Below are 40,552 nucleotides of genomic sequence, written 5' to 3' on the forward strand. Positions count from 1 at the left end.
CAAAAGGCAGGCTGGCGTTGACAAAGGTTTTGGGGGTTTGCTATGATAATGGACAAATCATATATGGATCGCGATGACGGATCAATAGTAGTTAACCCTCTCTTCCGAAGCGAGCCGGGGACGGTGGGAGCCCGGTGAAGACGGTTAATGAAACGGCAGTCCGGAGCGGGAATGGAAAAAAGAGGATGTGCTGTCGGCGCATCAACTAGGGTGGAACCGCGGGAGCTACGCTCTCGTCCCTAGGCGTTAGGCCTAAGGGCGAGGGCGTTTTTGATTGTTGGAAACCGAAATTGGAGGAGGATGAAAACAATGGCTGTTACAATGGAAGAAATCGTCGCTCACGCCAAGCATCGCGGCTTCGTTTTCCCGGGGTCGGAAATTTACGGCGGGCTCGCGAACACGTGGGATTACGGCCCGCTAGGGGTCGAGCTGAAAAACAACATCAAGCGGGCGTGGTGGAAAAAGTTCGTTCAAGAGTCGCCGTACAACGTTGGCTTGGATGCCGCCATTTTGATGAACCCGAGAACGTGGGAAGCGTCCGGCCATTTAGGCAATTTCAACGATCCGATGGTCGACTGCAAACAGTGCAAATCGCGCCATCGCGCCGATAAGTTGATCGAGAAGGCGCTGGAAGCCAAAGGGATCGAAATGGTTGTCGACGGCTTGCCGCTCGCGAAAATGGATGAGCTCATCCGCGAATACGACATCGCCTGTCCGGAATGCGGCAGCCGCGATTTCACGAACGTGCGCCAGTTCAACTTAATGTTCAAAACGTACCAAGGCGTCACCGAATCGAGCGCCAACGAAATTTATTTGCGTCCGGAGACGGCGCAAGGCATTTTCGTCAACTTTAAAAACGTCCAGCGCACGATGCGCAAAAAGCTGCCGTTTGGCATCGCCCAAATCGGCAAAAGCTTCCGCAATGAAATTACGCCGGGCAACTTCACGTTCCGCACGCGCGAGTTTGAGCAGATGGAGCTCGAGTTTTTCTGCAAGCCGGGCGAAGAGCTGAAGTGGTTTGAGTATTGGAAGCAGTTTTGCAAGGAATGGCTGTTGTCGCTCGGCATGAACGAGGAAAACATTCGTCTGCGCGACCATACGAAAGAAGAACTGTCCCACTACAGCAACGCCACGACCGACATCGAGTACCATTTCCCGTTCGGCTGGGGCGAGCTGTGGGGCATCGCGTCGCGCACCGATTACGACTTAAAGCGGCATATGGAATACTCGGGCGAGGATTTCCATTACCTTGACCAAGAAACGAACGAACGCTACATCCCGTACTGCATTGAGCCGTCGCTTGGCGCCGACCGCGTCACGCTTGCGTTTATGATCGACGCCTATGACGAGGAACAGCTTGAAGACGGCACGACCCGGACGGTGATGCATTTGCATCCGGCGCTGGCGCCGTACAAGGCAGCCGTCTTGCCGCTGTCGAAAAAGCTCGCTGACGGGGCGCGCCGCATTTACGAAGAGCTGGCGAAACATTTCATGGTCGACTATGACGAAACCGGCTCGATCGGCAAACGGTACCGCCGCCAAGATGAAATCGGCACGCCGTTTTGCATCACGTACGATTTCGAGTCTGAACAAGACGGCCAAGTGACCGTTCGCGACCGCGACACGATGGAACAAGTGCGGTTGCCGATCGGGGAGCTCAAGTCCTTTTTGGAGGAAAAAATCGCTTTTTGATGAAACGGGCACCGGGGCAGGGCAAAAGCCCCGGTTTTTTGTGGACTTTTGCAGCTGAACAAAGGGTGTATGGAAATGACATCGCTTTTTTAGGGTAAATTTCAAAATGCCATCGAATATTTTCTGAATAAATGGTAAAATAGAAGTGTAGACTAGTTCCTGCATCCTGCATTGATCAAGGGGGAAGCCATCATGGAAGGAAAACCGATCTACTACGATGGAAGCGGGCATTTGCCTGACGGCGGTGATGAAAGCGCTGTCAACAACGAATCGTTTGCACTTACGGATGAAGTGCGAAAACAAATCAGCGGCAACCCGTTTGTCGTTGAACAAAGCGAATAACCGACTCACGCTGAAATTGCCTTTACCTAGGGCAATTTTTTTGAGCTAAATCAGTTGCCAAGCGTCTCGACTCCTTATATAATTATATCTCGTATTAGAGATATTTGATTTAAAAATAAATGTATGCCATTTTCGTAAACGGAAAACACTAAAATGGTGACACCAGCAAAGAAGGGGAGTATGCATCATGACGAAAGTATTGTACATCACCGCCCACCCTCACGACGATACGCAATCGTACAGCATGGCGGTCGGGAAGGCGTTTATTGACACGTACAAGCAAGTGCATCCGGACCATGAGGTGATCCATCTCGATTTGTATAAAGAATACATTCCGGAAATCGACGTCGATGTGTTCAGTGGTTGGGGCAAGCTCCGTTCCGGCCAGTCGTTTGAACAGCTCTCCGCTGAAGAAAAAGCGAAAGTTGGACGGATGAATGAATTATGCGACCAATTCGTCTCTGCTGATAAATACGTGTTTGTCACGCCGATGTGGAACTTTTCATTCCCGCCGGTGCTTAAAGCGTACATTGACGCGGTGGCGGTCGCCGGCAAGACCTTTAAATATACGGAACAAGGGCCGGTCGGATTGCTTACGGATAAAAAAGCGCTCCACATTCAAGCGCGCGGCGGCTTCTATTCCGAGGGCCCAGCGGCGCAAATGGAGATGGGGCACCGGTATTTAAGCGTCATTATGCAATTTTTCGGGGTGCCGTCGTTTGAAGGGCTGTTTGTCGAAGGGCATGCGGCGATGCCGGAAAAGGCGGAGGAAATTAAAGCAAACGCCATCGCCCGGGCGAAAGAGTTGGCGCACACATTCTAATAGGGCGCTTTGAGCAGGTTGCCGAGTTCGAAATTGCATGGGAAATAACCGCGGTTAGGGACGTTCTCTGTCTAGAGAGCGTCCTTTTTGTTGTTCCGGCGATGGAAGCGGAAAGCGCTGCCGTCGACGTTCGTATACGCTTGGCGTCCAACGTGTGGTATAATAAACCATATAGCAGTGAGGAGTGGAGGTTCACCATTTGTGAACAAAGATCAACGATATCGTCCGACGCGTGGACACAGTATAGCGGCAGCGCTGGCGGCCGGGCTGTTCGGCCTGCTTCTGTTCGCTGGCCGGCGGCTTCTGCTTTTGCCCGAATTCTATTATTCTGTTCATCTTTCTTTAGGGCTTGCCGCTGTTGTCGTCTGTTGGCTTGTCGCCTTGCAAGGATGGGCCGTATTTCCGCATACGCTGTCAACGGAGCGGCTCATGATGGGGGCGTTGTTTTTTTCTGCGGGGGCGCTCTTTTCTTTTCATTTTGTCCTTTCCTTCACAGAAGCCGATGCCTCGGCGGCGCTGTTTTCGCTCGCCGCCCGCTTTACGCTTGCTTGGGGGTTGCTCTTTCTCTTTTCGCGGTCCGATGAGGTGATGGAACGGCAAAGCGGGCAGCGATGGCAGTCGTTTTTGGCCGCGTTTGTGTATACAGCCGCCGTCGGGCTGTTCATTCATTTTGCGGCGCCGCTTTGGCCGGCACATGGGACGAGCCGCTGGCCGTTTTGGTGGCATGCAGGGGAAGGTGCAGTCGGTTTGCTTAATGCAGCGGCGGCCGTGTTTGTATGGCGGCGTTTTCGGCAAGGGAGGGCGCCCGCGTTCCTATACTGGTCTATGGCGCTTCTATTATTTGCCCTCGGCCAATGGCTGCTCATGCTTGGCAACGGGTACGGGCTATGGGGGCAGCTTTATGAAATGGCCGGATTTTTGTATGTCGTGCGCGCGATGTATGTGGAGACGGTTGAAAAGCCATACGTGGAGCTGAAACATCGCGAACAACAGCTTGAGATGATGGCCAACGCCCTTGGAGAAGGATTGCTGATGGTCAATCGCGACGGGCAGATCGTTTGGATGAATCCGGAGGCGAGCCGGTTGATCGGCGCCACGTTGGAAGAGGCGAGAGGCAAGCCGCTGTTTTCGTTTGTCTCGCTCGCGGGGCCAGACGGCGACAAGTGGGATTGGAAGCAGTTGCGCCGCGTCGTCAAACGGCTGAAAAGCGGCGAAGTGATCCGCGTCGAAGAGGAGTCGTTTCGCCGCCGCGACGGCGTCTGTCTGCCGGTCGGGTACACGCTGGCGCCGGTGCTAGAAAACGGTGCGCTGACGGGGCTTGTCGCTGTTTTGCGCGACATGACGGAGAAAAAAGAGAAAGAGCGGCTTGAACGCGAGCGCGAACAACTCGACTTTGAACTGTCGTTGGCGGCGAACATGCAGCGGTCGCTTTTGCAGACATCTTCGAAAGTGAACTTGCCTTCGTACATCGACATCGGTGTCCTCAGCGTCCCTGCCCGAGTGTTGAGCGGCGATTTTTATCACTTTGCTGTCCATCAAACATCGGTGTCCGTCGGCATTGCCGATGTATCGGGAAAAGGCATTCCAGCGGCGATGCTCATGACACTGATGAAATTTATTCTGGACCGGACCGTCCATTACGGAACGCAGCCGCACGTGTATCTTGATCTGCTGAACCGATTTGCCTACGATTACACCGAGCCGTCGATGTTTGTCACGATGTTTGTTGGCAATTACAACGAAAAAACGCATACGTTCTCGTATGCGTGCGCCGGACACGAACCGGCGCTTTGGTACCGGGCGAAAACGAAGCAATGCGTGCCGCTAGGCGCCAAAGGCTGCGCGCTCGGCTTGTTTCCGCAATTTTCATTTGAGACCAAATCGGTTGTGCTCGAACCGGGTGATTTTGTGCTGCTGTACACCGACGGGGTGACGGAAAAACGGGGCGAAGAGACGGACGATGACTTTTCCGTTCTCGCCGCGATGGTCGCCCGCGTCAACCTTGATCAGCCGGCGCCGGAGATCGTGCGCGAGTTGTACGAGCATATTCAAGCGTATCATCAATACGAACAAAAAGATGACCAGACGTTGTTGTTGCTGCGCCGCCGTTAGCACCGGCGGCGCTATGTTTGGCCGCTATGACGAATAGGCGGCGAGCTGCCGCTTCAATTTAGCGATCGCCCGTCTTTGAATGCGGCTGATCGTCATTTGCGAGACGCCGAGCCGCTCGGCTAACGAGCGCTGCGTTTCCCCGCGCCGGAAGACGGCGTCGATGACGATTCGCTCTTGCTCGCTCAGTTTGCCGATCGCCTGCTCCAAGTCCATTCGCTCGATCAATGACTCGATTTCGTTCGCTTCATCAGCGACGAACTCGCCGATCGTCGTCGCATCTTTTTCCCCGTCTTGCACCGGGGCGTCGAGCGAAACGGCTTGGTAATGGTCGCGTCCGGCCAAAATTTCGATCGTTTCTTCGACCGATAAGCCTAAGTGGCCGGCGATCTCATCGATCGTCGGCGACCGCTCGAGCTTGACAGTCAATTCATCGATCGCTTGCTGCACTTTGCTTCCTTTTTCCTTCACCTTGCGCGGCACTTGGATGTACCATGCTTTGTCGCGCAAATAGTTTTTCATATAGCCGATCAAGCTTTTCATGGCGTATGACTCAAAGCTTGCACCTTGGCTCGGGTCATAATGATCGAGAAGGCGCAAAAACGACAGCCGTCCGATTTGAAACAAGTCTTCGTAAAAGTCAGGGCGGCTGCGCGCCATTTTTTTCGCTGCGGCCGCAATGAGCGGCTCGAAGCGCACGAGCAAGGCGGTCGCCGCTTCTTCCGTCTTTGTTTGTTGATAGGCGGAAATGAGGGCGTCAAGCTTGCTCTTGGACAGAGGAGGGGGATATAGAGTCATGGGCATGCTCTCCTTCGCCGCGATGGCGGAATTTCGTCAGGCGGACTTCCGTTCCGCCCTTTGTCGTGACACTGACATCGTCCATGAGCGCTTCCATCAAAAACAGGCCGAGGCCGCCAGCTTTGACGTCTTCAAGCGGCTTCGCGGACAGGGGCGCTGCTTGTTTGGACACCCGTTTGTAATCAAACCCTTTGCCCTCGTCTTTAATGATGATCGAAAGCGCATCGGCGCGCATCTCAAAGCGAAGATGAATGACGCCACCCCTTCCGTTGTACGCATGCAAAACAGCGTTGTTGCACGCCTCTGAGACGGCCACTTTCATATCTTCAATCTCTTCATAGGAAAACCCCATCTTGGCGGCCAGCCCGTATAGCGTCAAACGCGCGACATCGATAAACTGCGCATCGGCTGGAATCGACAGCTGTACGACGGTTTCGTGCTCTTTCATGATTGCCCCTCGATCCTTTCTGTCGTGTCATTCATTGTCGAAAACAAGTAGGATACGCCGGTTAAATCAAACAAGCGTTGCACTTTCGGCGGTACGTTCTCAATCGCAAACGGCGCTCCTTGCTTTTTTCGCGTTTTTAATAGCGCGACAAACATCCCGATGCCGGTGCTGTCGATATACGTCAATTCTTCAAGGCGGATGACGAGCGGTTTCGACGCATCGCCAGCGAGCGGCTCGACGGCGCGCTGAAATTGTTCCGCCGCCGCCAAATCAAGCTCGCCTTTTATGTATACAACATGCCGGTCTGGCTGTTCTTCATGTACAACGTAAAATCGTTTCCTGTCCATGGTCGTTCACCTCAAATGATCGATAATTTGGCTTGATGATGGCGCGGGAAGGTTGTCCACTTTGCAGCGTTTACACTACTATACCCATATTTTATACTATATGAAACAGGAAAGGGCAGGGAAACGCGATGTTCACAAAGTGGAAAGAATGGGCAAGGACGCTGAAACGGGACATATTCGTCTTGTATTCCGCGATCCGCGATCGACGTGTTTCCATCTGGCTGCGGCTGTTTATGCTGGTTGTTGTGGCATATACGTTCAGCCCGATTGATTTGATTCCCGATTTCGTTCCGGTTCTTGGGTATATCGATGATTTGTTGCTTGTGCCGCTTGGCATTTATTTGGCGCTGAAATGGCTGCCGAACGACATCGTCGCCGAACACCGGGCGCGGGCGGAAGAGCTCGCCAAGCGCGGCAAGCCGACGAACTGGGCCGCTGGGGCGCTGATCATTTTTTTATACGTGTTGTTTGGCGCTTGGCTGCTCCGGTGGTTGATTTCGTAGACATTTTGATCTTCCCTTCAATTTTTGATGGCCGCGGCAGGGGATTGGCGCATTTCCCGTTGGGAAGCAGGTTTCGCTATGGTTGCCTATTCACTTCGCTTTGACGCTGGGGGCTTTTTGGTTACAATGATAAAAGGAAAAAAGCCGACGGCAAAAGGAGTTGCTTACAATGCCGATTCTCAAAAACGACTGGGCTCCGCTGCTTGAAGAGGAGTTTCAAAAACCGTACTACTTGAAGCTGCGCGAATTTTTAAAAGTAGAGTACCGAACGCGGACGATCTATCCCGATATGCACGATATTTTCAACGCCCTTCATTATACGCCGTATGCGAACGTCAAAGTCGTGCTGCTTGGGCAAGACCCGTACCACGGCCCGGGGCAGGCGCACGGGCTTAGTTTCTCCGTCAAGCCGGGCGTGCCGGTGCCGCCGTCTTTGGCGAACATTTTCAAAGAGCTGCATGACGACCTTGGCTGCTACATACCGGATAACGGCTACCTCGTGAAATGGGCGAAGCAAGGGGTGCTATTGTTAAACACGGTGCTTACGGTCCGGCGCGGCCAGGCAAACTCCCACCGCGGCAAAGGGTGGGAACATTTCACCGACCGCGTCATTGAACTCGTCAATGAAAAAGACGATCCGGTCGTCTTTTTGCTTTGGGGCCGGAACGCTCAGGAGAAAAAAGAACGGATTACAAACCCGCGCCATCTCATTATCGAAGCGCCGCACCCGAGCCCGTTTTCCGCCGCGCGCGGCTTTTTCGGCCATCGACCGTTTTCGCGGACGAATGCGTTTTTAGCTGAGCACGGACGCGAACCGATCGACTGGCAAATTGAAAACATCGGCGTCCGCACCGAATGAGCAAGGGGGAAGAAATCATGGCTATTTCATTTGCTGCTGTCGTTGCCAAAATCGAAGACGAATTGCGCAAAGCCAAGGCGGTCAATGATCCGCAGCGGATGCGTGAACACGTCGCCGCTATCCGTGCCTTATGCGACTTAATGCTCGAAACAGCTGGCCAGCCGCAACCGTCTACTCCGTCTGTCCCTACAGGTCCGCTTGTCGTTGGCGGGCCGATTTCAGCTGGGAGCGGGCTTTCAGTTGGGGGGGTGTCCGTTGGCGGGCGCTCTCCCGATATTGACGATGAGGCGAACGGGGAGTCGTTGTTGGATTTTTGAAGGCGAGACAAAGAAAACCCGTAGAGCGGTTTTTCTCCACGGGTTTTCCAGCTTAACCGGCTTGTTCTGTTTGGCGCTGGAGAACGAGAAGCGGTTCTCCGGCTTGCGGGTTCGGTCAGTAGCGCTCCAACTTGCTTGTTCTGTCAAATTGGTGGTGACAACAGGGGGTCACGCTTTTTAACCCGTTCTCGCGAATTTTTCCATGTTAAAATGACCGGGGGGATTTAATGGAATTGGATTGTTGGGATCGCATTACTCATCATCGTTTTCTTTTCGACTAATACGATCGAAAGAACACTAAGAACGATAAAAGAATCAGAATGATGTCATCATCGAGTTATTAAAAGAGGTCAAAAACAAAATGTGAAAGAAACATTGTTCACAAATCCTTGACTGACTCCCTTGCCGCTATCGATTTGTGATCGGAGGGCCCCTCGTTTATAATGAGAGGAGGAAACTTCGATGAGAAAGGCGGATGAGTGATGAAACCGTTTATCATCCTCGGTGCGCTCAACGCGTTTTTGGCTGTGGCGTTGGGAGCGTTTGGGGCGCATGGGCTTGAGGGGAAAATTCCGGATCGCTATTTGGAGATTTGGAAAACGGCGGTGCAATACCAGATGTTCCACGCGTTAGGATTGCTTGCCGTTGGGCTTCTCGCCGGCAAGGCGCCGAATGTCGGGTTGCTTAGTGCGGCGGGCTGGGTGATGTTTTCCGGCATTGTGCTGTTTTCCGGCAGTTTGTATGTGTTGAGTGTCACGCAAATCAAGCCGCTTGGCGCCATTACTCCGTTTGGCGGCGTCGCCTTTTTGGTCGCCTGGGTGATGATCGGCTATGCGGCGTTCAAATGGCTGTAAACGAAGCGCAGGGCAAGGTGTACCCCGAGCAGGATATCATGAGCCGTCCAAATTATAGGAGGCGCCTCTTTGGTTTCGTTTGCCGCCATTATATACAACTGGGCATCAGCAACTTGTGATGGCCGTCACATCGGATGAAAAAAGAGGGGCTGCCCTTAAGGCAGCCTGCTCATCGAACATCGGTTTTGCGCTGGCATTCAGCGTGGCGAATAGGAGGCCAGCGGTGTGGCGGAGGCACCGGCAAACGGATATTCGTAGGCGATTTCTCCTTCAAATGTGACGTAATCGAGGTAAATCATCGGGATCAAATAGCGCGTTCCCGTTTGCGGGTCGCTTAAAATGACGTGGTCGCGCCCAGCCGCTTCAATGACGCCGCGAAACACTTTCGCATTCCATTCGCGATTGTTTTCAAACGTCGCATAGATAGTGGCGACTTTTCCTTTATTTAGCCGCAAAATGTTTTCAATGTACGATTCTTCAATCGGCAGCATCCCTGGAATCGATGGGCCGGTGGTGGCCGGCCCGGCGGCGGTGGTCGGCGTCGGTGTCGGGGCGGTAAACGTCGGCGCCTGCAAACCGAACGTCGGGGCGGCAGTTGCCGCCGGCGTCATAGTTGGAGCGGCAGCCGCTTGCGGATAGTAATAATACGGGTACGCCGCCGGATAATACGGTTGCGGATACGGATAGCCGTACGGATACGCTGCATACGGCTGTTGCCGTTCTTCATCAAGCGGATAAAAGTTGTTTTCTGTATAGTTGGACATAAAAAACCTCCTCGTATGAAAAGTTAGTAAACGCGCGGACAGTCGGATGGGGTCGGCGCAAAGAAGCAGTGCGATTTGTAGCGGCCGACGTTCCACTGGCCAAACCATTGCGGCGGGCACGGTTGGCCTTCGGGCGGTTTAAAAAACCAAAGGGCGTTCGTCGCTGGGTGGTAGCGCCAACCGCGGAGCACTTGACGCGCTAGGCCTATATCCACTTCGCGCGCCCGTTGGTAAAAATAGCCCTTTTGCACCGCCTCAAAGCCGCCTGGGCTTTGGAACACCATTTGCCGGATGGAGCGGATGCCGCGGAAGTCAAGGCAATCGGCGATGACGCGGTTGACGCCGACGTTGCCGACCATCAGCATCCCAAGCCGCCCGTCTCCTTCCGCTTCAGCTCGCATGAGCCGAGCCAACAATTTTACTTCCTCTTCTGTGTGGGCTACAATGGAGGGAGCGATCTGGCCCATATCGTCACCTCAGTCGTTGTGAATTTCGACAGTAATAGGCTATTGGTGGAACGAGAAAATGGTGACAGTCGGACAAACGGCTTAAATGGAATTTCTGATTTATATGTATGGGGCGTTTGTGCCGTATATGACAGAAACAGAGGCGGTTGTCCGAAAAAAGGAAAGCGAGCGGTCATATGAAGCCGCCCGTTTCTTTTTTTGCGCTCGAACGCTGTACGTGCATTTCTGGCGGATCATCATCTTGTTGATTTGGACGGTAACATGGACGAGCAGCAGGGGAGTTTTTGTCCTTCCGTGCAGGATTTTTGATTCACGTTCGCGAATCGATATCAATGAACATTTTTTCTGTGAGGTGATCAGATGGCCATTGATCATGACCGCTTATTCAAAGAGCTGATTCAGACGTTCTTCGAAGAATTTATCCTCCTCTTTTTCCCCGATATGCACGAGCATATTGATTTTCGCCATTTGTCTTTTCTGTCCGAGGAGTTGTTTACCGATGTGACCGCAGGAGAAAAGTACCGCGTCGATCTATTGGTCCAGACGAAGCTGAAAGGGGAAGACGGGCTGATCATCGTTCATGTGGAAAACCAAAGCTATGTACAGCCGTCGTTTCCGGAGCGCATGTTCGTCTATTTCAGCCGCTTGTTCGAAAAATACCGCACCCGCATCGTTCCGATCGCCGTCTTCAGCTATGATGCCTTCCGTGATGAACCATCCGTGTTTTCCATCGAGTTTCCTTTTGGCGAGGTGCTGCATTTCCGCTTTTTCCCGGTGGAGCTGCGCAAGCAACATTGGCGGAATTACATCCGCCGAGACAATCCGGTGGCAGCTGCCTTGCTCAGCCAAATGGGGTATACTGAAAGTGAACGGATTGAACTGAAAAAAGAGTTTTTGCGCATGCTCGTGCGGTTGGAACTGGATGAAGCGAGGCAACGGCTGCTGTTGGGCTTTTTTGAAACGTATGTGAAGCTGTCGGAGGAAGAAGAGCAACAACTGCAAAGAGAGGTGAAGGCGATGGAAACGAAAGAAAAAGAGAAGGTGTTGGAGCTGATCATTTCGTATGAGCAAAAAGGAAGAAAAGAGGGATTGGAAGAAGGGATCCAACAAGGGATGAAAGAAGGCATGAAGCAAGGAATAAAACAAGGAATGAAGCAGCTCGTCTGCAACATGGCGCGCAAAGGAATGACGGTGGAAGAAATTGCACATTTGGTCGATCTTTCGCGAGAGGAAGTTCGCCGATTGCTTGAAGAATAGGAAGCAAAAAGCAAGGAGGGTGCCCCGCTGCGTTTGGGACACCCTCTTTTGATTATACACGGAAGAAAGAAGAGACGTTTTCCACCGGCAGACGGGTGCCGACGAAAAAGGAGCCAAACTCGCCAAAGCGGGCGCTTACTTCGTCAAAGCGCATTTCATAGACGAGCTTTTTGAACTGGAGTGCATCGTCCGAAAACAAGGTGACGCCCCATTCAAAATCATCCAAGCCGATGGAGCCGGTGATGATTTGCGTCACTTTGCCGGCGTATTTTCGGCCGGTCATGCCGTGGGCGCGCATCAGTTCGCGCCGCTGTTCCATCGAGAGCATGTACCAGTTGTCTTGGCCTTGGCGCCGCTTATCCATCGGGTAGAAGCAAATGTAGTTCGTTTTCGGCAAAATCGGGTACAAACGGCGGCGCACTTCTGGAATTTGGTATGGATCTTCGCTGCCGGATGCCAAGTAGTTGCTCAGCTCGACGACCGAGACGTACGAGTATGCGGGCAATAAATAGTCGGCGAGTTTCGTTTTGTTAAGCGCTGTTTCGATTTCATGCAACTCATCCAGCGTCGGACGCAAAATCATGAACAGAATGTCCGCTTTTTGTCCGACAATTGTATAAATGGCATGGCTTCCTTGTTGCTCGCTTTCGGTCGCTTCCCATTTGTCGATGAGCGCCAAAAACTCGTCAATGGCTGCTTGGCGCTCTTCGCCCGGCAGCGTTTTCCACGCGCTCCAGTCAATCGTGCGGAAATCGTGCAAACAATACCAACCATCCAACGTTTGGGCCGCTTCGCTCATCATCGTCACTCCTTATGAGATCAATATGTACAATATCACTATATCATAGTTTGCCCAAAAACGCGGACATTGGTGCACGGAGCGAAAGTATACTGAATTGTTCCAAAAGGTGAATTATTTGTTGGAAGGGCTTACCGGCGTTGCGTTTCCCTATTAAAGAGGTATGCTTATTATAGTAGAAAAAGGCTGGCGTGTTTCCGAACGAAAGACGCCGGCTGGGCATTAAGGGAGGCATGAATCGTGGCAAACGATTTATTTGCGGCATTAAAAACGAAAGTGGCCGGAACCGGACGGAAAATCGTGTTTCCGGAAGGGACGGATGACCGCATTCTTACGGCGGCGAGCCGATTGGCGGCGGAACAAGTGCTTCAGCCGATCGTGCTTGGCGATGAACAGGCGGTGAAGGCGAAAGCAGCTGAGCTGGGCTTGCCGCTTGATGGGGTGGAGATTGCCAACCCGCGCCGCTATGGCGGATTTGATGAGCTCGTTTCGGCGTTTGTGGAGCGGCGCAAAGGGAAAGTGACAGAAGAAACCGCGCGCGAGTTGCTTTTCGATGAAAACTATTTCGGCACGATGCTCGTTTATACGGGAGCGGCCGACGGCCTCGTCAGCGGAGCGGCCCACTCGACGGCCGACACCGTCCGACCGGCTTTGCAAATCATTAAAACGAAGCTAGGCATCCGCAAGACGTCCGGCGTGTTCGTCATGGTGCGCGGCGAGGAACAATATGTGTTCGCCGATTGCGCCATCAACATCGCGCCCGACAGCCAAGATTTGGCGGAAATCGCAGTCGAGAGCGCCCGGACAGCGAAAATGTTCGGCCTTAAGCCGCGCGTGGCGATGCTCAGCTTCTCGACGAAAGGATCGGCTTCGTCGCCGGAGACGGAAAAAGTGGCCGAAGCGGTGCGGTTGGCAAAAGAAATGGCGCCGGATCTTGTCCTTGACGGGGAGTTTCAATTTGACGCCGCATTTGTGCCAGAGGTGGCGAAAAAGAAAGCGCCAAATTCCCCCATTCAAGGCGACGCGAACGTTTTCATTTTCCCGAGCCTTGAGGCGGGCAACATCGGCTACAAAATCGCCCAGCGCCTCGGCCGCTTTGAGGCGGTCGGCCCGATTTTGCAAGGGCTGAACAAGCCGGTCAACGACCTATCGCGCGGCTGCAGCGCGGAAGACGCCTACAAGCTCGCGCTCATCACCGCAGCGCAGTCGCTTCGGGAGTGACGGGATCGCTGCTTAGTGAAATCGATGAAAACGAGGGAGGCATGCGCCCCCTCGTTCTTTTTGCGCCCTTCGCCAACGGCTTAGGCTCATTGTGCTATAATGAAATAGAGTTGGGATGATCAATGCAAGGAGTTACTAGCGATGAGCCATGAATTGCTGCATCAGCCGAAATGGCGGGTAATCGACCAGTCGCATTTCGGGCCGCTGTTTGATGCGAAACAATCGTTTGCGATGGATGATACATTATGCACCGCGGTCGGCGCCGGACGGTCGGATGCCGTCGTCCGCACGTGGGTGCATGAGGCTACCGTTGTCTTAGGCGCCGCGGATACAAAGCTTCCGTACATTGATGAGGCCGTTTCGTTTTTGCGCCAGGAAGGGTATCGCATCGTCGTCCGCAATTCCGGCGGACTGGCGGTCGTCCTTGACAGCGGGGTGTTGAATATCTCGCTCATTTTTCCGGAAATGAAAAACACGATCGCCATCGAGCAAGGGTATGAAGCGATGTACGCGCTCATTGCCGCCATGCTTGCCTCGTACGGCGCACGCGTTGAGGCGGGGGAAGTCATTGGCTCATATTGTCCGGGAAGCTATGACTTGAGCATCAGCGGCAAAAAATTTGCTGGCATTTCCCAACGGCGCGTGCGCGGCGGCGTTGCAGTGCAAATCTACCTTTGCGTCAACGGGAGTGGAGCCGCGCGGGCTGAGCTTATTCGCCGCTTTTATGAGATTGGCCGGCAAGGAACCAAAACGAAATTCGCCTACCCGGACGTCGTTCCGGCAGTGATGGCGTCGCTGTCCGAGCTCCTCGGCCGCGAGCTGTCGGTCGATGAGCTGCTTGTCGCCCTTTGGCGCACGCTGCAGTCGTTTGGCGGCGAGCTGTATTCGTCTGCCCTCGAGGGCGGCGAATGGAATTGGTATGAACAATATTGGGCGCGCATCGTCGAACGAAATGCCAACGTGTCTCCCGAAGAGCGAGCGGGAGGCGCCAAACAGTAAGGCCTTTTTGGCTTCGATGAGGCGCTTCGCTGCCGCCAACCGCTGGCGGAAAAGATGCGCTGCGGGAATGATGGACGTTTTCCGCGAACAAGAAAGGATGCCTCGGCTCTCACCCGGCATCCTTTTTCGTTACTCGGCGATTTTCTCTAAGTTTCCGTTCGGGTCCATCCGGAATTTCAGACCCCGCTCTTCTTCCTCTTTTAACACCATTTTGCGCGCCCGGTTGATGATTTTCACGAGCGTTTCAAAATCTTCTTGGACAGTCGACGAATTTTCTTCTAATTTCGCAACCTTTTCTTCAAGTTCTTTATTTTTTTGCTTTAATTCTTCAATTTCGCGGCGCAGCCGTTCGTTTTCCTTGACGAGCGCCTCCCGCTTCCGTTCATGCGATTGGAACGTTTTTAAAAACGCGATTACTTGGTCGAGCGTCACTTGTTGCGGCGGAGAGGATGGGACGACGGCCGGCAGCTGCATCACTTCGCCGAGCTCCTCAAGCGACGGCATCGGCGGTTCATACAGGCGCCGCTTTTTCGCGCCGCCTTGTTTGGCCAGCAGCCGCAGCCGTTCTTTACGCTGCTTTTTCGCCAGCTGGAGCGCCTCTTCGTAGCGATGGCGGACGACGGCGTTCCAGCGGAAGCCGCAGGCGGCCGATGTTCGATTCAACTTGTCGCCGACTTCTTCAAACGCGTTCAGCTGGGTGCTTCCTTCACGCACATGGCGCAATACCGTTTCCGCCAACAATAAATCATCTTCTTCTGTCCAAGCGTCTTGTCGTTGCTTCATCGGTCTCCACTCCTTTTTCCCATGCTAGTAAAAGGATGGGCAAAAAAACAAAACATTATACGTTGCAAGTTTACGGGATTCGCAAATTCCCAGAGTGAAAGCATGCCAACTTGCAATTTTCCCGCGAAAGCGGTAGAATACACAAAGCAAACGCCACAGAAAGGGATGACGAGTGATGGCGAATGAGTTTCGCGTTTGCGACGACTGCAAGGCGCCGAATTTAAAGACACTGATTCCGCGCCTCAAAAAGCTTGATCCGGACGCGGTCATCAAAATCGGTTGCCAGTCGTATTGCGGCCCTGGGCGAAAAAAAACGTTCGCCTTCGTCAACAACCGCCCTGTGGCGGCGCTGACGGAAGACGAACTGATTGATAAAATTGCCGAAAGGTTGAAAAAGCGATAAGCGATCACCTTCTTTGCCGAAAGAAGGTGATTTTTGTTTTTTTCCGTCAATAATGGAGAAAGACGGAGAAAAAAGTCAACTATTTCTTTGCCGCAAGAAACGGCGTATAATAGATGTATGTTGGAGACGGAAGAGGAGGATGCGATGTATTCCGGCGGGCAGCTTGACGAAGAAAAAGTGTTTAAAGATCCGGTGCATCGATACATACATGTTCGCGACAAAGTGATTTGGGATTTGATCGGCACAAAAGAGTTTCAGCGCCTCCGCCGCATCAAGCAGCTCGGCACGACGTATTTGACGTTCCACGGCGCCGAGCACAGCCGATTCAACCATTCGCTCGGCGTTTATGAAATCATTCGCCGCATTATTGACGACGTGTTTGTCGGCCGCGACCATTGGGACCATAGCGAGCGCCTTCTTTGCCTATGCGCGGCGCTGTTGCACGATTTAGGGCACGGCCCGTTTTCCCATTCATTTGAAAAAGTGTTTCGCCTCGACCACGAAGATTTTACACAGGCGATCATTTTAGGCGATACAGAAGTGAACGCCGCTTTGCGCAAAGTGGGCGACGATTTTCCGCAAAAAGTGGCGGAAGTGATCGCCAAGACGTATCCAAACAAGCTCGTTGTGAGCCTCATTTCGAGCCAAATCGACGCCGACCGGATGGATTATTTGCTGCGCGATGCCTACTACACCGGCGTCAGCTACGGTTACTTTGACATGGAGCGCATTTTGCGCGTCATGCGTCCGCGCGAAGACCAAGTCGTCATCAAACGAAGCGGCATGCATGCGGTCGAAGATTACATCATGAGCCGCTACCAAATGTACTGGCAAGTGTACTTTCATCCCGTGACGCGCAGCGCGGAAGTCATTTTGACGAAAATTTTGCACCGGGCGAAAAAGCTGTATGAAGAAGGGTATCGTTTTCAAACGGAGCCGGTTCACTTTTTATCGTTTTTTGCAGGAAACGTGCCGCTCGGCGATTACTTGGCGCTTGATGAAGCGATCATCTTGTTCTACTTTCAACAATGGCAATACGAACGGGACCCGATTTTAAGCGACCTGTGCCAGCGGTTTGTCCGCCGCCGCCTGTTCAAATATACGGAATTCCATCCGACGAACGAGCAAATGACAAGGTTGATTGAGCTGCGGGAGCTGTTTAAAAAGGCGTGGATCGATCCGGACTATTACTTGGTCGTCGATTCATCGTCCGATTTGCCGTATGACTTTTACCGGCCGGGCGAGGAAGGCGAGCGCCTGCCGATTTATTTGTTAATGCCAAACGGGGAGCTGCGCGAGCTGTCGCGCGAATCGGTGCTTGTCGACGCCATTTCCGGCAAGCGGCGCACCGACCATAAGCTATATTTCCCCGCTGATTTCCTCGAAGACTTGTCGACGAAGCGGACAGTAAAGAAAAAGATTATGGAAATTTTAAAGGGTTAGGAGATGACGGAGAGTGCTGACGGAGCATGCGAAAGTGATGAAGGCGCTGGCCGCCGCGGGGGAAATTGCCGGCCGCAAAAAGCTGCAAAAAATGATTTACATCGCGAAAAAGCTCGACTTTCCGTTTTACGAGAAGTTCGATTTCCACTTTTACGGACCGTACTCCGAGGAGCTGACGTGCCGCATCGAGGAGCTGTGCGCGCTCGGCTTTTTACATGAAGTGAAAGAGAAAAAAAGCGGTTATGTGCAATACCGTTATACGCTCACCGAGGCGGGGGAGCAGTTTTTGCGCCATTACGACTGGGACATGCCGGGGCTTGCTGAATGCATGCAGGCGTTGAATGAACAAAACGCCCGCTTTTTGGAGCTTGTGTCCACCGTGCTGTATTTCGAACATTTGCCGAGAGACGAAGTGAAAGCGAAAATTGCGGTGTTAAAAAGCAAACAGCGCTATACGGAAGAAGAAATCGAGGAAGCGTACGCGTACATTGACACGCTGCGCAGTCAATGCAACAATAAAGCCCGCGTGTAGGCGGGCTTTGTTAATGTGCCAGCCGGCAGAAGGAGTTGCCTCAACATGCAATCCTCGTTGCCCAAAATACGACCGGTTGATCCTGAAAAGAAAAGGTGTCCCGAAGACAACGGGACACCTTCTTGTCGTTAATGCACCAAAAACGCCAGCTGCAAAAAGAACAACACCGCAAGCAAACGTCGTCAAGCCGGCGAGAAATTCTGTTTTCCGGTCAACCGATTTTCGTAGAAAGCGAATCATGGGCAACCTCCTAAAAAACGAACAATATTGAAAACCAAATATAATAATATTCGTTTTCGTTCCAAAAAGCAATGGGAGCGCCTCATAGCGCTCCCGCCCTTCGCCTTACTCGGCATCGCTCAGCCGTTTTCCGGCGATCGCATAATGGTCTTTTGTCATTTCTTCAATGAATATGACAACGCTCTCCCGCTTCGCCCCGGTCGTCTCGACGACGGCGTCGGTCACTTTCTCCACAAGCGCTTTCTTTTGCTCATCCGTGCGGCCGGCGAGCATTTTGATCGTCACATACGGCACGGTCATTCCCCCATTCGATTGTCGAGTGCTGTCGCGCTTATTATACCACGGGGGGAGGAAGTTCAGTCCACTTTTTTCTGCAAATCATGTATACTAAAGATAGTGAATATAGGGAAAAGGAGTTTATGAAGTGGATCAAATTTTGCCATATTCATTCAGTGAAATTCCGTACGTGCTCTTGACGCTGGCGCTGGCGTTTTCCGTGCACGAGTTCGCTCATGCGTACGTCGCCTACAAGTTTGGGGATCCGACGGCGAAAAATGAAGGGCGGCTGACGCTGTCGCCGTTTGCCCATTTGGATTTGCTTGGTACGCTGCTCATTTTTCTCGCGGGGTTTGGTTGGGCGCGCCCGGTGCCGGTCAATCGCTTCTACTTCAAAAATCCGCGCCTTGCCGGCATTCTCGTGTCGGTCGCCGGACCGCTGAGCAATCTCGTGCTTGCCGCGCTTGGGTTTGTCGTTTGGTATGCGATGATCGACTTCGGTGTGATGCGGGCGCTGCCGGATTGGTTCGCCGCCGGGTTTGATCTGTTTTTCCAAATTTTTATCAGCTTGAACGCTGTTTTGTTTTTGTTTAATTTATTGCCGTTTCCGCCGCTTGACGGGTATCGTATTATTGAAGACTTGGCGCCGGACGGGCTGCGGGCGAAAATGACGCAATGGGAAAGCTACGGGGCGCTCATCTTTCTCATCCTTGTGCTCACGCCGCTTGACCGATATACGATTGAGCCGGTGTTTCAAGTGGCGCTGCCGTTTGTATTGGAAAATTTGCAGTCGTTGGCCGCCAACTTGTTTACGTAGGAAGGAGGGAACAAGTGGATGGAGCAAAAAAAGAAAAAGAACATCGGCTTTAACATCATTAAAGACGACCCGACCGACGGGCACCGCGGCTTTGGCGCCGGGGCGTTGAGCTTAGAAAACGTGTCGCCGGTCATCATTGACGTCGAAGCGGGTGAAGCGTTCGTTGATATGGGGGCGATGCATGCCCGCAGCGCCGTTGAGCGCGGCATCAAGTTTTTGCCGGACCGTTCCGCCGTGCCAAACGGCAAGCCGTATTGGATCGTCTGGGTGACGATCGAGCGCCGTGAAGACGGCCCGTATTACGCCGGGGTGACGGCGTGTGAAATGACGGTCGACCGTGAGGCGCGCCGCGGCTATAAGTTATTGCCCGAACACGTCAATCGGTTGGATAAATCGTTGAAACGGCACATCATCGTCGACCATATGGATGCCAAGTCGAAGCGGGTGCTCGCCGACTTTTTGAAAGGACATGACATCGGGATGTGGAACCGTTCGAGCGACGAACTGAAAAAAGGGCTCGAAGGCGAATTGTGACGGTTTTGTGAACATATTTGTTCAAGGGCTTGTTCTTGCCTGGAAAAAGGGATAAACTAAACCTATATGTATAACACAGGAAAACTAGGACAAGAAAATCCCCTGCGTCTGAACGCAGGGGATTTTCTTTGCTTAAAACCATGGGAACCATTTTTCGAACCAGCTTTTGCCGTCTTCTTTTTTCTTTTTTTTCTTTTCCAAATGGTCGGTGCAATAGTCGGTCGGTTCTGTACCGATGAGATAGTATGTTTTTCGTTTCACCGGACAAGCGTCGGTGGCCAGCTTGCCGTTTTGCGGGTCGATGTAGACGCCGATGACGCCTTTGGTCGGCTTGAACGATTGTTTCGGCTCACCGGAGAGGCTTTGTTCCATAAAGTGCACCCATATTTGCTTTGCGTATTGTCTTTCTGCCGGGCGGTCCATCGTTTCCCCGCGGTCGTAGCCGGTCCAGACGCCGGCGACCAGCTGCGGGGCGAACCCGATCATCCAACTGTCCGTTTTCGTCGTTCCCGACTTGCCGGCGTACGGACGCGTGATCTCATCGGCGATCGACTGCCCGGTGACGGTGGTATAGCCGTTTAACTTTGGGTCGAACATCCCGGTCATTAAATGAGTCGTGACAAACGCCGCGTCGCGGTCAAGCACTTGCCGGCTCTCCGGCTTATGTTCATACAGCACGTTTCCGTTTGCATCCACGACTTTTTTAATAAACACCGGTTCGGTTTGTTTGCCGTAGTTGGCCAGCGTGCTGTACGCGGCCACCATGTCGATCACTTTCACCGGCGAGGTGCCGAGCGCCAACGACGGCACGGCCCTCAGCTTGCTTGTGATGCCGAGCGCTTTCGCCGTTTCGACAAGCTTGTCGGCGCCGATGAACTGGAGCGTTTTTACCGCAAAGACGTTGTCGGATACAGCGAGCGCCTGAGCGAGCGTGATCGGGCCATTGGCATAGTAGTCATTGTAATTATGCGGCGTGTACGACGATCGGCCGCCGTTAAACGTAAATGTCGTCAGCTCGCTGCGCAGTTGGGTCGATGGGGTGAATCCTTGCTCGATCGCCGCGTAATACAAAAACGGCTTAAATGTCGACCCTGGCTGGCGTTCCGCCTGCACGGCCCGGTTGAACGGGCTCTCTTCATAGTTGCGTCCGCCGACGAGCGCCTTTACTTCTCCGGTGCGCGGATCCATCGCGACAAGCGCTGCTTGAATGGCGGAGTGCGGGTCGATAATGCGATCGATTTGTTCTTCAGCGATCCGCTGCAGACGCCGGTCGAGCGTCGTATAGACGCGCAGTCCCCCAAGCTCGATCGTCCGCTCATCAAGGCCAAGCTTTGTGCGCAGCTGCTGTTTGACCACATCTTGAAAATATGGGGCGATCGGCTGTTCTTGTTGGCGGTGCCGGACGTAGACGAGCTTGTCGAGGTACGCCTGCTCCGCTTCTTTGCGGCTGATGTAGCCGGCTTCCACCATGGAGGTGAGAACGATTTTTTGCCGCACTTTCGCCCGCTGTTCATTGACAAACGGGGAGTAGTAATACGGTCCTTTCGGAATGCCGGCTAACATGGCTGCCTCGCTGAGCGTCAACTCGCTCGCGTGCTTGCCGAAATAGTAGCGGGCCGCTGCCTCAATGCCGTAGGCGCCATGGCCGTAGTAAATCGTGTTTAAATAGCCTTCCAAAATTTGATCTTTGCTGTAGTTGGCCTCAAGGCGGATCGTGTACAGTGCTTCCTGGATTTTTCGCGACCACGTTTTTTCATGCGTCAAAAACAAGTTGCGTGCGTATTGCTGGGTGATTGTGCTCGCCCCTTCAACTTTCGCCATCGCCTGTATATTGGCAATGATTGCGGCGGCGATCCGCTTCAAATCAAATCCGTGGTGTTCGTAAAACTTTCGGTCTTCAACGGCGATCGTCGCTTCGATGACGTGCGGGGACATGTCTTTGAGCCGGACCCAATACCGCTTCTGTCCGTGATCGCTTTCCCCGATTTTGCTGCCGTCATCGGCATAAAAAATCGTCGTCTGCGGCACGGCGACCGGCGGGGCGCCTTCGATTTTCGCGAACAACACAAAGCTCCCGAGAGCGGCGAAGGCAAAGATGGCGAGAAAAAAGCCGATAAAGACGGCGGCGCGCACATATTTCCACGTGCCGCGAAAACGGCTGCCCGGGATCGGATCCATTGCGCATCACCTCAATGGTTTTGGCGTTGTTTCAAAACATGGACAGCGCCGTAGCGACGGCATCCTCATTCCATTCGGCATTGTTTTCGATAGGCGGGCGGAATGCGTCGTTCTGCTTTCATCACTTCGCCAAGCAAGGTTTTCAGCTTTTCTTATCAGTATGAAAAAATTTTTTTTATTTTAAACTCGTTCCTCTTGCATTTTTGCTAGATTGCACTATACTTTTTCATGTTTAGTTTTTTGGCGGCAAGGAAAACTTGTATAGTAAGCAATGTTCGGAGAAAGGATGTTACCGATGGAACTTTGGTTTACCGAGAAGCAAACGGAGCATTTTGGCATCACCGCACGCATCATCCGCACTTTACATACAGAACAAACGCCGTTCCAAAAGCTCGATATGGTCGAAACAGCGGAGTTCGGCAACATGCTCATTTTGGATGGCATGGTGATGACGACGCAAAAAGACGAGTTCGTCTATCATGAAATGGTCGCCCACGTGCCATTGTTCACCCACCCAAATCCAGAAAACGTGCTTGTCGTCGGCGGCGGTGACGGCGGCGTCATCCGCGAAGTGCTGAAGCACCCAAGCGTCAAAAAAGCGACGCTTGTGGAAATCGACGGCAAAGTGATCGAGTGTTCGAAGACCTACTTGCCGGACATCGCCGGCAAACTTGACGATCCGCGCGTTGAAGTGAAAGTCGATGACGGGTTTATGCATATCGCGAAAAGTAAAAACGAGTATGACGTCATTATGGTCGACTCAACCGAACCGGTCGGCCCGGCGGTCAACTTGTTCACGAAAGGATTTTACGCCGGCATCGCCAACGCGTTGAAGGAAGACGGCATTTTCGTCGCCCAAACGGACAACCCGTGGTTTAAAGCCGATTTGATCCGCAACGTTTATCGCGACGTAAAGGAAATTTTCCCGATCACCCGTTTGTATACGGCGAACATTCCGACATATCCGAGCGGGCTCTGGACGTTTACGCTCGGCTCGAAAAAATACGACCCGCTGGCGGTCAGCGATGACCGATTCCATGACATTGATACGAAGTATTACACGAAAGAGTTGCATAAGGCGTGTTTTGTCTTGCCGAAATTTGTCGCGGATTTAACGAAATAAGGGGGCGCAGGCGATGCGATTTGATGAAGCGTATTCGGGCAACGTGTTTATCGGCAGCCACTCAAACTTTGAAGAAAGCGAAGCGGTCATTTACGGCATGCCGATGGACTGGACGGTCAGCTACCGGCCCGGTTCGCGGTTCGGTCCGGCCCGCATCCGCGAAGTGTCGATCGGGCTTGAGGAATACAGCCCATATTTGGATCGCGAACTCAAAGACATTCGCTACTTTGACGCCGGCGACATTCCGCTGCCGTTTGGCAACGCCGCCCGCAGTTTGGAGCTGATTGAACAGTTCGTGAAAAAGGTGCTTGACGCCGGCAAATTTCCGCTCGGCCTTGGCGGAGAGCATCTCGTCTCCTGGCCGGTTATTAAAGCGGTGTATGAATACTACCCGAATTTGGCCGTCATTCATATGGATGCGCACACGGACTTGCGCGAACATTACGAAGGGGAACCGCTGTCGCACGCGACGCCGATCCGCAAAGTCGCTGACCTGATCGGTCCGACGAACGTCTTTTCGTTCGGCATCCGCTCCGGCATGAAGGAAGAGTTTGAATGGGCGAAAGAAAACGGCATGTACATCGCCAAGTTTGAGGTGCTTGAACCGCTTCGCTCGGTGCTGCCGAAGCTCGCTGGCCGTCCGGTGTATGTGACGATCGACATCGATGTGCTTGATCCGGCCCATGCCCCAGGCACCGGAACGGTCGACGCCGGCGGCATTACATCAAAAGAGCTGTTGGCGGCCATTCATGAGATCGCCCGCTCCGACGTGCGCGTCGTCGGCGCCGATCTGGTTGAAGTCGCGCCGGTTTACGACCACTCCGAGCAAACGGCGAACACGGCAAGCAAGCTTGTGAGGGAAATGCTGCTCGGCTGGGTGGCCAAATGAAAATAGGGAAAAGCGCCTAAATCGCGGTTTCGCGAGGGCGCTTTTTTCTTTGGCTTCGAGGACTGGTGAAAAAAACCATTTTCCTAAATCTATGGTTCTCGAGTGAAAAGAAGAGCACCATTTATGAGGTTTCTCAATTTGAGAAACACCGTTGTTAAGCCACATTTCCTGTTAAATCACCAGCCTTTTCGGCTTTGGAACCTTTTGCATGCCAACCGGGGCAGAAATCCGCCGTCTGTTTTGTCCCCCCTTGAATGGGGCGGAACAGTTCTTTATACTATAAATTATGACTGTTTTGCTCGCAAAGGTGTGCTGATCAAGATGAAAGAGACAAACGGCATCCCGGTGCGCCTCCGCCAAGTGACCGTCATACGCGACGGTGCGCGTCAAGAGACGGTCGTGCTCGAAGCGGACGGCATGTACTACATAAAAGGAAAAGCAGGTTATTTGCAGTTTGAAGAAGAAAACGAACTCGGACGGGTGAAAACGACGGTGAAAATCGCGCCCGAGGAAGTCGCCGTCATTCGCTCCGGGGCGGTCGAGATGAGGCAAACGTTCCGCCGCCGCCAGGAAACACCGGGCCATTACGGGACGGCGTTCGGGCGATGGGCGCTGGCGGCAAAAACGAGCGCCATGGAGTTTCAATATGATGAGCAGCGGAAAAAAGGGCGGCTCTTTCTCTCGTATGAACTGATGCTAGGCGACGAGCGAAGCGGGCGCCATACGTTGACGTTGACATTTAAGGGGGTATAAGCGGTGAACATTGTCGGACAAATCAAGGAAAAGATGAGAGCAGAAATCCGCGACGCGGCGGTGAAAGCGGGGCTGGCTGCCGCTGAGGAACTGCCGGAAGTGTTGCTTGAGGTGCCGCGCGACAAAACGCATGGCGACTACTCGACGAATATCGCCATGCAGCTCGCCCGCATCGCGAAAAAACCGCCGCGGGCGATCGCCGAAGCCATCGTCGGGCAACTTGACCGCGAACGCATATCGGTCGCCCGCATCGAGATCGCCGGGCCGGGATTTATTAACTTTTACATGGACAACCGCTATTTGACGGCGGTCGTGCCGGCGATTTTGCAGGCGGGACAAGCGTATGGCGAATCGAATGTCGGCAATGGGGAAAAAGTGCAAGTTGAGTTCGTCTCGGCCAATCCGACCGGAGACCTGCATTTAGGCCATGCCCGCGGCGCGGCGGTCGGCGATTCGCTTTGCAACATTTTGGCGAAAGCCGGGTTTGACGTGACGCGTGAATATTACATCAACGACGCCGGCAAGCAAATTTACAACTTGGCGAAATCGGTCGAAGCTCGTTATTTTCAGGCGCTCGGCACCGATATGCCGCTGCCGGAAGACGGCTATTACGGCGATGACATTGTCGAAATCGGCAAGCAGCTTGCCGAAGAATACGGCGACCGGTTTGTGCATGTGGATGAAGAAGAGCGGTTGGCCTTTTTCCGCGAATACGGGCTCCGCTATGAGCTCGAAAAAATCAAGAAAGATTTGGCTGACTTCCGCGTCCCGTTTGACGTCTGGTATTCGGAAACATCGCTCTATGAGAGCGGCAAAATCGACGAGGCGCTCTCCACCCTGCGCGAGCGCGGCTACATTTACGAGCAGGACGGGGCGACATGGTTCCGTTCGACGGCGTTTGGCGATGACAAAGACCGCGTCTTAATTAAGCAGGACGGAACGTATACGTACTTGCTTCCGGACATCGCCTACCATCAAGACAAGCTGCGGCGCGGGTTCAAAAAGCTTATCAACATTTGGGGGGCGGACCACCACGGCTACATTCCGCGCATGAAGGCGGCGATCGCCGCACTCGGCTACGATCCGGAGGCGCTTGAAGTGGAAGTCATCCAAATGGTGAACTTATACCAAAACGGTGAGCGCGTCAAAATGAGCAAGCGCACCGGCAAAGCGGTGACGATGCGCGAGTTGATGGAAGAAGTCGGCGTCGATGCGGTCCGTTATTTCTTCGCCATGCGCTCCGGCGATACGCATCTCGATTTTGATATGGACTTAGCCGTGTCGCAATCCAACGAAAATCCGGTTTACTACGTCCAATACGCGCATGCCCGCGTCTCGAGCATTCTCCGCCAAGCGGAGGAGCAGCGCATTTCCTACGAGGGCGAGTTGGCGCTTCACCATCTTGTTGAAACGGAAAAAGAGGTCGAGCTGTTGAAAGTGCTCGGCGATTTTCCAGAGGTCGTCGCCGAGGCGGCGCTGAAGCGGATGCCGCACCGCGTCACCGCCTATGCATTTGATTTGGCTTCTGCGCTTCACAGCTTTTACAATGCGGAAAAAGTGCTTGATCTTGACAACATCGAGAAAACGAAAGCCCGCCTCGCGCTCGTCAAGGCGGTGCAAATTACACTGAAAAACGCGTTGACGTTGATCGGCGTCTCGGCGCCGGAACAAATGTAAACGAAGGAGGGGGAGAGCGCCCCCTCTTTTTTGGGCATTCTAAAGAAAAAACAACGGTGGAGGACGAATCTGATGAAAGAAATCGTGCTGTCGCTTGTGACAGGCGTGATCGTTGGCTTTTTGTTTACGCTGTTCCGGTTGCCGATTCCCGCCCCTCCGGCGTTGGCCGGCATCGCCGGCATCGTCGGGGTGTATTTGGGCATGCGGTTGTTTCACTGGTTCACGGCGTTTTGGAAATAAGCGAACGCTTCATGACTAAGACCATCGAGAAACAGGGAGCAGAATCCCGGCCGGCGCAGTTTTGGCGGCATCAGGCGGCCAGCAGCGCCCGCCGGGGTTTTTTTGGTTGACCCGTTTTTTTTCGGAAATGCCCCGTAAAACCGGTCAAAGCCAGGCGGAGATGAGCTGGGAAATCGATTGTTTGCCGCGCTCAAGGAGCGAGCGCTTTTGCCAAAACTCGATCGTCAGCGGCTCGGCGCGCAGCAAATCGCGTTCGATCATCCGTTTGACGAGGCGGGTAAACGCGCGGTCAAACACGTAGCAGTTGATCTCGCTGTTCAAAAACAAGCTGCGCCGGTCGAAATTCGCCGTGCCGACATCGCACCACTCTTCATCGATGACGAGTGTTTTCGCATGGTAAAATCCTTGGTAAAAGCGGTAAATGCGCGCCCCCGCTTTCAACAACCGATAAAAGTACGGGTAGGCGGCCTCTTTGACAAATAAATGGTCCGCCTTCAGCGGTACAAGGACGGTCACGCGCACCCCGCGCCGAAGCGCCTGCATCAGCTCGTTAAACAGCGGCCGGCTCGGGATGAAATATGGGCTGCCGATCATAATTTCTTTTTTCGCTTGACGGATAATGTCGATAAACTGTTCTTCCAGGGCGGCCCCGTCGGTGGCGACGAACTGATGGCGAACGGCGCCGGCTGGAAGCGGCGGGAAGTAGCGGCGTTTGTCAGGCACCGTCCGGCCCGTTGCTTCTTCCCAGTCGTGCAAAAACTGCTCTTGCAAGTCGTGCACTCCTTCGCCGTTCACCTTTAAGTGATAATCCCGCCATTCGCCGAAGTCAGCGTCTTTCCCGTTGTATTCGCGGCCGATGTTAAAGCCGCCGACGTAGCCGATCCGCCCGTCGATGACCGTAATTTTCCGATGGTTGCGGCGGTTGAGGCGGTAAATGAAAAACGGAAAGCGCGGCTTTCGGGCATAGGCGAACTCCACCCCGCTTTCCTCGAGCGACCGGATGAGCGCTTTCGGCAGCCCGAAGCTGCCGACCCAATCGGTCAACACCCGCACTTTCACGCCTGCCGCCGCTTTTTCTCTCAAAATTTGGAAAAACAACGCGCTCGTTTCGTCGTTTTTGATGATGTAAAACAAGACGTGAATATGGTCGCGGGCGCGTCGCAGCTCGGCAAAGTAATCGGAAAATAAATGCCTGCCGTTGATATAGAGGGAAATATCGCTTCTCCGCTCCGGGTAGACGACTTTTTTGCGCCCGTTGCGGAAGATGAGCTGCCCAAGCTTGTCATCAAGATAAATAAGCAAGAATACGATGGCAATGACAGAAATGACGACCATATCTTCTCCTCCTGTGTCGATTCGATATGTATTAATGTGCCCGAGAAGGCGCAAAAATAGCAAAGCGAATGGCGGTCGATGTCTAGAAGGCTGTTGATCGAACGGGAAATGCGGCGCAAGGACGGGATTTTTCAAATTGAGCAGCCTTGATGAATGTTGTTTTCTTCTTTTCGCTTGGAAAATGTCCATTGACAGGGCAATGATCGTTTTTCAACGGCTTTCTAGGCGGTTGAAGCCAAAGACGGTGTGAACGATGATCAGAGTCGCTTGGCATCAGTTCCAGTCCTGCGGGAACATGTTCCCGCTCGAGCGGTGGGAACGGATGATGCGTCGAGGACGCAGGCGATCTGGGGCGGAACAACCGCTTCTCCCCTCTATGTTCGCTCCGCTGCGACGGAAAAGTTTTCGTTGCGGGAATGAAAAAAGACTATTGACTGAACGCTCATTCATTTGTACAATAGACGTAAAGCGAATTCTGAAAATTTGTTTTGTTATGGCAACACATTTGCTTGAAAAGCGGGGGAAGGGGAGAGAAGATGAACACCTTGTTGATGGTGAACTGGCTCGCGTTTTTGTTTGTAACCGCTTACGCCGTTTATTTGTTTGCGTATGTCGTCAAAACGCGGGCGATGTACATCAAACTCGGCAGAAAGGTCGAGTTTGACCACAATGTAAAGGAGCGGCTGCGAAAAATCTGGGTCAACGTTTTTGGTCAGAAGAAGCTGCTCAAAGACAAAAAAAGCGGTTTGATCCACGTCGTCTTTTTCTACGGCTTTATTCTCGTCCAATTCGGTGCGATTGATTTCATCATCAAAGGGCTTGCGCCGGGGGCGCATTTGCCGCTTGGGCCGCTGTATGCGGGATTTACGTTTTTCCAAGAAATCGTCACCTTGCTTATTTTGATCGCGGTGCTCGCCGCCTTTTACCGCCGTTATATTGAAAAGCTCGTCCGCTTAAAGCGCGATTTGAAAGCCGGGCTTGTCCTCATCTTCATCGCCGGGCTCATGCTGTCGGTGTTGTTTGGCAACGGGATGAGCATCATTTGGCACGGCGAAGAGGCGACATGGAGCGAGCCGGTCGCTTCGCTCATCGCCGGTGCATTTTCCTGGGTCGGCGAAACCGGGGCCGCAGTGCTTTTCTTTATCGCCTGGTGGGTGCATTTGTTGATTTTGCTCACGTTCCTCGTATACGTGCCGCAATCGAAGCACGCCCATTTGATCGCCGCGCCGATCAACGTCTTTTTCAGCCGACTGACGCGGCCGAAGCTTGCGCCGATCAACTTTGAAGACGAAAACCAGGAATCGTTTGGCGTCGGCAAAATTGAAGATTTTACCCAAAAGCAATTGATCGACTTGTATGCCTGTGTCGAGTGCGGCCGTTGCACAAGCATGTGTCCGGCGACCGGCACGGGGAAAATGTTGTCGCCGATGGATTTGATTTTAAAATTGCGCGACCATTTGACGGAAAAAGGGGCGGTCGTCACGTCGCGCACGCCGTGGGTGCCGGCGTTTGCCTTTAAAAATACGAGGGGCAATCAGCTCGCGTTCGCCGCAGCGTCGGAGCAGGCGGCAACGATCGAAATGCCGAGCTTAATCGGCGACGTCATCACCGAAGAAGAAATTTGGGCCTGTACGACATGCCGCAACTGTGAGGACCAATGCCCGGTCATGAATGAACACGTCGACAAAATCATTGACTTGCGCCGCTATCTTGTCCTGACGGAAGGGCGGATGAACCCGGACGCGCAGCGGGCGATGACGAACATCGAACGCCAAGGCAACCCGTGGGGATTAAACCGAAAAGAGCGGGAAAACTGGCGTGAGCTGCGCGACGATGTTCATGTTCCAACGGTAAAAGAGGCAACGAAAGCTGGAGAGGAAATCGAGTACTTGTTCTGGGTCGGCTCCATGGGCTCGTACGACAGCCGAAGCCAAAAAATCGCCCTTGCGTTTGCTCGGCTGCTGAACGAAGCGGGCGTCAAGTTTGCGATTTTAGGAAACAAAGAGAAAAACTCAGGCGATACGCCGCGCCGGTTAGGAAATGAGTTTTTATTTCAAGAGCTGGCGACAAACAACATCGCCGAGTTTGAAAAAGCGGGCGTCAAGAAAATCGTCACGATCGACCCGCATGCGTACAACACGTTCAAAAATGAATACCCGGACTTTGGGTTTGAGGCGGAAGTATATCATCATACCGAACTGCTTGCCAAGCTCATCGAAGAAGGGCGGCTCGTGCCGAAACATCCGGTCAACGAGCGCGTGACGTTCCATGACTCGTGCTACTTAGGGCGCTACAATGACGTCTATGACGCACCGCGGAAAATTTTGCGCGCCATCCCGGGCGTCGAGCTTGTCGAAATGGAGCGCAACCGCGAGCGCGCCATGTGCTGCGGCGCCGGCGGCGGTCTCATGTGGATGGAAGAGACGACCGGCAACCGGATCAACGTCGCTCGCACCGAGCAGGCGCTGGCCGTCAATCCGACGGTGATCAGCTCCGGCTGTCCGTATTGTTTAACGATGTTGTCAGACGGCACGAAGGCAAAGGAAGTGGAAGACCGCGTCTTTACGTACGATGTCGCCGAGATTTTGGAAAAATCCGTATTTGGCGAAGAAAAAGAAGAAGCAGCGTCATAAAAATAGTTGCACAGACAATTTGTATTTTTTAAAATAGTGAATATAAAGTAGAAGAGGAGGTGTACCGTTGTACACCTTCTCTTTCGCAACAAGATCGAGCGAGCGTTCAGTCTGTATTTTGTAATCGCTTTCTTAATCCAATCAAAAGGGGAGAGGAATGTATGAGGAAAACGGTGATTGTCAGCGGGGCGCGCACCCCGTTCGGAAAATTCGGCGGTTCTTTGCAAGCGCTGTCAGCGCCAGAGCTCGGCGGCATTGCCGCGAAAGAAGCGCTCGTTCGCGCCAATGTCAGCGCGGAGCAAGTCGATTACGTCATTTTCGGCACCGTCCTGCAAGGCGGCCAAGGGCAGCTCCCGTCGCGGCAGGCGATGCGCCATGCCGGCATTCCGTGGCACGTCCGCACCGAGACGATCAATAAAGTGTGCGCGTCCGGCATGCGCGCCGTGACGCTGGCCGACCAATTGATTCGGTTGGGAGAGGCCGATGTTGTCGTTGCCGGTGGAATGGAATCGATGAGCAACGCACCGTACGTGTTGCCGAAAGCGCGCTGGGGGCTGCGGATGGGCGACAGCACGGTGAAAGATTTGATGGTGTATGACGGCCTCACCTGCAGCTTTACCGGCGTCCATATGGGCGTCTACGGCGGGAATACAGCGAAAGAGCTTGGCATCACAAGAGAGGCGCAAGACGAATGGGCGTACCGCAGCCATGAGCGGGCCATCGCCGCTATCGAAGCCGGCCGGCTCGCGGAAGAAATCGTTCCTGTGACGGTTCCGCAGCGCAAAGGAGAGCCTCTCGTCGTCGAACGCGACGAAGCGCCGCGCAAAGATACGTCGCTGGAAGCGTTGGCGAAACTGCCGCCGGTGTTTGACCCGGAAGGAACGATCACCGCCGGCAACGCCCCGGGCGTCAACGACGGCGCCGCCACGCTCGTGTTGATGAGCGAAGAGCGCGCCGCCCGCGAGGGGCTCGAGCCGCTTGCGACCGTTGTCGCCCACACCGCCATCGCCGTTGAGGCGAAAGATTTTCCGAAAACGCCGGGGCTTGTCATTAACGAGCTGCTCCGCAAAACGGGAAAAACGGTCGATGACATTGCCTTGTTCGAAGTGAATGAAGCGTTTGCCGCTGTCGCATTGGCTGCCATCCAAATCGCCGGCCTTGACCCGGAAAAAGTGAACGTCAACGGCGGCGCTGTCGCCCTTGGCCATCCAATCGGCGCGAGCGGCGCCCGCATCATCCTCACGCTCATTTATGAGCTGAAACGCCGCGGGGGCGGCCTCGGCATCGCCGCCATCTGCAGCGGCGGCGGCCAAGGGGACGCCGTTATGGTGCAGGTGTAACAAGGCAAAAAGTCGTCATGCCCCGGCTGTCGCCGCCAAGGAGCTGCATGCCGCCGTCTTGTCCTCTCGGCGGTTGCCGCGGCGTGGGGCGGAGCGTTCCACCTTGTCCCTGGTTGCCGCGGGGCGCGGCGGCTTCTGTCACCGCCCGCCGTCTTGCTTGGCTGCGCCGACAGCAGGGTCCGGCATGTGCTTGAAATTAGGAAATACGCATTTGGTCATAGGAGGATCAGAGGATGGATGTGAAAACGATCATGGTCGTCGGCGCCGGACAGATGGGGTCAGGGATCGCCCAAGTGTGCGCCGTCGCCGGATATCAAGTGTTTTTGTACGACATTAGCGAAGCGCAGCTGGACAAAGGAATCGCGAACATCGAAAAAGGGTTCGCCCGCCAAGTGGAAAAAGGGAAAATGACAGCCGCGGACAAAGACGCGGCGCTCGCGCGGCTTGCCCGCTCCACCGACTTGCATGACGCCGCCGGAGCGGATCTCGTCATTGAAGCGGTCGTCGAAAACATGGATGTGAAGACGAAGCTGTTCGCTGAGCTCGATGCGATCGCCCGCCCGGAGACGATTTTGGCGTCGAACACATCGTCGCTGCCGATTACAGAAATTGCCGCTGCGACGAAACGGCCGGAGAAAGTGATCGGCATGCACTTTATGAACCCGGTGCCAGTGATGAAGCTCGTCGAAGTGATCCGCGGGTTGGCGACGGCTGATGACGTGTATGAAACGATCGAATCGGTCGCCCGCAAGCTCGGCAAAGTGCCGGTTGAAGTGAACGATTTTCCCGGCTTTATTTCAAACCGCGTCCTCATGCCGATGATCAACGAAGCGATTTACGCTTTGTACGAAGGGGTGGCGACCAAAGAAGCGATCGATGAAGTGATGAAGCTCGGCATGAATCATCCGATGGGGCCGCTCACACTGGCTGATTTCATCGGGCTCGATACGTGCTTGTACATTATGGAAACCCTTCATGAAGGATTCGGCGATGATAAATACCGCCCGTGCCCGCTCTTGCGCAAATATGTGAAAGCCGGCTGGCTCGGCCGCAAAACGGGGCGGGGGTTCTATACGTACGAATAACTTGCTGTTGTTGGAATGGGCGTCTCAAATCGCTGCGTTGTACCCGCGTTTTATAGCACGAGCAACTGCCGCTCTTGCAGCATGGATGAGCAACAAGACAAAGGGGGATTCCCATGGAATTTCGGTTTACAGAAGAACAAGAGATGATGCGGCAAATGGTGCGCGAGTTCGCTGCGGCCGAAATCGCCCCATTTGTCGAGCGCATGGAACAAGGCGAATTCCCGCGCCCGATTTTGGCAAAAATGGCCGAACTCGGCCTGATGGGCATCACCGTGCCGGAATCGTACGGCGGCGCGGGCATGGACTTTATCTCGTACATCATCGCCATTCATGAAATTTCCAAAGTGAGCCCGACCGTCGGCGTCATCTTATCGGTGCACACGTCGGTCGGCACGAACCCGATTTTGTACTTCGGCACCGAAGAGCAGAAACAAAAATACGTGACAAAGCTCGCTCGAGGCGAGTATTTGGGAGCGTTTTGCCTCACTGAACCGAGCGCCGGCTCGGACGCGAAAAGCTTGAAGACGAAAGCGGTGCGCTGCGGCGATCGTTACGTGCTAAACGGCTCAAAAATATTCATTACCAACGGCGGGGAGGCGGATACGTACATCGTCTTCGCCCGCACGAATCCGGAAGAAACCGGGAGCCGCGGCATTTCTGCGTTCATCGTTGAAAAGGGGACGCCAGGGATGTCGATCGGCAAAGATGAAAAGAAAATGGGGCTGCACGGGTCGCGGACGGTGACAATCACGTTTGAAGACGCCGAAGTGCCGGCGGAAAACTTGCTCGGGCAAGAAGGAGAAGGGTTTAAAATCGCGATGGCGAACCTCGACGTCGGCCGAATCGGCATCGCCGCCCAAGCGCTCGGCATCGCAGAGGCGGCGGTCGAACATGCAGTCGTCTACGCGAAAGAGCGGGTGCAGTTCGGCAAACCGATCATCGAGCAGCAAGGTGTCGCTTTCAAGCTTGCCGACATGGCGACGGCAGCGGAAGCGGCGAAATGGCTCGTCTACCGCGCTGCTTGGCTGCGCACGCAAGGATTGCCGTGCGGCAAAGAGGCGTCGATGGCAAAGCTCTTTGCCTCACAAACAGCGATGGACAACGCCATTGAGGCCGTGCAAATTTTCGGCGGCAATGGCTATACGAAAGATTACCCGGTCGAGCGGCTGTTCCGCGATGCGAAAATTACGCAAATTTACGAAGGAACGAGCGAAATTCAGCGAATCGTCATCAGCAAACATTTGTGATCTATGCAATGGAATGGCGAAGCCGGCCGACATTTCATCAACTGTCGGGCGACCGAACAACACCGCTTTCAGACCCTTGCAAGGGTCTAGAAAGCGGTGGGCTTCTCGGTCCTCCATCACGCCAAGGCGTGATGGAGGCAAGCTAGGGCTTGCTTCCGACAATCGAAAAATCAATGCCCTGCTTTTTGAGCAACGATATCCAGCTGCATTTATAGAGAAACAGTGACCACGCTGACACGGGGGACGAGGATTTCGGATATATAGGAAACGGGGGAATGAAACGATGAACTTTCAATTGAGCGAAGAACATGAAATGCTGCGAAAAATGGTGCGCGAATTTGCCGAAAACGAAGTAGCGCCGACTGCCGCCGAACGTGACGAAGAGGAGCGGTTTGACCGCGGCATTTTCAATAAAATGGCCGAACTTGGCTTGACAGGCATTCCGTGGCCGGAAGAATACGGCGGCATTGGCAGCGACTATTTGGCATATGTCATCGCTGTCGAGGAGCTGTCGCGCGTCTGCGCCTCGACCGGGGTGACGCTCTCCGCGCATATATCGCTCGCCAGCTGGCCGATTTACAAGTTCGGCAACGAAGAACAAAAGCAAAAGTATTTGCGCGCCCTAGCGACCGGGGAAAAGCTCGGGGCGTACGCGCTGTCCGAACCGGGCGCAGGGTCGGATGTCGCGTCGATGAAAACGCGCGCCATAAAAGATGGGGATCATTATGTTTTAAACGGCTCGAAAGTATGGATCACGAACGGCGGTGAAGCAGAAATTTACGTCGTCTTTGCCGTTACCGATCCGGAAAAGCGGCATAAAGGGATCAGCGCCTTTATCGTGGAAAAAGGGACGCCGGGCTTTTCGTTCGGCAAAAAAGAAAAGAAACTCGGCATTCGTTCGTCGCCGACGACGGAACTCATTTTCGAAGACTGCCGCATTCCGAAAGAAAACTTGCTCGGCCAAGAAGGAGAAGGGTTTAAAATCGCCATGATGACGTTAGACGGGGGCCGCAACGGCATCGCCGCCCAAGCGGTCGGCATCGCCCAAGGCGCGCTTGATGCCGCGGTGGACTACGCGAAACAGCGCGTCCAGTTCGGCAAACCGATCATCGAGCAGCAAGGGGTCGCCTTCAAGCTCGCCGACATGGCGACGGCCATTGAAGCGGCGCGGCTCTTGACCTATCAAGCGGCATGGCTGGAATCGAACGGCTTGCCGTACGGAAAAGCATCCGCTATGGCGAAGCTATTCGCTGGCGACACAGCGATGAAAGTGACGGTCGAGGCGGTGCAAATTTTCGGCGGCAACGGCTACACGAAAGACTATCCGGTCGAGCGGTTTATGCGCGACGCGAAAATTACGCAAATTTACGAAGGAACGCAAGAGATCCAGCGCCTCGTCATTTCGCGCATGTTGACGCGCGATTAACATCGCGCGTCATTTCATCTGTGCTGCCGTGCGGGGCGCGGTGGCTGTTCGGGGAAGTGCCGCACGGCATCTCCGGGTTGTACTGCCGTGTGAATCGCGGCAAAGTGCTTCCAGAGATGCGTTGCGCGAATGTTAAAAGCGGTTGGGGGGCCCTGCCGCTAAACGGGGAATGAATGGGGGAGAGAAATCAAAATGAAAAAGCGGGAAGTGATCGCGTCGGTCAAAGACGAAAAGCTCGTGAAAAAACGGCGCAATGAAATGATCAAAGGCGCGATTTCCTTGTTTAAACAAAAAGGCTTCCACCAAACGACGACAAGGGAGATCGCCAAGGCGTCCGGTTTCAGCATCGGCACGCTGTACGAGTACATCCGCAAGAAAGAAGACGTTCTTTATCTCGTGTGCGACCGCATTTACGACGAGGTGCGGGAGCGGACGGAACAAGACCTCGGCGCCCATCATGGAACGATCGAAGGGCTGCGGCGCGCCATCGCCCACTATTTCCGTGTCGTTGATGAACTCGATGACGAAGTGCTTGTCATGTACCAAGAAGTGAAAGCGCTAAGCAAAGAATCGCTGCCGTACGTGTTGAATAAAGAGCTTGATATGGCGGCGATTTTCGAACATATTTTGCGCGCGTGCGTCGAAAGCGGGGCGTTGTCGCTTTCTGAAAGTGAAATCCGCCTGTTTGCCCATAATATCGTTGTCCTTGGGCAAATGTGGGCGTTCCGCCGCTGGGCGCTTCGGAAAATGTATACACTCGATGAATATATCGAGCTGCAAACTGAGTTTTTATTAAAGGGGATTATGGAGAAACAGCGAGTCTAAAAGGGGGAGAAGAAACGATGGCGCACATTTACCGTCCGAAGCATCACGTCCGCTTTGTGACCGCGTCGAGCTTGTTTGACGGCCATGACGCTTCGATCAACATTATGCGCCGCATTTTGCAGGCGAGCGGCGCGGAAGTCATTCATTTAGGCCATAACCGCTCGGTCGAGGAAATCGTCAACGCCGCCATCCAGGAAGATGTGCAAGGCATTGCCGTTTCTTCCTATCAAGGCGGACATATGGAATTTTTTAAATATATGTACGACCTGCTTCAAGAGCGAGGAGCGTCTCACATCCGCATTTATGGCGGCGGGGGCGGCGTCATCATTCCGCGTGAGATCAAAGAGCTGCACGAGTATGGCATCGCCCGCATTTTCTCGCCGGAAGACGGGCGGCGTCTCGGTTTGCAAGGAATGATCAACGTCATGCTTGAGGAGTGCGATTTTCCGACCGTGACGGCGGTGACTGATGAACTTGAACGGCTCGCGTCCGGCGATGTGCAGGCGATCGCGCGGCTGATTACGCTGTGCGAATACCGCGCCGAGGCGGACAACAAAGAGGCGGCCGCGGCGGCGGAAGCGGCCATCGAACAAGTGAAAGCGATGGAGAAGCGCGTCCCGGTGCTCGGCATCACTGGCACGGGCGGGGCGGGGAAAAGCTCGCTCACCGATGAGCTCGTCCGCCGCTTTTTAAACGAGATTCCCGATATTAAGATTGCCATTTTGTCGGTCGATCCGACGAAGCAAAAAACGGGCGGGGCGCTGTTGGGCGACCGCATCCGGATGAACTCGATCAACTCGCCGCGCGTGTATATGAGAAGCTTGGCGACCCGCCATTCCCGCACGGAGCTGTCGCCGGCGATCCGCGACGCCATTTCTGTCGTGAAAGCGGCTGGGTTTGATCTTGTCATCATCGAAACGAGCGGGATCGGCCAAGGCGATGCGGCCATTACGGAAGTGTGCGACGTGTCGATGTACGTGATGACAAGCGAGTTCGGCGCGCCGACGCAGCTCGAGAAAATCGACATGATCGATTACGCCGATTTGATCGTTATTAACAAATTCGAGCGCAAAGGATCGGAAGACGCAAAACGGCAAGTGCAAAAGCAATATCAGCGCAGCCATCAGCTGTTTGACCGCGATGTCTCGGAAATGCCGGTATACGGCACGATCGCCAGCCAGTTTAACGACCCGGGCACGAACACGCTCTTTGTCGCGCTCGTCGATACGATCAACAAAAAAGCGGGTACGAACTGGAAGACGAGTTTAAAAACGGTCGCCAATGTCGAGAAGCATAATGTCATCATCCCGAACGAGCGCCGCTACTATTTGCGCGAAATCGCGGAAACGGTCCGATCGTATCACCGCCGCGCCGAGCAGCAAGTCGAGATCGCGCGCCGCCTCTTCCAAATCGAAGGGGCGCTCGAAGCGGCAAAGGAACGGGGCGAAGCCGACGACGTCATCCGCGCGCTCGAGACGCTCAAAGCCGATTATGAAGCGAAGTTGACGCCGGAATCGAAGCGCATTTTGGCGACATGGGAAGAAACGAAAGCGAAATATGCGGCGAAACAGTTTGTGACGAAAGTGCGCGACAAAGAGATCGTCACCGAACTGACGACGAAAACGTTGTCCGGTTTGGACATTCCGAAAGTCGTTTTGCCGAAATTCAAAGATTACGGGGAGATTTTGCGCTGGGTGTATAAAGAAAACGTCCCTGGCTCGTTCCCGTATACGGCCGGCGTCTTCCCGTTCAAGCGCCAAGGAGAAGATCCGAAACGGCAGTTTGCCGGCGAAGGGACGCCGGAGCGCACGAACCGCCGCTTCCACTACTTGTGCAAAGAAGACAAGGCAAAGCGGCTCAGCACGGCGTTTGACTCGGTGACGCTCTACGGCGAAGACCCGGACTATCGGCCGGACATTTTCGGCAAAGTTGGGGAGAGCGGCGTCAGCGTCTGCACATTGGATGACATGAAAAAACTGTACAAAGGATTTGACTTGTGCGACCCACTCACATCGGTGTCGATGACGATCAACGGGCCGGCTCCGATTTTGCTGGCGATGTTTATGAATACGGCGATCGACCAGCAAGTCGAGAAAAAAGAGGCCGAGCTTGGCCGCCCGCTCACGCCGGAAGAGTACGAGCAAGTGAAGGAATGGACGCTGCAAACGGTGCGCGGCACGGTGCAAGCCGACATTTTAAAAGAAGATCAAGGGCAAAATACGTGCATTTTCTCGACCGACTTCGCCTTAAAAATGATGGGCGACATTCAGGAATATTTCATTAAGCACCGCGTCCGCAACTATTACTCGGTGTCGATTTCCGGCTACCATATCGCCGAGGCCGGGGCGAATCCGATCACGCAATTGGCGTTTACGCTCGCGAACGGCTTTACGTACGTCGAGTATTACTTGAGCCGCGGCATGCACATTGACGATTTCGCGCCGAACTTGTCGTTTTTCTTCAGCAACGGCCTCGATCCGGAATATTCGGTCATCGGCCGGGTCGCCCGCCGCATTTGGGCGATTGTCATGCGCGAAAAATACGGCGCCAACGAACGGAGCCAAAAACTGAAATACCATATTCAAACGTCCGGCCGTTCGTTGCACGCCCAAGAAATCGATTTTAACGATATTCGCACGACACTGCAGGCGTTGTTGGCGATTTATGACAACTGCAACTCGCTGCATACGAACGCCTATGATGAAGCGATCACGACACCGACCGAAGAGTCGGTCCGTCGGGCGATGGCGATCCAGCTCATTATTACAAAAGAGTTTGGCTTGACCAAAAACGAAAACCCACTCCAAGGATCGTTCATCATTGAAGAGCTGACCGACTTGGTTGAAGAAGCGGTGCTGCAAGAGTTTGAGCGGTTAAATGACCGCGGCGGCGTGCTCGGTGCAATGGAAATGCAATACCAGCGCGGAAAAATTCAAGACGAATCGCTCTACTATGAAACGAAAAAACATAGCGGCGAACTGCCGATCATCGGCGTCAACACGTTCTTAAACCCGAATCCGCCGTCAGAGGAGGAACTGAACAACATCCAGCTCGCCCGGGCGACGTATGAAGAAAAAGAAACGCAAATCCGCAACTTGCGCGAATTCCAAGAGCGGAACAAAGACAAGGTCGGTCCGGCGCTCGAACGGTTAAAACAAGTGGCGACCAGCGGCGGCAACATTTTCGAAGAATTGATGGAAACGGTGAAAGTCGCCAGCCTCGGGCAAATCACCCGCGCCTTGTACGAAGTCGGCGGGCAATATCGGCGGAATATGTAATCACGGGCGTTTGGTTGGTTGCCGCTGGCCATGGGCGGTCTCGATCACAACGGTCGTTGGCGTGCCCGCCCGCCGGAAGCGACACGAACGGAACGCGAATGGGTCTGATGGGATAAAGACGAACTGGCTTCGTAAGGAAACGCGGAGCGGCGTGATCAAAGTTAGAGAGAAGTTTTGACAGCCAATCTGCTCGGGAGGAGGGCCGCCCTCGCTGCAGGGTTGCCCTCTTTTGCTTTTTTCAACAAATATGTAGCATAAACCCCGGCAATTTGTTTATAATGAATGGTATGTATTCCACTTGCATTCATTTGTTTCATTATATAGAAGGGGAGTGCTGAACTTGAGCCTGCAGCAGCAATACTCGCCAGAGGAATTGCAGGAAATGTCGTTCGTCGAGCTGGCGAATTTGATTTTGCTGGAAAAGCGGGAGGCGCTGCCGTTTGATCAACTCGTCCGTGAAGCAGCAGCGTTGGCCGGCATATCGGAAGAAGAGATGGAGGCGCGGCTTGCCCAATATTATACCGATTTAAACATCGACGGCCGGTTTATTTGCGTCGGGGAAAACGTCTGGGGGCTGCGCGCATGGTATCCGTTTGACCAGACGGAAGACGAAACGGTGACGATTGTCAAGCCGAAGAAGAAGAAAAAAGCGCTTGACGATGAATACGATGAGTACGATGAGCTGCTTGACGAAGAAGATCTCGATTACGACGATTTGGACGAATACGATGAGGAAGAGCTTGAGCTGGATGAAGACGAGCTCTTGGAAGATGAAGAGTTCGATTTGGATGAAGATGTTGCATTTGACGACGACCTTCTCGGCGACGAAGATTTTGAGCTCGACGATGCACCGCTCGATGAAGATCTCGATCTCGAAGAGCCGGAGGAAGATGAAG

General features: G+C 53.8%; 39 protein-coding genes. 29 read left to right on the plus strand and 10 right to left on the minus strand.

Features of this window, described 5'->3' with window-relative positions:
• The first annotated feature begins 309 nt into the window (after nucleotides 1-309).
• The 4 genes from GJ1_RS10910 (at nucleotide 310) to GJ1_RS10920 (ending at nucleotide 4,969) form a co-directional block, all read left to right on the plus strand.
• A complete protein-coding gene (locus GJ1_RS10910) occupies nucleotides 310-1,692 on the plus strand; it encodes a glycine--tRNA ligase (RefSeq protein WP_066232236.1) in 1,383 nt (460 codons plus the stop codon).
• Between the two features lie 192 nt (nucleotides 1,693-1,884).
• Nucleotides 1,885-2,034: a hypothetical protein gene (locus tag GJ1_RS18375; RefSeq protein ID WP_167346115.1), complete on the plus strand. Its 150-nt coding sequence runs from the start codon at nucleotides 1,885-1,887 to the stop codon at nucleotides 2,032-2,034.
• Nucleotides 2,035-2,221: 187 nt separating this feature from the next.
• The gene (locus GJ1_RS10915) at nucleotides 2,222-2,857 is read left to right on the plus strand and encodes an FMN-dependent NADH-azoreductase (protein ID WP_066232239.1); all 636 of its coding nucleotides are present in this window, start codon (nucleotides 2,222-2,224) and stop codon (nucleotides 2,855-2,857) included.
• A 201-nt stretch (nucleotides 2,858-3,058) separates the two neighbouring features.
• Nucleotides 3,059-4,969 (plus strand): SpoIIE family protein phosphatase, encoded by a 1,911-nt coding sequence (locus GJ1_RS10920; protein ID WP_066232242.1) that lies wholly within the window; start codon nucleotides 3,059-3,061, stop codon nucleotides 4,967-4,969.
• A 24-nt stretch (nucleotides 4,970-4,993) separates the two neighbouring features.
• Here the strand turns inward: GJ1_RS10920 and GJ1_RS10925 are convergent, their stop codons facing one another.
• From GJ1_RS10925 to GJ1_RS10935, 3 genes are read right to left on the minus strand one after another with little or no spacing between them, the layout of a single operon-like run.
• Nucleotides 4,994-5,764 (minus strand): sigma-70 family RNA polymerase sigma factor, encoded by a 771-nt coding sequence (locus GJ1_RS10925; protein ID WP_066232246.1) that lies wholly within the window; start codon nucleotides 5,762-5,764, stop codon nucleotides 4,994-4,996.
• Complete coding sequence (gene rsbW / locus GJ1_RS10930) at nucleotides 5,724-6,212, minus strand: anti-sigma B factor RsbW (protein WP_066232249.1); 489 nt, start codon at nucleotides 6,210-6,212, stop codon at nucleotides 5,724-5,726. Before rsbW ends, GJ1_RS10925 begins: the two co-directional genes overlap by 41 nt.
• Nucleotides 6,209-6,559 (minus strand): STAS domain-containing protein, encoded by a 351-nt coding sequence (locus tag GJ1_RS10935; RefSeq protein ID WP_066232252.1) that lies wholly within the window; start codon nucleotides 6,557-6,559, stop codon nucleotides 6,209-6,211. Before GJ1_RS10935 ends, rsbW begins: the two co-directional genes overlap by 4 nt.
• Before the next feature lie 128 nt (nucleotides 6,560-6,687).
• Between GJ1_RS10935 and GJ1_RS10940 the strand changes: the two genes are divergently transcribed.
• The 4 genes from GJ1_RS10940 to GJ1_RS10955 all read left to right on the plus strand — a co-directional run bounded on the left by GJ1_RS10940 (nucleotide 6,688) and on the right by GJ1_RS10955 (nucleotide 9,092).
• Nucleotides 6,688-7,062 carry a YkvA family protein gene (locus tag GJ1_RS10940; protein WP_066232254.1) on the plus strand — a complete coding sequence of 125 codons (375 nt, stop codon included), beginning with the start codon at nucleotides 6,688-6,690 and terminating at the stop codon, nucleotides 7,060-7,062.
• 169 nt (nucleotides 7,063-7,231) lie between these two features.
• Entirely contained in the window at nucleotides 7,232-7,921 is a 690-nt protein-coding gene (locus GJ1_RS10945; RefSeq protein ID WP_066232256.1) for a uracil-DNA glycosylase, read from the plus strand.
• A 17-nt stretch (nucleotides 7,922-7,938) separates the two neighbouring features.
• Complete coding sequence (locus tag GJ1_RS10950) at nucleotides 7,939-8,238, plus strand: YwdI family protein (RefSeq protein ID WP_044732876.1); 300 nt, start codon at nucleotides 7,939-7,941, stop codon at nucleotides 8,236-8,238.
• Between the two features lie 482 nt (nucleotides 8,239-8,720).
• Complete coding sequence (locus GJ1_RS10955; RefSeq protein WP_066232259.1) at nucleotides 8,721-9,092, plus strand: DUF423 domain-containing protein; 372 nt, start codon at nucleotides 8,721-8,723, stop codon at nucleotides 9,090-9,092.
• A 197-nt stretch (nucleotides 9,093-9,289) separates the two neighbouring features.
• Here the strand turns inward: GJ1_RS10955 and gerQ are convergent, their stop codons facing one another.
• Both gerQ and GJ1_RS10965 read right to left on the minus strand, forming a co-directional pair.
• On the minus strand, nucleotides 9,290-9,856 hold the full coding sequence (gene gerQ, locus GJ1_RS10960; RefSeq protein ID WP_066232262.1) for a spore coat protein GerQ: 567 nt from the start codon (nucleotides 9,854-9,856) through the stop codon (nucleotides 9,290-9,292).
• Between the two features lie 23 nt (nucleotides 9,857-9,879).
• Nucleotides 9,880-10,323, minus strand: a complete 444-nt coding sequence (locus tag GJ1_RS10965; RefSeq protein WP_066232264.1) for a cell wall hydrolase — start codon at nucleotides 10,321-10,323, stop codon at nucleotides 9,880-9,882.
• A gap of 360 nt (nucleotides 10,324-10,683) precedes the next feature.
• Between GJ1_RS10965 and GJ1_RS10975 the strand changes: the two genes are divergently transcribed.
• The gene (locus GJ1_RS10975; RefSeq protein ID WP_066232269.1) at nucleotides 10,684-11,580 is read left to right on the plus strand and encodes an Rpn family recombination-promoting nuclease/putative transposase; all 897 of its coding nucleotides are present in this window, start codon (nucleotides 10,684-10,686) and stop codon (nucleotides 11,578-11,580) included.
• Between the two features lie 52 nt (nucleotides 11,581-11,632).
• Here GJ1_RS10975 and hemQ read toward each other — a convergent pair whose 3' ends face one another.
• Nucleotides 11,633-12,379, minus strand: coding sequence for a hydrogen peroxide-dependent heme synthase (gene hemQ / locus GJ1_RS10980; protein WP_066232272.1), 747 nt, complete (start codon nucleotides 12,377-12,379; stop codon nucleotides 11,633-11,635).
• 240 nt (nucleotides 12,380-12,619) lie between these two features.
• Between hemQ and pta the strand changes: the two genes are divergently transcribed.
• A complete protein-coding gene (pta, locus tag GJ1_RS10985; protein ID WP_066232274.1) occupies nucleotides 12,620-13,600 on the plus strand; it encodes a phosphate acetyltransferase in 981 nt (326 codons plus the stop codon).
• Between the two features lie 141 nt (nucleotides 13,601-13,741).
• Entirely contained in the window at nucleotides 13,742-14,599 is an 858-nt protein-coding gene (gene lipL, locus GJ1_RS10990; protein WP_066232276.1) for an octanoyl-[GcvH]:protein N-octanoyltransferase, read from the plus strand.
• A 129-nt stretch (nucleotides 14,600-14,728) separates the two neighbouring features.
• Here lipL and GJ1_RS10995 read toward each other — a convergent pair whose 3' ends face one another.
• Nucleotides 14,729-15,382 carry an RsfA family transcriptional regulator gene (locus GJ1_RS10995; protein ID WP_066232279.1) on the minus strand — a complete coding sequence of 218 codons (654 nt, stop codon included), beginning with the start codon at nucleotides 15,380-15,382 and terminating at the stop codon, nucleotides 14,729-14,731.
• A 175-nt stretch (nucleotides 15,383-15,557) separates the two neighbouring features.
• Here GJ1_RS10995 and GJ1_RS11000 point away from each other — a divergent pair, with 175 nt between their 5' ends.
• From GJ1_RS11000 to GJ1_RS11010, 3 genes are all read left to right on the plus strand, one after another.
• The gene (locus GJ1_RS11000) at nucleotides 15,558-15,785 is read left to right on the plus strand and encodes a YuzB family protein (RefSeq protein ID WP_011232879.1); all 228 of its coding nucleotides are present in this window, start codon (nucleotides 15,558-15,560) and stop codon (nucleotides 15,783-15,785) included.
• Nucleotides 15,786-15,929: 144 nt separating this feature from the next.
• Nucleotides 15,930-17,228 (plus strand): HD domain-containing protein, encoded by a 1,299-nt coding sequence (locus GJ1_RS11005; RefSeq protein WP_066232282.1) that lies wholly within the window; start codon nucleotides 15,930-15,932, stop codon nucleotides 17,226-17,228.
• Nucleotides 17,229-17,241: 13 nt separating this feature from the next.
• Nucleotides 17,242-17,760 carry a YwgA family protein gene (locus GJ1_RS11010; protein WP_066232285.1) on the plus strand — a complete coding sequence of 173 codons (519 nt, stop codon included), beginning with the start codon at nucleotides 17,242-17,244 and terminating at the stop codon, nucleotides 17,758-17,760.
• Between the two features lie 345 nt (nucleotides 17,761-18,105).
• On the opposite strand, the gene thmT is transcribed toward GJ1_RS11010, so the two are convergent.
• Nucleotides 18,106-18,294, minus strand: a complete 189-nt coding sequence (gene thmT / locus GJ1_RS11015) for a 2-hydroxymuconate tautomerase (protein ID WP_066232289.1) — start codon at nucleotides 18,292-18,294, stop codon at nucleotides 18,106-18,108.
• A 130-nt stretch (nucleotides 18,295-18,424) separates the two neighbouring features.
• On the opposite strand from thmT, the gene GJ1_RS11020 reads away from it, so the two are divergent.
• A complete protein-coding gene (locus GJ1_RS11020; RefSeq protein ID WP_066232292.1) occupies nucleotides 18,425-19,093 on the plus strand; it encodes a site-2 protease family protein in 669 nt (222 codons plus the stop codon).
• 18 nt (nucleotides 19,094-19,111) lie between these two features.
• On the plus strand, nucleotides 19,112-19,627 hold the full coding sequence (locus GJ1_RS11025) for a YwhD family protein (RefSeq protein ID WP_066232295.1): 516 nt from the start codon (nucleotides 19,112-19,114) through the stop codon (nucleotides 19,625-19,627).
• 132 nt (nucleotides 19,628-19,759) lie between these two features.
• Here the strand turns inward: GJ1_RS11025 and GJ1_RS11030 are convergent, their stop codons facing one another.
• Nucleotides 19,760-21,805: a transglycosylase domain-containing protein gene (locus tag GJ1_RS11030; protein ID WP_066232298.1), complete on the minus strand. Its 2,046-nt coding sequence runs from the start codon at nucleotides 21,803-21,805 to the stop codon at nucleotides 19,760-19,762.
• A gap of 295 nt (nucleotides 21,806-22,100) precedes the next feature.
• Here GJ1_RS11030 and speE point away from each other — a divergent pair, with 295 nt between their 5' ends.
• The 5 genes from speE (at nucleotide 22,101) to GJ1_RS11055 (ending at nucleotide 26,487) form a co-directional block, all read left to right on the plus strand.
• On the plus strand, nucleotides 22,101-22,928 hold the full coding sequence (gene speE / locus GJ1_RS11035) for a polyamine aminopropyltransferase (protein WP_066232302.1): 828 nt from the start codon (nucleotides 22,101-22,103) through the stop codon (nucleotides 22,926-22,928).
• Nucleotides 22,929-22,941: 13 nt separating this feature from the next.
• Nucleotides 22,942-23,817, plus strand: coding sequence for an agmatinase (gene speB, locus GJ1_RS11040; protein WP_066232304.1), 876 nt, complete (start codon nucleotides 22,942-22,944; stop codon nucleotides 23,815-23,817).
• Between the two features lie 321 nt (nucleotides 23,818-24,138).
• Nucleotides 24,139-24,570, plus strand: a complete 432-nt coding sequence (locus tag GJ1_RS11045) for a YwiB family protein (protein WP_066232306.1) — start codon at nucleotides 24,139-24,141, stop codon at nucleotides 24,568-24,570.
• 3 nt (nucleotides 24,571-24,573) lie between these two features.
• Nucleotides 24,574-26,247, plus strand: a complete 1,674-nt coding sequence (argS, locus tag GJ1_RS11050) for an arginine--tRNA ligase (protein WP_066232309.1) — start codon at nucleotides 24,574-24,576, stop codon at nucleotides 26,245-26,247.
• A 72-nt stretch (nucleotides 26,248-26,319) separates the two neighbouring features.
• On the plus strand, nucleotides 26,320-26,487 hold the full coding sequence (locus tag GJ1_RS11055) for a XapX domain-containing protein (protein WP_066232312.1): 168 nt from the start codon (nucleotides 26,320-26,322) through the stop codon (nucleotides 26,485-26,487).
• A 144-nt stretch (nucleotides 26,488-26,631) separates the two neighbouring features.
• Here the strand turns inward: GJ1_RS11055 and cls are convergent, their stop codons facing one another.
• The gene (gene cls, locus GJ1_RS11060; protein ID WP_066232315.1) at nucleotides 26,632-27,822 is read right to left on the minus strand and encodes a cardiolipin synthase; all 1,191 of its coding nucleotides are present in this window, start codon (nucleotides 27,820-27,822) and stop codon (nucleotides 26,632-26,634) included.
• 536 nt (nucleotides 27,823-28,358) lie between these two features.
• Here cls and GJ1_RS11065 point away from each other — a divergent pair.
• The 8 genes from GJ1_RS11065 to rpoE form a co-directional block, all read left to right on the plus strand.
• Nucleotides 28,359-30,455 (plus strand): 4Fe-4S dicluster domain-containing protein, encoded by a 2,097-nt coding sequence (locus GJ1_RS11065; RefSeq protein ID WP_066232318.1) that lies wholly within the window; start codon nucleotides 28,359-28,361, stop codon nucleotides 30,453-30,455.
• 161 nt (nucleotides 30,456-30,616) lie between these two features.
• Nucleotides 30,617-31,795: an acetyl-CoA C-acetyltransferase gene (locus tag GJ1_RS11070; protein WP_066232322.1), complete on the plus strand. Its 1,179-nt coding sequence runs from the start codon at nucleotides 30,617-30,619 to the stop codon at nucleotides 31,793-31,795.
• Between the two features lie 233 nt (nucleotides 31,796-32,028).
• Nucleotides 32,029-32,880: a 3-hydroxybutyryl-CoA dehydrogenase gene (locus GJ1_RS11075; RefSeq protein WP_066232324.1), complete on the plus strand. Its 852-nt coding sequence runs from the start codon at nucleotides 32,029-32,031 to the stop codon at nucleotides 32,878-32,880.
• A gap of 113 nt (nucleotides 32,881-32,993) precedes the next feature.
• A complete protein-coding gene (locus tag GJ1_RS11080) occupies nucleotides 32,994-34,127 on the plus strand; it encodes an acyl-CoA dehydrogenase (RefSeq protein ID WP_066232325.1) in 1,134 nt (377 codons plus the stop codon).
• A gap of 283 nt (nucleotides 34,128-34,410) precedes the next feature.
• A complete protein-coding gene (locus GJ1_RS11085) occupies nucleotides 34,411-35,553 on the plus strand; it encodes an acyl-CoA dehydrogenase (RefSeq protein WP_066232329.1) in 1,143 nt (380 codons plus the stop codon).
• A gap of 192 nt (nucleotides 35,554-35,745) precedes the next feature.
• Nucleotides 35,746-36,378, plus strand: coding sequence for a TetR/AcrR family transcriptional regulator (locus GJ1_RS11090; RefSeq protein WP_066232332.1), 633 nt, complete (start codon nucleotides 35,746-35,748; stop codon nucleotides 36,376-36,378).
• A 17-nt stretch (nucleotides 36,379-36,395) separates the two neighbouring features.
• On the plus strand, nucleotides 36,396-39,656 hold the full coding sequence (gene icmF / locus GJ1_RS11095; protein WP_066232337.1) for a fused isobutyryl-CoA mutase/GTPase IcmF: 3,261 nt from the start codon (nucleotides 36,396-36,398) through the stop codon (nucleotides 39,654-39,656).
• A gap of 340 nt (nucleotides 39,657-39,996) precedes the next feature.
• A partial coding sequence (gene rpoE / locus GJ1_RS11100; protein ID WP_066232340.1) for a DNA-directed RNA polymerase subunit delta occupies nucleotides 39,997-40,552 on the plus strand: 556 nt, incomplete at its 3' end.

It is taken from the genome of Geobacillus jurassicus NBRC 107829 (genome assembly GCF_001544315.1).
GTDB lineage: Bacteria > Bacillota > Bacilli > Bacillales > Anoxybacillaceae > Geobacillus > Geobacillus jurassicus.

Bases quoted from the DNA above. Each gene is read 5' to 3' on its own strand.
- GJ1_RS10910 (WP_066232236.1), top strand. From the start codon at position 310: ATGGCTGTTACAATGGAAGAAATCGTCGCTCACGCCAAGCATCGCGGC.
- GJ1_RS18375 (WP_167346115.1), top strand. From the start codon at position 1,885: ATGGAAGGAAAACCGATCTACTACGATGGAAGCGGGCATTTGCCTGAC.
- GJ1_RS10915 (WP_066232239.1), top strand. From the start codon at position 2,222: ATGACGAAAGTATTGTACATCACCGCCCACCCTCACGACGATACGCAA.
- GJ1_RS10925 (WP_066232246.1), bottom strand. From the start codon at position 5,764: ATGACTCTATATCCCCCTCCTCTGTCCAAGAGCAAGCTTGACGCCCTC.
- rsbW (WP_066232249.1), bottom strand. From the start codon at position 6,212: ATGAAAGAGCACGAAACCGTCGTACAGCTGTCGATTCCAGCCGATGCG.
- GJ1_RS10935 (WP_066232252.1), bottom strand. From the start codon at position 6,559: ATGGACAGGAAACGATTTTACGTTGTACATGAAGAACAGCCAGACCGG.
- GJ1_RS10940 (WP_066232254.1), top strand. From the start codon at position 6,688: ATGTTCACAAAGTGGAAAGAATGGGCAAGGACGCTGAAACGGGACATA.
- GJ1_RS10945 (WP_066232256.1), top strand. From the start codon at position 7,232: ATGCCGATTCTCAAAAACGACTGGGCTCCGCTGCTTGAAGAGGAGTTT.
- GJ1_RS10950 (WP_044732876.1), top strand. From the start codon at position 7,939: ATGGCTATTTCATTTGCTGCTGTCGTTGCCAAAATCGAAGACGAATTG.
- GJ1_RS10955 (WP_066232259.1), top strand. From the start codon at position 8,721: ATGAAACCGTTTATCATCCTCGGTGCGCTCAACGCGTTTTTGGCTGTG.
- gerQ (WP_066232262.1), bottom strand. From the start codon at position 9,856: ATGTCCAACTATACAGAAAACAACTTTTATCCGCTTGATGAAGAACGG.
- GJ1_RS10965 (WP_066232264.1), bottom strand. From the start codon at position 10,323: ATGGGCCAGATCGCTCCCTCCATTGTAGCCCACACAGAAGAGGAAGTA.
- GJ1_RS10975 (WP_066232269.1), top strand. From the start codon at position 10,684: ATGGCCATTGATCATGACCGCTTATTCAAAGAGCTGATTCAGACGTTC.
- hemQ (WP_066232272.1), bottom strand. From the start codon at position 12,379: ATGAGCGAAGCGGCCCAAACGTTGGATGGTTGGTATTGTTTGCACGAT.
- lipL (WP_066232276.1), top strand. From the start codon at position 13,742: ATGAGCCATGAATTGCTGCATCAGCCGAAATGGCGGGTAATCGACCAG.
- GJ1_RS10995 (WP_066232279.1), bottom strand. From the start codon at position 15,382: ATGAAGCAACGACAAGACGCTTGGACAGAAGAAGATGATTTATTGTTG.
- GJ1_RS11000 (WP_011232879.1), top strand. From the start codon at position 15,558: ATGGCGAATGAGTTTCGCGTTTGCGACGACTGCAAGGCGCCGAATTTA.
- GJ1_RS11005 (WP_066232282.1), top strand. From the start codon at position 15,930: ATGTATTCCGGCGGGCAGCTTGACGAAGAAAAAGTGTTTAAAGATCCG.
- GJ1_RS11025 (WP_066232295.1), top strand. From the start codon at position 19,112: ATGGAGCAAAAAAAGAAAAAGAACATCGGCTTTAACATCATTAAAGAC.
- GJ1_RS11030 (WP_066232298.1), bottom strand. From the start codon at position 21,805: ATGGATCCGATCCCGGGCAGCCGTTTTCGCGGCACGTGGAAATATGTG.
- speE (WP_066232302.1), top strand. From the start codon at position 22,101: ATGGAACTTTGGTTTACCGAGAAGCAAACGGAGCATTTTGGCATCACC.
- speB (WP_066232304.1), top strand. From the start codon at position 22,942: ATGCGATTTGATGAAGCGTATTCGGGCAACGTGTTTATCGGCAGCCAC.
- GJ1_RS11045 (WP_066232306.1), top strand. From the start codon at position 24,139: ATGAAAGAGACAAACGGCATCCCGGTGCGCCTCCGCCAAGTGACCGTC.
- GJ1_RS11055 (WP_066232312.1), top strand. From the start codon at position 26,320: ATGAAAGAAATCGTGCTGTCGCTTGTGACAGGCGTGATCGTTGGCTTT.
- cls (WP_066232315.1), bottom strand. From the start codon at position 27,822: ATGGTCGTCATTTCTGTCATTGCCATCGTATTCTTGCTTATTTATCTT.
- GJ1_RS11065 (WP_066232318.1), top strand. From the start codon at position 28,359: ATGAACACCTTGTTGATGGTGAACTGGCTCGCGTTTTTGTTTGTAACC.
- GJ1_RS11070 (WP_066232322.1), top strand. From the start codon at position 30,617: ATGAGGAAAACGGTGATTGTCAGCGGGGCGCGCACCCCGTTCGGAAAA.
- GJ1_RS11075 (WP_066232324.1), top strand. From the start codon at position 32,029: ATGGATGTGAAAACGATCATGGTCGTCGGCGCCGGACAGATGGGGTCA.
- GJ1_RS11080 (WP_066232325.1), top strand. From the start codon at position 32,994: ATGGAATTTCGGTTTACAGAAGAACAAGAGATGATGCGGCAAATGGTG.
- GJ1_RS11085 (WP_066232329.1), top strand. From the start codon at position 34,411: ATGAACTTTCAATTGAGCGAAGAACATGAAATGCTGCGAAAAATGGTG.
- GJ1_RS11090 (WP_066232332.1), top strand. From the start codon at position 35,746: ATGAAAAAGCGGGAAGTGATCGCGTCGGTCAAAGACGAAAAGCTCGTG.
- icmF (WP_066232337.1), top strand. From the start codon at position 36,396: ATGGCGCACATTTACCGTCCGAAGCATCACGTCCGCTTTGTGACCGCG.